Genomic DNA, 57127 nt, shown 5'->3' with positions numbered 1-57127 from the left:
CCATGGCCACCGACACCATTATGACGATCAACAGGCTCGGATTCGCCGACAGCGAGATGCAGGACTTCGCCTACCTGCGCACCCTCGCCTACGCCGATCACGGAGCCGCCTCGGCCGGCGAGGTGGTGTATGTCGCGCGGAAGATCGCCCAGGACGGAGGGAAGCGCGAGGCCTTCATCCACGCCTGGAGCGAGCAAGGCCGGCTCGCGGCCCGGATGGCCGACGACGCGCTGGCCGCCGGTCGCCCGCTCACCGCGCGTACGTTCCTGCACCGCGCCTACAACTACCTGCGCACCGCCGAGTTCTACTTCGACCGCCATCAGCAGGAGGAGTTCACCGCCCTCTACGACGAAAGCGTCTCCCACTTCGACCGCGCTCTGCCGCTGCTCGACATGCCCGCGGAACGGATCGCCATCCCTTACCAGGACGGCGTCGACCTGCCTGGCTACTTCTTCGCCGCCGACGACTCGGATGCCCCGCGCCCCACGGTCATCGTCTCCGGTGGCGGCGACGGCCATGGCGAAGAGCTGTACTTCCTGGCCGGTGTCCCGCACGCGCTGGCCCGTGGGCTCAACGTCGTGCTGTTCCACGGTCCAGGCCAGCGTGGCCTGCTGCACCACCATCCCGACCAGGTCTTCCGCGCCGATTCCGAGGTGCCGTTCGCGGCCGTGCTGGACTATGTGACCACCCGCTCTGACGTGCAGGCCGACAGCGTCGCGCTGTACGGGCTGAGCTTCGGGGGCTATCTCGCCCCTCGCGCCGCCGCCCACGACAAGCGTGTCGCGGCCCTCGTGGCCAACGCGCCGATCCTCGACTTCCACTCTCTGATCTTCGACGCCCTGACTTCGACGCTGCCCGCCCCGCCGCCGGCCGACGCCCCCGCCGAGTTCTGGAATGGCCTCTACCAGCAGGTCGGCGGCGCGGACTGGGCCCTGCACGCCACCATGGACAACTACATGCTCTGGACCACCGGTGCGAAAACCTTCGCCGACTTCCACCGGCTCTCCCGATCGTTCACTCTCGACGGGTTGGTGCCACAGATCGGCTGCCCCACGCTGACCCTGTCCTCCGACGGCGAGAACGCCCTCGCCCGACGTCAAGCCCGCGAATTCCACGACCAACTCCTCGTACCGAACAAGGCCTTCCACCGTCTAACCACCGAACACGGCGCCGACAGCCACTGCGGAGTCAGCAACATCGCCCTGACGTCCTCGCTGGTCTATGACTGGCTCACCGACGTGCTGACGGGCACGGGCCAGCCGAGGGCGGCCGAACTGGTGTAAGGGTCACAGCCCGGACCGCGGAATGGCCGGCCCGGTATTAGAACCGACCTCGTGGCGCTCCTTTGGTACCTGCCAGTGGTACACCAGCTGGTCGGCGGGAGGCTGGCACGATATAGACCCACATGCCCAGGCGTGGGCGACGCGCGTCGTACGCATTCACCTCCACAAAGGGCTTAATGACCAGAGCAAACGCGCTCGCGTGTACCTGGTGACAGCTTCGTTGACGACAGGCCGACTGGGACGAGGACGTCCTGAAAGGCCTCTGTCAGAACCGCCGGTTTCCGGTCCTGACAGAGGCTGGGTCCCATTAGGGGGCGGCGCGGCGGGCGAGGGCTTGGCCGGCGGGGAGGTCGGCGACGAAGGCGCGGAGGAAATCGTTGATCTGGGTGAGGTCGGCGCCTGCGGTCGCGGTGTCGATGAATGCGTAGAGGCCCTCTTCGATCTCGGTGATCTGGCGGGCCAGGTCGCTGCCCTGGGGGGTGAGGGTGAGCTCGATGTGGCGGCGGTCGTGCGCGGAGGTTTCGCGGCGGACCAGGCCTGTGGCGACGAGCCGGTCGACGAGGCGGCTGGGGCTGTTGCCGGTCTCGCAGACGAGCAGGTCGCCCAGGCCATTCAGAGCGAGGGGCTGGCGGTCCTGCAGGACCCGGATCACCTCGGCCTGGGACGCGGTGACCCCAAGGGGCTTCAAGGCCTGGCCGAGCAGCCGGTTTCCTTCCCGCTGCGCGGCCAGGACCAGGTATCTGAACTCCTCGACGGGTCGCATGGACGCCATTGTTCCTGTCAGGCCGGGGTGAGGGTACGGCGGGCGGTGGCGAGCGCGGCGGCCGCGCCGGGGTCGTGGGCGGCCAGGATGGTCAGGCCCGGCTGCCGTTCACGTAGCTGGTTGATCATCGAGGTGGTCTCGGTCAGGCGCTTCTTCTCTCCGACTCCGGGGACGTGTCCGGCCTTGAGCAGGCCGGCGTCGTAGGTGACGTCGCCGACCATAAGCAGCGGGATGTCTCCGGCCTGCCGTACGAGCATGGACAGCGAACCCGGGGTGTGGCCCGGGGTGGGGAGCAGCACCATGCTCCCGTCCCCGAACAGGTCGTGCCCGGACGTGAAGGGTGCGATCGTCGGGTCGGCCAGCGGCTCGGGGTCGACGAACCGCCACTGCAGCCCGGGCAACTCGATGTGGGAGCGCAGCAGCCCCTTCATCTCCGGGAGCGGTTCGCGCAGGGTCTCCCACTCCCGCCGGGACACGATGATCTCGGCGCCGGTCAGCTCTCGCAGCCCGCCGATGTGGTCCTGGTGCAGGTGTGAGATCACTGCGGTCCGCACATCACGGATGTCATAGCCGATCGCGGCGAGCTGTGCGGTCAGCGTCTGCTCCGGTGCGATCTCGAACCGAGCCAGCCGGTCGTACATCACCCCGGTGATCCCACCGGGGAAGTAGCCGGGATCGGTGATGGACGCCCGGTCCTGACCGGTGTCGAACAGCACCAGCCCGTCCTTGTGCTCGATCACGTACACGTTGATCGGCAGGGGCTCGGTCCATCGCCGCGAGGTGAACAGCCACCAGTACAGCGGCTTGCCGCTCGCGAATACGTGCTCGGGGTGGATCGACACTGACCCGGTGCTTACCACGGACGCCTTCTTGACCTGCATCGTTTCGTTCCTCATGAGGATTACATTACACGACATCTATGTCGTGTCAACTATTCAGGAAGGGAGTCCATCGCGGCCGATCGATGTCGACACTCCCTCGGCCTAGCGTGTTGGGTTACGAAAATTCGATCGTCGTAGTGGTTGACCTGTGGCTACGCGGCTCGAGCACGGCGCGCTCTTAGACATCCTGCTGGTGGTGTGGTGGTCTTCGCTCTATGTAATCCTCGGACGCGTCTTGCAACTACTGGACCTGCTCGGCCGTGACGACTGCAGCAAGGACGTTGAGATCATGGTGCTGCGCCATCAGGTCTGCGGGTGCCGATTAATCATCCGGCCAGGTCAAGCCACGTGTCGGTATTCCTTCATGACACCTCCGAGCCGATCACGTCGGCGGATGTCCAACGAGGTGATCGAGGCCGGGTTGATGTCGGGATCAACGAGTGGTCGAAGCGGGGCAGTCTGCCGGAGAGCCCGGTGGGGCCGGTGTTCGTTATAGAAGGTCTCGAACTCGCGCGGCGCATGCAGAAGGTGACGCTGGTTCCAGATCAAGGTTCGATCCAGCAGCTCGCGCCGGCAGGTCTGGATCCATCGCTCCATGATGGCGTTCATCCGCGGCATACGGACGCCGCTTTTGATGATGCGCACTCCCGCACCGGCCAGCACTGCACCTGCGGAAAACCCCGTCCACGCAGTTCAAGCGGCCTCCGCCGAGCCGGTCTCGTCGGCGTACGTTCAGGTCGACGAGTCTGGCTGGATCGGTGATCGGATCTGGGACGGCGCGTAGTGGAGCCGCCTGGTCCAGGGCTTGATGGGCTCGGTGCTGGTTGGAGAACTCCTCATACTCGCGCAGGGCATGCCGTAGATGGCGTTCGTTCCAGAGCAGGCATCGATCCAGGAGCTCTCGGCGGCACGACTGCACCCACCTGTCCATGACCGCGTTCATCCGCGGCATTCGGATACCGGTGAGCACAATCTGGATGCCGGCGTCGACGAGGACCTCCTCCACGAGGGCTGGGAACTTCCCGTCCTGGTCTCGGATCAGGAAGCGCGCCCGGCAGCCCGCGTCTCCCAGATCCATCACGACATTCTTGATCACCTGGATGACCCAGGCAGCGGTCGGGTGCGCGGTGGTGCCCAGCACGCGAATGCGCCTGGTGGCATGCTCGATGACGGCGAGAATGTACTGACGCTGGCCGTTCAAGGTGATGGGTTCGATGACATCGCAAGCCAGCAGCGCGTCGGCTTGCGAGCGCAGGAAGGCCGCCCACGTGACCGATGCTCGCTCAGGGGACGGATCTATTCTTCCTGCTTGAGGATTTCCGGCACGGCGGAGGCGCGATCTTGATGCCGTGCATGGCGAGTTCGCCGTGCACTCGCCGGTATCCCCACGAGGGGTTCTCCCGGACCAGCCGCAGAATGAGCACACGGATGGACCGCACGGTACGAGACGACCAGGCCGTTTCCTCTGACAGGTGCGAGCGTGAGGCTGCTTCAACAGATCGCGGTGCCAGCGCAGGATGGTGTCCGGGCGGACAAGGAGCCGCAGCCGACGTGGGACCTCAGGGGGCAGCGATGCCATGAGCGCAGCGAGGAAGTCCTCGGTCCTCGGGAGCGAACCTCACGCTGGTGCCGACACCGAGTTGCCGTTCACGAACGGCGATCTGGTGACGCAACGCGAGAATCTCAATGTCCTTGTCTCGATCTCCCAGCGGTAGCAGCCGCAGTGTGGCAAAGGCGTTCGTGACGAGATAGGCCAGGCGAAGAAGCACAAGCGATCATCCTGCCGCGACTCCTTTCCCTTCCGAGAGCCAGCGTCGGCGCACGTCGGGAGCAGTCAGGCAAGCCGGATGACCTGCACGGATGGCATCATCGGCAGGGGCACTGTCAGGCGAACCGGGGCGACCCAGAAGCCACAGCCCGCTCTGTGTGATGGATCCTCTGCGCATGCTGAACCGTGCTTCCAGTCCGACCTGTCACCCTGATCGGTGGTCGGGCCTGAGGCTGACCCGGAGCTGGTTCACCGCCTCGACGACGGGCGCCGCGCCGTCTTCTGCCGAGATCCCGGCCGAGAGGGCCTGGGCCCGCTGCCGATAGGCCGGGTCGGTGACCGCGGTAGTGAGCGCAGCGGCCAGCCGTGCGGGCGTCAGGCGGCGGAACGGGATCGCGGCCGGCGCCACGCCGAGTGCCATCAGCCTGGACGCCCACAATGGCTGGTCGTTCATGACCGGCACGGCCACGGCGGGCACCCCCGCCCGCACCCCGCTGGCGGTGGTGCCGCTGCCGCAGTGGTGGGCGACGGCGGACAGTTGGGGGAAGAGCCAGTCGTGCGGAACGTCGCCGACCGCGAGCACGTCGTCGGAGATGTGTGCCAGCAGACCGGTCTGCAGCACGCCGCGCAGCCCGGCCCGGCGCAGCGCGTGCACGGCCAGCTCGGTGTACTGCTCGGCCCGCGTGCTCGCCAGGCTGCCGAAGCCGACGAAGACCGGTGTGGGCCCTGAGGTCAGGAAGTCGCGCAGTACCGGATCCGGCTGCCAGCCCCGCGGCCGGCGCGGCCACCAGTACCCCGTGATCTCCAGGCCCGGCCGCCAGTCGGGCGGGCGCGGCAGCACCAGCGGGCTGACCCCGTGGAAGACCGGCCAGCGCGTGCTCTCCCGGCGCCGGTAGAGGGCACGCGGAGTCATCGGAGGCAGCCCCAGCCGGGCCCGCATCTTCGCACTCGCCCCGGCGAGCAGCGGCAACTCGAACGCGAGCCGGGCCGCCCTGCGGTTCCCCCACCGCCCGAGCGACCGGCGGAACAAGCTCGTGACCGGCGGAAAGTCACCGGTGGGGTCGATCGGCTGCAAATGCACCCCCATGCTCGGCACGCCCATCGCCTCGGCGACGTGAATGCCCAGCGCGCCCGCCGTGCCCAGCAGGAGCAGGTCGGCCTTCTGCTCGGCGATCCCGGTCAGGCCCTCCATGACCTGCTCGCCGTATTTCTGGAATGCGTTGATGGAGAAGCGCCCGGTCAGTATGGGGAGGGGGTCTCCGGGAAGTGGTAGATACTCCAGACCTGCATCGGTCACCAACGCCGCGTACGGCTCATGCGCGGCGATGGCCACCTGGTGCCCGGCCTCGCGTAAGCGCGCCCCCAGTCCTGTGTACGGTGCCACGTCGCCCCGTGTGCCGACCCCGACGATCAGAACCCGCATCCTCGTCTCCCCTGTCTCGTTTATCATGCAGTCGCATGATAAACAGCGGCGGCGGGCTTTTGCCATGCACTCGCATGAGAAAGTGATGGGATATGCCAAAGATCGTTGACCATGACGCCCGGCGCCGGCACATCGCCGAGGCCGTGCACCGCATCATCCACGACAAGGGCATGGAGAGCGTCAGCCTGAGGGAGGTCGCCGCCGAGGCCGGAATGTCCATGGGGACAGTGCAGTACTACGTCACAACGAAGGACCAGATGCTGCTACTGGCGCTGGAGCACTTCAGGGTCTGGATCGGGATCCGGGTAGCAGCCGTGACCGCGCGCCAGTCCACGCCGCTCGACCTGCTGCGAGGGACCGTACTGGAACTACTACCGCTGGATGACGAGCGCAGCTACCTGAACCGCATCGGGCTGGCGTTCCAGGCGAGCTCGGTAGTGGCCGACGACCAGGCGGCGGCGATGCGGCTCGGGCTGCCGCACCTACTGTCCCTCCTCGCCGAGCAGATCAGGGCCGCCCAGGCCGCTGGCCAACTCGCCGCCCACCTGGATGCCGACAAAGAGGCAAGCATCCTGTACGCCTTCGCGCAGGGCATCGTGAACGCCGCTCTGGTTGGGCACTACACGCCCAAGGAGGTCGTGGCGGCGCTCGACTACCACCTGGCACGACTCCGCGCAGGGTGATGGGCCGACCCGTCTGGCCGCCGGCGAGGTCTTCAAACGCCCAGCTCACCACCGCATCGGAACCAGCGGATCGCGGACGTACTCGCCATACGAGAGGGCGGTTCCTCTTCGACCCCAGTCCCCGGCTGCCCTGGCCATGTGGCCACTTCTGCGCATATAGTGCGGATGACATTAGTGCGGCTGACAAGGATGGTCATGGGAGCGCCGGACCTACTGGGGTTGACGATCCTGGCCCTGCTGAGCGAACGGGATCGGCATCCGTACGAGATGCGCCTGCTCATCCGGCAGCGCCGCAAGGACTATGCCGCCGGATCGCCGCGCAGCCTCTACCGGGCAGTCGAGCGGTTGCAACGGGCTGGGCTGATCGAGGAAGTGGAGACCGGCAGGGAGGGCCGCCGGCCGGAGCGGACCGTCTATCGGCTCGCCCCGGAGGGGTTCGAGCACTTGCAGGACCAGCTCGGCGAGCTGGTCTCGGTGCCGCTGGAGGACTATCCCGCGTTCACAGCAGCCGTGGGCCTGCTGGCCCAGCTACCGGTCGAGGCGGCGCGGGAGGCGCTGCGGACTCGGGCGGTGCTGCTGGAAGGGCAGATCGCCGAGCTGGAGGCACAGCGGTCGGGGCTGGGGCGACGGCTGCACCGACTCCTGCTGCTCGAACTGGAGTACCTGCTCACCCTGCGGCGCGCCGAACTCAGCTGGGTGCGGGAACTGGCCGAGGACATCGCCGGGAGCCGGCTGGTGTGGGATGCCGACGCGGTCAGGGCCGACCCCGGTCTACTGGTGGCACCGGGAGGTGCTCACATGAGCTGAACGAAGAAGGCCCCGGACCGCGTGCGCCAACACGCCCCCCGGGGCCCTCGAATCCGAGCCGGTCCTCGCGTCAGCACGCGAGCCGGGGCCTCAGATACGCATGTCAAGGTTACCCGGTGAGCTGCTCGCGAGGACGTACCGATCCAGCGAGGAGTTTCACCATGCCTGTCAACGTGTTGATCATCGGTGCCGGGATCGGCGGTCTCGCGCTCGCGCAGGGGCTGCGCCGTACCGGGATATCCGTCAGCGTTTACGAGCGGGACCGCGGCCCCGCCGACCGCCCGCAGGGTTACCGGTTGCACCTCAACCCCACTGGTCTGCGCGCCCTCCGTGAGTGCCTGCCCCAGCAGGTCCTCGAGGCGTTCGAGGCCACCAGCGGACGCCCGGCCGAGATCATGACCTTCTACACCGAGAACCTGCGTCGCCTGCTCACCGCCAAGGGCAGGACCGAGGGCCACCGCTCGGTCAGCCGGGACACCTTCCGCAACGTGCTGCTCAGCGATCTGGAATCGCTCGTACGCTTCGGCAAGACCTGCACCGGCTACCGGTATGAGCCGGATGGCGCCGTCACCGCGCTGTTCGGCGACGGCACCACGGCCACCGCCGACGTTCTGGTGGCCGCCGACGGCACCGGCTCGCGGATCCGCCACCAGTACCTCCCGCACGCCGAGCGGCTGGACACCGGCATGCGCACCATCGCCGGCCGCCTCCCGCTCACCGGCCGCGTCCGCGCCCTGCTGCCCGAGGTGCTCTTCAGTGGGCCCGCCACCATCACCGCGCCCGGCGGCGCGGGCATGTTCGTGGCGGTTCAGGAATACCCACGCCAGACCGGCGGCGACTTCGTCAGCTGGGGCCTGGGCGCCCGCCACACCGCCATGGGAGAGACGTCGGGCCTGGACGGGGAACGACTCCGGTCCCGTGCCCTCGCTCTGACCACCGGATGGCACCGCAACCTGCGTGCTCTGATCCGCGACACCGACCCCGCCGTCGTGAGCGCGACCGCCGTCCGCAGCGCGGTGCCGGTCTCCCCATGGCAGCCGAGCACGGTCACCCTGCTGGGCGACGCCATCCACAGCATGACCCCGGCCCGCGGCATCGGCGCGAACACCGCACTGCGCGACGCGGCGCTGCTCGCCCGCGGCCTGGCCGCCGCCGACCGCGGCGAGCGAGCGTTGCTTCAGGCGATCGGTGACTACGAGACACAAATGATCGAGTACGGCTTCGCGGCAGTCCGCGCCTCACTCGCCGAGCTCAAGCGTCAGACCTCGCTGGACAGCCGCGCGGGCCTGGCCATCGCCCGGACCGCCCTACGGGTGATCGACGTCGTTCCCCCGCTCAAGCGCCGGATCTTCGCCGACCTCGGGCAGTGACGTCATGAAGCCTTCGCTCACACGTACGGCACTGGGCGGCCTGACCGGCGGGGTGGCGTTGTGCGCCGGACTGTACGTGACCTTTGCCCGCTTCGGGTGCTCCAGCCGCGGTGAGACCGGGCTGCTGTTCGACCCGGCCACGCAGAGCCCCAAGCTCATCGCGATCTGGAAGGACATCGAGCCCCTTCCACTGCTGGTCGATCATCCCCTGGTGATTCTGGCGGGCTACTTCGCCTTCGCCACCGGCTACTCCTTCGTCTACCGCTCGGTCGCGACGGCATGGCCCTCCGGAAAGTGGAAGCGGGTCTGGCGGCTGGCCGCCTTGATCTGGCTGACGGCGGCGTTCTTCGAGTTCCAAGGGCCCGTCAACCTCGCTCACCAACCCGTCCTCCCCTTGGCTATCGCGTTGTCCTTCTGGGCGGTCGCCGCCCTGGCCGAGGCACTCGCGATCGTCTTGACGGTCGGCGCCCAGCCGGCACCCGCGAGGGCCTGGCCGCCGCCCGTGCTCACGGCCGCGTCGGCGAGCGCGCCAGCGCAACTGGTGGGCAAACGCTCGAAGGTTGACCAGCACGACCAGCCGTCCCAAAACGACCGTTTTAAGGACCAGCAACCGGCGCGCGGCTCCAATCGGGACTCTTCGCTCGCGTCATCCCCCGTAGCCCCCACGCAGTTGCTGACGTCAATTGAGCATTCCGGAAGTGCCTGGCAACGAACGGACCACTGGTGACGGCGCCTGATCGCGTCCCGGTTGCGCTCATCGAGCGCTGTGGGGGCATACGGCCTGGTAGGGCTCACCTGGCGCGTACTGTGACCACTCCTCCTGCGTCAGCGGCCGGCCTGCCGCAGCGCACACTGCGGATAGCGGATCGTCAGGTAGCTTCGCGTCCCAGAGCCGGATCGTGGCGTCGTATCCGGCGCTGGCCAGGGTGTGCCCGTCCGGGCTGAACACCACCCCGCTCACCCCGCCCTGGTGACCGGTCGGGGGTGAGCCGATCTGCCGATGGGTCGCGGTATCCCAGAGCCGGATCGTGGCGTCGGCTCCGGCGCTGGCCAGGGTGCGCCCGTCCGGGCTGAACACCACCCCGTACACCGCGTCCTGGTGGCCGGTCAGGGGTGAGCCGATCTGCCGATGGGTCGCGGCATCCCAGAGCCGGATCGTGGCGTCGGTTCCGGTGCTGGCCAGGGTACGCCCGTCCGGGCTGAACACCACCCCGCTCACCCCGCCCTGGTGACCGGTCAGGGAGCCGATCTGCCGACGGGTCGCGGCATCCCAAAGCCGGACCGTGCCGTCGGTTCCGGTGCTGGCCAGGGTACGCCCGTCCGGGCTGAACACCACCCCGTACACCACGCCCTGGTGGCTATTCAGGGGTGAGCCGATCTGCCGGTGGGTCGCGGCATCCCAGAGCCGGATCGTGGCGTCGGTTCCGGCGCTGGCCAGGGTGCGCCCGTCCGGGCTGAACACCACCCCGTTCACCCCGCCCTGGTGGCCGGTCAGGGGTGAGCCGATCTGCCGATGGGTCGCGGCATCCCAGAGCCGGATCGTGGTGTCGTATCCGGCGCTGGCCAGGGTGTGTCCGTCCGGGCTGAACACCACCCCGCTCACCGCGTCCTGGCGGCCGGCCAGGGGTGAGCCGATCTGCCGGTGAGTCGCGGCATCCCAGAGCCGGATCGTGCCGTCGGCTCCAGAGCTGGCCAGGGTACGCCCGTCCGGGCTGAACACCACCCCGTTCACCCAACTCCGGTGGCCGGTCAGGGGTGAGCCGATCTGCCGGTGAGTCGCGGCATCCCAGAGCCGGATCGTGCCGTCGGCTCCAGAGCTGGCCAGGGTACGCCCGTCCGGGCTGAACACCACCCCGTTCACCCCGTTCACCGCGCTCTGATGGCTATTCAGAGGTGAGCCGATCTGCCGGTGGGCCGCGGCATCCCAGAGCCGGATCGTGCCGTCGTGTCCGCCGCTGGCCAGGGTACGCCCGTCCAGGCTGAACACCACCCCGTTCACCCCGCCCTGGTGGCCGATCAGGGGTGAGCCGATCTGCCGGTGAGTCGCGGCATCCCAGAGCCGGATCGTGCCGTCGGCTCCAGAGCTGGCCAGGGTACGCCCGTCCGGGCTGAACACCACCCCGTTCACCCCGTTCACCCCGCGCTGGTGGCCGATCAGGGGTGAGCCGATCTGCCGGTGGGTCGCGGCATCCCAGAGCCGAATCGTGGCGTCGTATCCGGCGCTGGCCAGGGTGTGCCCGTCCGGGCTGAACACCACCCCGTTCACCCCGCGCTGGTGGCCGATCAGGGGTGAGCCGATCTGCCGACGGGTCGCGGCATCCCAGAGCCGAATCGTGCCGTCGTATCCGGCGCTGGCCAGGATGCGCCCGTCCGGGCTGAACACCACCCCGTACACCCCGCCCTGGTGGCCGATCAGGGATGAGCCGATCTGCCGACGGGTCGCAGTATCCCAGAGCCGGATCGTGCCGTCGGCTCCGGCGCTGGCCAGGGTGCGCCCGTCCGGGCTGAACACCACCCCGTTCACCGCGCCTTGGTGGCCGATAAGGGAGCCGATCTGCCGACGGGTCGCGGCATCCCAGAGCCGGATCGTGCCGTCGTATCCGGCGCTGGCCAGGGTGCGCCCGTCCGGGCTGAACACCACCCCGTACACCGCGCCCTGGTGGCCGGTGAGGATGCCGCGCGCCGGATTCACTGCGGCGTTGAGCAGGCTGAGGCGGGCGTCGGATGTCGGTGCTTGTGTCCGTGCCGCGACCGCGAGCAGTTGGGACAGGGTGCCGTCAAAATCGCTGAGTCCGATACTCTGCGCGGCCAACTGCCGAGACAGGGCTTGCCGGCTGGCCTGCCTTGCCTGCTGGGCGACGTCTGTCGCGTTCCGGGCCGCGTTGAACGCGACAGCGCTCGCGGTCAGCGAGACGATCACAAGGACGGCCAGTGTGATGATGACCAGCCGCTGGACGCGGCGGCCGCGGCGGGCCAGGCGCCGCGCGGCGGCGAGGAAGTCGCGTTCTACCTCGCTCAACCAGGCGCGGCCAGTTCCCGCTACGGCCGGCCCCGGACCTGCGGCCTCGGGACTGGCCCGGTCGTCGCGTGGCGCCTGGGCCAGGCGGGTGCCCCGGTAGAGGAAGGCCGGGTTGCGGTCGTGATGGTCCCACTGGCGGGCGTCGTCGGCCAGGCGTTGCCGGGCGATCAGCGCGGCCCGGTCGGCGTCCAGCCATTCCTGTAGCTGCGGCCACGCGCGGATCAACGCCTCATGGGTGAGCTCGGCCCCCTCAGCGGTTTGGCTGATCAGCCGCGCGTCGGTGAACCGGTCGAGCGTGGCCTGCACGGCAGGCCGTTCACTCTCCTCGACGACGGCCACCAGTTCGGTGTGGGTCACTTTGCGCCGGGTGTCGGCGACCTCGTCACCGAGCCGGACCAGCGTGGTCAAGACGGTGCGGGCCGTGGCACGGTCCCGCAAGGGCAGGTGGGCCAGGGTGGTGTCGGCGGATTGGGCCAGCGCCCCGGCGACGCCGCCGCTGGCCCGGTATCCGGCCAGGGTCATCATCGCCTCCGGGCTGTGCTGCCAGGTCGACAGCAACGCGTGCGACAGCAGCGGCAACGTCCCCTCCGCCGACGCGGGCCGGCCAGGAGAGGCGCCGACATCATCCAGCAGCAGCTCCACCAGCCCGGATTCGAGCTCCAGGCCCGCTTTGCGGGCAGGTTTCTCGATCGCCTGGCGCAGGTGCGTTTCGCTCATCGGGCCGACGACCAAGGCGTGTTCCAGGGCGGGGACCAGCAGCGGGTAGGCGGCGCAGTGCCCGAAGAAGTCCGCCCGCACCGCGACCACCACCCCGGCCTGCGTGCTGGCCGCGTGCAGGGCCTGCACGCTCGCCCGCCGCACGTCCTCATCGAGGGTCGCGGTGAACAGCTCCTCGAACTGGTCCACGACGATGACCGGCCGAGCCTCCAGCGCCGCAAGCAAGTCACCGGCCGCCTGCGGATCTTCCCGCAGCCGCTCTCGCAGGTGATCGGCATCCACGCTCGCGCGTACGCCGGTGGCGCCGCCTAAGGATGCCAGCTGCCGTGCCAGCTGCCCGAGCGGGTCGCCGGTTGGAGTGAACACCACCGCCGGGGTGCGGGCCGTACGCAGGGCGGTGAGCAGGCCCGCGCGCAGCAGCGACGATTTGCCCGCACCCGAGGCACCGGTCACCACCAGCGGGCCCGGCTGCCCCCGGCCCGCAGCCACACGGTCGATCAGGGACCGAGTCAGCTCCTCGCGGCCGAAGAAGAACTCGGCGTCCTCAGGACCGAACGCCGCCAGCCCACGGTAGGGACTGAACGCCGTCTTCGGCCCCCCTGTCGTCGTGCTGCTTGGGGCGCTTGCGGGTGTGGGTGTCTCCGCGGCCGGTGCGGTGGCCGCCGTGCCGAACCGGTCGGGCTGATCAGTGCCGGTGAGGCCGGGCTGATCAGAATCCTCGGCCGCTGCTGATCCTGGTAGTCCGGAAGCCTCCTCCCGGGGGGCAGATCGTCCCAGCCGCGCGGACACCACGGGTGTCACGGGCGGGCCACGCCGGTCCAGACCCTGGCGGTGAAGGTGGGCGCGGTTGGCGAACACGATGGCGCGGTCGGCGGCGTCGACGACCCGCCGGTGCGGACGCGGCAGATCCCGCTCGGTCATGACCCGGCTCAAGGACCGGTAGCAGTCGTCGATCGTCAGCACCGCCGGGGCGATCGGATCCCCACCGGTGATCAAGCTGATGAGCGCGCCGGTGAAGCTCGTATAGGTTTCGCCGGGCGGCGCCCACGCCTGCTCACGGGGACCGGTGGACGCCAGCACATACATCCCGCGCTGGTCATGATCGAACAGGCGTCCCGGCGGCTCGGCGCTCGTCGCGCCGTCGGCCAGGCCGGCGAAACAGCAGTCGACCAGCACCAGTACCAGCCGCGCTGTGGCGTGGGCGAGAATCTGACGGACCACCGCGTACGGCAGCGCCTGATACGCCGCAAGGCCCCGGCGAAGGTCGATCGTGGCCCGGGTCGCCAGATGCAGCTCCCCGTCGTCGTCGAGTACCCCGTGCCCGACGTAACCGAAGACCAGCACGTCTTCGGCCTGCCCGGCCAGGTCGGACAGGGCCGTGGCGAGGGTCGCCGGGTCGGCGGGGTCGACCAGAACGCTGAGGTGCGCCGGATCCAGGCCCGCGCGATCGGTCAGGCACCGCCCCAGGTCAGCGACGCTGGCCGCGACCGACGGCCGATCGCCCAGGATCGAACCGGCCGCGTGCGTGGCCGACCCGGCCAGCAGCACCCGCGCTCCCGGGGCGGCCAAGACCAGGGACGGGTCAGTGGCTGTCATCGCCGCCTCGGCCCTGCCGGCCGCCTGGACCGGGGGTGCCTGCCTGGCCCGGCCCAGCGGGCCCGTCTGGCTCGGCGGGGTGGGCGGGTTCACTGCGCCCAGGTGTGCCGTGGTCACTGAGAAGCGCGGTGACGTGCTCGGTCAGGGCCCGGGTCGCGGCCAAATCCAAGCCCTTGACCCCTTTCACCGACAGCTCCACCCGCGCATCACCCGCGGGGTCGCCGCTGCGTGACACCGCGACAGTGATCTCACCGGTCTTGCGGGTGCCCAGCCAGGCGATGACTACCGTGGACAGGCTTGCCAGCGCTCCGCCGGTGCCCAGCACGACCTGCAGCGCCTCGGGAAGGCCGCCGCTCAAGGCGCCGTCGCCGCCCTGGCCATCGACCAGGCGCACCCGGCCCCGCAACTGCGGCTCGCCGCTCAGCCACACCCGAAGGTCACGTAACAGATCACTGCTCGCTTGCTCGTCCGGGCTGCTGGCTGTCGCTTCAGGGCCGCCAGCGGCCCGGTCGTTGGTGACCGTCACCAACACGTCCATGTCACGAGCTGCTTTCATCGGCGTCCTCACTGGAGCGTTCTCCGGGATCACGATGCGCTGGTAGCCGTGGGCCTGTGACCTTGCTGGGCGTCTCGACGAGACAATCTTGCTCACCACGAATTATGCAGTCAACAAACCACCGCAAGGCTGCTTCTTTCAGATCAGCGTGCGGCCAGGTGTCGTACAAAGAACCGGCGTACCGTGCGGCGGACCTTCGGGACCGAGACTGTCGGGTCAACGGTGCCGATCAGCGCGTCCCGCCCCGCTGCGGCCATCAACCCGGCCGTCTGGGGCTGGGGGTAGTCGGTGAAAATCCAGTGGTTGGCGTCGGCGATGCGCGCGCTGTGGACCCATCGACCGGAGAGCGCGGCCAAGACCGACCAGGAGCGGTCCAGTTCCTGCCGGCGGTCGAATCTCGCACTGCCAAGCAGGAGCATTGGCCGGCTCACCCCTGCTGCCGTGACGGGGAACGGTTCTGCGGTACCTCCGGGCGCGTTGGGCGGGTAGTCCAGGTAGCTCTCCAGATTGATTCCGCCGCGGATTTGCTGGTTCTCGTACAGCACCTCGGCGACGGCGCTTCCGCCTGCTGAGTGTCCGTACACTGCGCCTGCCGATAATTACATCCGCCCAGTTCACGACCATGTTGGGCTTGGCGAGGAGTGCACCAGTTCCGGCCACCAGGCAAAGGAACACGAGCGGCATGATGATCGGCCATGCTCCTTCGCCTGGCCTATCTGACCATTACCAACGCCTTCGCCGCGCTGCGGCTGCTGCCGATGGGCGATCGGGACAAGGACGTCGAGATTCTCGCCACCCGATCACGATGAGCAAACCGTCGTACCGCTGGAAGGCCGGATCGAACGCCGCAAGATGCCTCGCGCACGTGTACGGCAACACGGCTGACCGGCCCGAGCGGCAGCGCCGGTATCCGTCGGACATGACAGAGGCGGAGGGGGCGGCCATCCGGCCGCTGCTGCCGGTGCCGGGGCTGGATGCGCAGCCGGGGCGGCCGGCCGGAGGCGTACTGCCACCGCGCAATCCGGCAGCTTCTCAGTCGCACTGAGGCGGCGACGCGAGGCGCGGACCGCTTTCGTCGGATTCGGGGCGATCGGCGCCGACCGCGCGCAACAGCAGCTCGTGAAGGGTTGCGCGCTCCTTGGGGCTGAGTGCCTGGAGAATCGTGCCCTCAACTCTCGTGAGTCGCGCCTGCGCCGCCTTTAGTGCCGTCTCGCCACCTTCGGAGAGTTCGACGATGTGCCGTCGGCGGTCGGCCGGGTCGCGACGGCGGATTGTCAGCCCACGCTCCTCGAGTTCGTTGAGGAGTCCAACGACGTTGCTTGGGTCCAGGCCGAGCATCTCCCCCAGTGCCTGCTGGCTCATGGCCCCGCGTTGGCTCAGCAGGTTGAGCGCGATGACCTGTCGGTGGCGAATACCGCCGGGCTCGGTCGACGCGTCGACGGCACGCCGTCCCATGCGCGCAAGCTGGGCAATCAGCGGCATGGACAGGCCCTCGAAGGTCGTCCGCGTGCTTTCCATTCTGCAATCGTATCCCTGTCTACCATGGTTGGTGTTCTGCAATGATTGGTCTTCCACAATGATTAGCGATACGCTCACGATCTGTTGATCACAACCCGGAGGTGCGGATGTCCAAGCTGAAGATCATCGTGGGAACCACTCGCCCGACCAGGGCGGCGGATCGGGTGGCGCCCTGGGTGGCGTCCGTCGCGGCCGCCCACGAAAGCTTCGATGTCGAGGTGCTGGACCTGCGGGACTGGCCGCTGCCGTTCTTCTCCGAGCACTTCGGCACCCTCGGCGACATCAACGACCCGACGTACTCCGAGCCGGTCGTGAAGGCATGGAACCGGAAGATCAAGGACGCGGATGCCTACATCGTCGTGACAGGCGAGTACAACCACAGCCTCCCGGGTGTCCTGAAGAACGCCATCGACTCGGCCTGGCAGTCCAACGCGTTCCGCAACAAGCCGGTCGCCGTCGTCGGCTACAGCGCCGGCATCGGGGGCGGGATTCGGGCGATCGAGCACCTCGCCCAGATCGTCGTGGAGACAGAGGCCGTGCCGCTTCGCAACACGGTCGTGATCCCGTTCGTCAACGACGCGTTCGATGACGCCGGCCGGCCGGCGAGCCCCCTGACGAACGTGGGACTCGATGTCGTACTCGACGATCTGGCGTGGTGGTCGGTGGCACTGGAGCAAGCCCGCACAGCCGGGGAGTTGGTGCCGGGCCGGATCCGGCTGCGCACCGCGATGCTCAAGGCAGAGGCCGCCAAGGAGTCAGCGGCGTGACGTCGCCACCAACGGACGTCACACCATCAACTACCGGCAGCCAGCAGCCAGTCCAGCCAGAGAAAGTGGGAACCCGTGTCCGACACCCTCTCCGCCGTCCCCGAACCGGACGAGGCCACAGACCGTAGGCAGGCCGCGTCCCCGAAGGAGCACCCGGGGCCCATAGTCTTCACCGTGCGGCTGCAGGCCCGGCCGGACAAGATCGAGGCAGCCGAGCGGGCGCTGGAAAAGATCGCCGGCCCGACCCGTGCCAACCCGGACTGCCTGGAGTTCCGCATCTTCCAGGATCGAAACAACCCGCACCTGTTCACCCTCCTGGAGCACTGGATCAGCGTCCAGGCCTTCCTGACCCACGGTCAGCGCGACTACATGGCGGAATACGTGGCCACGAAAGACTTGATCTTCGAGGACATGGCCGGCGAGCACGTCCAGGAGATCCACCCGCTGAACGCAGCGCCCTAGGGCCTGTACGGACTTCGGATCTTCAGATCGGTTGAAGGCTTTGGATCCACAAGATGGCCCCGCGTAATGAAGGCCGGCCAGGTAGCTCCTGGGCGTCTTGTCGAAACGGAAGGCCAGCCCACGCCACTCCTTGATCCGATTGATACAGCATTCCGCCGTGTTGCGCTCCTTGCAGAGATCGGGATCATGACTGACCGGTCGGCCTCCACGAGCGCCGCGCTTCTTGCGGTTGGCTGCCTGGTCGGCTTTCTCGGGGATGACTGCCTTGATGCCGCGTCGGCGCAGGTAGACGCGGTTGCCGCGAGAGGAGTACGCCTTGTCGGCGGCCACCGCACCCGGGCGGGTGCGCGGGCGACCGACGGGCAGGCGGACCTTGATGCCGTTCAGCACGGCACGAAACTGCGGGCTGTCTCCCGCCTGGCCCGGGGCCAGCACGAAGGACAGCGGACGGCATCGCCGCTCGGCGGACAGGTGCACCTAGCTGGTCAGCCCGCCCCGCGAGCGGCCGAGCGCGGCGGCCTTCAGCCGGAGCCTGGGCAAGCTCGCCGCCCAGGACCATCCCCGCAGCGTGATGGTGGGCGCGAGCCGTGGTGGAGTCCACGCTGACCAGGCCGAGGTCAACCTGGCCCCGGGCTGCGGCCTCGGCGATCATCGCCTGCTCGAAGACTCCCATCATCGCCCACGACCGGAATCGGTCGCAGACCGTGGAGCACGGTCCGTACTCGGCGGGCAGATCCCGCCACGGACTGCCCGTACGAAACCGCCACATCGCCGCGTTGAACTGCTGCCGCAGGTCTGGGGTCGGACCTCGCTCACCCAGCGGCAGGTGAGGCTCGATCAACGACCACTCCTCGTCGGTGAGGTCTCCACGCGCCATGGCGATGGCCTACCAGGATCGGGGCCAAAGCGCAGGCGAATCCCTCTGATCTCAACTTCGTACAGGCCCTAATAGATCACGAGCGTAGGTTCCGTACTGAACCGCCGCGTTCGCACGAAGGAGTCCCACGCTCGTGACCCGAGGATCGAGCCACCACGGACAGCGACCGCCTACGTGCGCGATCATGACATGTGCCCCGGCGGCGATCACAGGCATGGGTTGCGCCGTGGTGGTCGGCGTGCCCACGACAGGCGCGCCGACCAGCGGGCGTCGAGCACCACCGGCCCTTAGCCGCAGATGGCGTCGTTACGCGTGCAGACGGTGCTCCCGACCATCTTCCACCGGTGGTGCCCCTCATTGCTGGCGTAGAGCCGGACGACGGCCGACTCGACTCCGCCTCGTACGTTCAGCTGCAACTGGAAGGAGTAGCCCTTCTCCCCCGAGCACTTGATCCGAGAGTCCTTCTTCACCAGCGACCCGTGCAGGGCGACCACCTCGACCTTCGCGCAGTTGTACTCCGTCGCGGTCACCGAGCCGCCGATGACGATCGTCCGATTCAGCCACTTGATGTTGCCCTGAGCCGCGTAGTCGCCGTCGCCGTAGTCGAGGTGGTACTGGGATCTCGCGTTGCTTGACGCTGCCTGCGCGGTGGCGGGGACGCCCAGGGAGAAGAGACCGAACGAGGCGAGGGCGACCGCCGCCGCTCTTGACGCGAGCCTGATGCGCATGTTGGGACCTTTCCGATGGCGAAGGTGTAAATGCCTACGTACGACGAAGCCCGCCGTACGTTTGTTGTGCCGGAAAGGAGAACCTTCGGTTAACGGCGAGATCGCCCGCACTCGGCGGAGATCCGCTCGATGCTGTCGAGGTCGGTGTACGGTGCGACAAGGACGTCATCGTCGACCAGGCCCGCGCTGGACGGATCTCTGCCGGACAAATGCCAGCAGCCCACCGGGGAGAACAGACTGGTCACCAGTGATCCTTCCAAGCGGCTTCCTTGACCGCGGGTGATCTTCGTTCCGCTGTCGCTCCGCTCCTACATGCGCAGAGGACGCTGAACGCTCCAGGCATCTGCAGACCGCGTGTTCTTGGCCCACCGCTCGGGTCGGACTCCGCTCTTCATCCTGTGCCGCACCGGACCGAGACAGCAGCCCCCCGAGCCGGCCACGGCGTCATCTCGTCCAGCAGCCGGGGTTCCACGAGACGCTCTTGTTGCCGGAATACGTCGCCTGAGTGGTGTCGGCGACCTGGATGTGTCCGTCGGCGTACTTGTAGATCAGCTTGACCTGGTACGTCTGCACGATCTCGGAGATCAGCGCCGATCGGTTCGGACCGCCGGGCAGCCAGTACGTGCACCGGGAATCCAGGGAGCGGGGAAACCCTTCCCCATGGGATTGCTCGATGACGTGGTCCCTAGCGGTGGCGTTGTACGCGGTGCCGAGCCCGCGCGCCCACGGGTTGAAGGCCACGTCGCTGCTGGAATACTTGCACACCTGGACATTGTCCTTTTTGAAATTGGGGCTGCCCTTGCCGGCGGCCACTCCCCACGTCTCCGTGTCGGTGCAGGATTCGGAGTAGCGGGCGGAGCCGGTGGGCGTCACTTCCACCGTGATCGACGCCTGATCGGCCATAGCCGTAGTGGGTACGCAGAACAATGCCGCGGTCATTGCCGCCGCCGCCGCGCCGGCACGCGCAACCGTACCGCGACCGAAACTGAAGTCCATTTGATCGTCCTTTCCTGGTGCTGTTCTCAGCGCCATGCCTGACAGTAAGGAAAACGACTTGGGAAGCGCTTAAGCCGATCCCCCGAAAGACATGAGAACGGCTTGGGTGTGACTTGGCGGACGCGCTCCGCCGACTACGAAGCAGCGGCTGGCGAAATCCGACCTCTGCGGTGGATCGGAATCGGTCCTGTCTCTCCGTCCAATTCGTCAGGAGCATGGTGAACGCACCCGATGCCCCTGAGAGGAAGCGATGGCCGAGGCTGCTCGGTGGCTGCTCATACGCGTTCGATCTGTGTAGACCACTTGGGCCTCATCGCGAAAGCATGGCCCTGGGCAGCAGTCCCGGCAGGGACAAATAGCACAGAGTGTCGATGGTCAAGCACGCATGGTTGCTCGGTGATTGCTCGTGTGAACGCGATACGGCGCGGCACGTATCGGCACTGGCCGGCACGACGACGGGGAGAATCCCGCTCACAGCGACACAAAACAACACTCCACGACACCATAGGAACCGACTCATAATCCGTGGGTCGTGGGTTCCACTCCCACCCGCCCTACTCTTCCACACCCCATCCGACCTGCGATTTCTCGATTCTCGGGGGGCTCTGATCTCGCTGTTGCCGTGATCCCAGTCGCCGCGCTCGATCAGCCGGTTCGCCGCTACCAGGTATACGCACCTGTTCGGGCAGTGACAGCTCCTATTACCTCGCCAGTAGGGTGCGTAGCGCGTTGGCGGTCTCGCCTGGCGCTTCCTCGGCCATGAAGTGTCCGCAGTTCAGGGTGGCGAGCTGCGCTTGCGGGGCCCATGCCCGCCAGGCCTTGGTGGCGACGCGCCCGAACACCGGCCCCAGGTCCTGATGCAGGACCGCTAGAGGCATTTGCAGCAAACTCCCGGCCTGCTGATCCCCTTGGTCATCTTCAACGTCGATGGTGGCGGAGGCGCGGTAGTCAGCGACGATCGAAGGGATCGCCTGACGAGATGCCGCCAGGTAGGCAGCACGAATGTCGGCCGGGATCGCATCCGGATCGCGGGTCCAGATGTTCAGGAAGTGGCCGAAGAAGGCATCCGGGGCAGCGGAGATCATCTGTTCGGGCAGCCCGCCTGGCTGGGCCATCAGGAACAAGTGGAAGCCGCGGACGCCCGCGGTGCCCCGCAGGGTCTCCCAGACGTCCAAGGTGGGTAGGACGTCCAAGCAGGCAAGGTGGGTGATCACGTTAGGGTGATCGAGTCCGGCACGAAAGGCGACCAGGGCGCCCCGGTCATGTCCGGCCAGCGCGAAGCACTCATGGCCAAGGGTGTGTGTGAGTGCGACGATGTCGGCGGCCATGGTGCGTTTGGCATAGGTACGCCCGTCGGTGTCGATCGGCTTGTCGCTGTCGCCATAACCGCGCAGATCAGGGCAGATCACGGTGTGGTCGGCAGCCAGATCCACGGCGACGTGTCGCCAGCTCAGATGCGTCTGCGGGAAGCCGTGCAGCAGCACGATCGGGCTGCCCGTGCCGCCTACAGCGACCTTCAGCGCCACGCCGTCGGCGACGGTGATCCGCTGGTATTCGAAACCCGCGATCTTCGGTTCCATCATCGATCCTCTCGCTGCCTGGCCGACTGCAGGCGGCTGCTCTGGGGTGCATGACTGGCTCTGGCGATGGGCGTGACGGGATGCCTTATCGAGAGCATGGCCTCCGCCTCACCCCGCCGGACAACGGTCAGACAGCGAGGGAGAATCTTACGGAGACGGGACAGGCCCGGTTGCCGACGTCATCCCGGTGAGCGGCTGACGGCGACATTGGTTGATGTTAGTGGCCCATCATGCAGCCCGGCAATCGGGTAACTCATCCATGATCGGATAATGCGGCGATGTCGGTCATGGGCGGGCTCTGTCCGCAGCCATGTAAAAGTGGGTCTGGCCCTGCGGGTGCCGAATATTCATCCGTACAGGTCAAGGGCCGGTGGATGATTCACCCTCGGGTGAGCGCCTCGAGCGCTGTGCCAGCGGCAGGATGATCGGTCGTGTTGCACTTGGCCCGCTGTTGGCCTGCGACTTCTTCGAGGTCCGCACGCTGGTGGCGGCGCGACTGTACGTCCTGGCGGTCATCGAGCACGCCGGCCCGAGACATCCGTCCAGCCGGTCACCGGCTGTGCGGCGTCTTCGACGGCTGACGCCGTGGTACGCACCCGCCACGTGCCATCGAGACTGCGGGCGCGGGCTGTGGTCGTACGGTCGACGCCGTCGGTGCCGCGGCGCCCTCGGCCGGTTCGACCGCCTCGAGGTATTCGAGGCTCGACCAGAGCTCCCCGCACGGCGGTCTTGATGGGCTGGATGATCGACATTGATTCCTGGTGTCCTCTCGCGGGCCGGGAACGTACCCGATCTCTCGTCAATGTCGATGGCGGGGCAGGGCGGTGATCAGGCGGAATTCCGCCACACCGGCTGCGGCGCGATCGACACCCGCCGAACGCCACCACCGGTGCCGCCGAAGTCGGCAGCGATCAGTTCGGCGGCTGCCCGCGCGATTGCCGGGCGGTCGATCGCGAGCGTCGACAGCGGCGGATTCATGATCTCACCGAGCGACAGTCCGTCGATGCCGATGATCCGAATGTCGCCGGGGACCGCCAACCCGATCTGGTGCGCCCCGACGATCGCACCGATCCCGATCAGGTCGTTGAACGCGATCACCGTGTCGACCGCGGGCGCCGCCTCGCGGAGTCGGATCAGCGCCCGCGCGCCATCCTCGATCGTCAACTCGCTGTTCTCGACGTGCTCCAGGTCGACGATCTCGTGCAGCAAGCCACGACGCGTCGAGCCCTGGGCCGCCCCGAGCACAACACAGTCGATCATGGCGAACCGCCGCGAGCCGCGCTCCCGCGCCTCGGCGATCAGCTGCCGCATGCCCTCGGCAATGTCGAGTTCGATCACGTGCGTGTTCCTGGCCGACGGGTCGGCATCGATCCGTACGATCGGCAGCCCGGGCGCCGCGGTCTGCAGCAGCTCGTCCGGCGCCATCAGGTAGCCGACGATCGCGTCGACGTGCATCGCGAGCTCACGCACGACCTCGTCCACGTTCTGCCCGGTCGTCGTCGCGATCGTGGTCTGCCAGCCTCGCTCGGTCGCGACATCCATGATGTCGGCCGCCAGGTCGGTGTAGTACGGGTTGCGCAGCGACTCGACCACGATGCCGATCGAGCGATGCTTCTGCCGCGCGAGGTTGCTCGCGAACCGGCTCGGCCGGTAGCCGAGCTGTTCGGCCGCATTGAGCACCCGCTTCCGCGTCGCCGGCGCGATGTCGGCCATCTCGTTCATGGCGCGCGTCACCGTCTGCCGCGACACCCCGGCCGCAGCAGCTACATCGTTGATCGTGACGTTTTTGCCGGGCACGCGAGCAGTGTATCGGCGCAACCGCGGTCGTCAGGAGCGACGCAGCACCGTCACGAACTCGAACCGGGCATCGTCGTCGAACCACGGGCGGAAGTTCGTGCCCCACGCGTTGTTGTGCAGCGTGAACGCGAACCCGGTGGCGGTGTCGCCCGGGTCGTTGTCGAATTCGTACATGCGTGGGCGCCCGAGGCTCATCACCGGGGTATCCATCGGTTCGATCGTGATCTCGTCCGACGCGTCGGCGTACCGCGCGACCTCGATGGCGTGCCAGGTGCGCCCGCCGTTCCGGACGACATCGGCGGGGTCGACCAGCACGCCCGCCTTCTGCAGCCGCCACCGGCTCGGCGTGCGGGCGGCGGGATCGAACCGAAGCCACGACGACTCCGGGGCGTAGAACGCGTCCTTGTCGCCGAGCCAGAGCGTCGTGCGCACGATCACCGCGCGCGGCTCGTCGAGCGGGGTGATCGCATGCTCCAGAGTGATCTGGCGCGGGGCGCCCGCATGCTCGGATGCCTCGTCGGCCAGCCGCAGCCGGCTGCGAACGTGCAGCGCCCCCGAGGCCTGCCACGTGACCGTATCGACGACCCGCGGCAGGAACCGACGCGTCGTCGGCACCGGCCGGAGCAAGTCGAATCCGGGCTTACCCATATCGGGGAACGCCCACCAGCCGTGGCGATACGGGTTGCGCACGTAGTCGTCCAGCCAGCGCTGCACGTCGGCGGCGCCGTAGGTCCAGTACTCGTAGGCACCCAACGTGCGTGATGCCCTCTCCGCGCGCACCCCCGGATTGCCTTCCGCGGCACCCGTGTCGGCGAGCACCTCCCACCCGTCGAGCACGAGGCTGACGAGCGACCCGTCGGCCCCGAGCTTGGCTCGCACCCGGCCGTCGCCGGCCGTGCCATCCGCTGCCACGGCGCCGGCGGGGGCGGCGGGCACCGACTGGTCGAGCTCGGACGCGGCCACCACGCGCAGCGGCTCGGGCAGCGCCCGCACCGACTCGAGCGCGTTGGCGCGCTTCTCGTCGAACGCGGCGATCGCGCCGGAGTACCGGTAGGGCTCATCGAGTACGGGACTCGCCCACCGCGTGTAGTCGAGTGTCGGCGGGATCGTCTCGTCCAGCACGATCACATCGCGCTCGCGCTGCTCGCGGAACACCTGCTTGTCGTACGACACGTAGTCGGGCATGTAGCGCTTGTGGTCGTACCCGCAGGTGTGCTCGGCGACGAGCATCAGCTGCTCGGCGAGGGCGCGCTCGGGCGTGCTGTCGAGCTTCAGGCTGCCGTCGGCGAGCCATCCCTCGCGCAGCCGGCCGAGGCGCTTCAGCGCGCCCGTCGTGATCGGGTCGGCCGCCATACCGTAGATCCACGAGTCGCCGATCTCCTGCGTGATGACCGGCAGGTTGGCGCGTGCGGCCCAGGCGGCCTGGCCGAATCCGTTCAGGTCGGATGCCACGACCTCGGCCTCGGGGTACCGCTCGCGCAGGCGCGCGAGCAGCGTCAGCACGTCATCTTCGCGCGGCGGTCCGTGGTTGTCGTTGGTGAACGAGAAGAACAGCCCTTCGGTGGAGCCGGGTACCGGCCGCACCGTCGCGAGCTCGGGGTCGGAGCCGTACTCGGGGTCGTACGAGAGCACGATCTCGCTGCCGTCGGGTGCCCGCCAGACCGCGTGCTCCGGCACATCCGGCACCGGCGAGGCCCCGTTCACGCCGATGTGCAGGTAGTTCACGCCGGCGGCCACGAGCGCCGGCACCAAGCCGATCGTGTGGCCCGGGACATCCGTCATCTTCGCGGCCGTCGTGACGCGGCCGTACTCGGCGTCGAGTCGAGCGGAATAGGTCATGCAGTGGTCAAGCAGGCTGCGCGACAACAGCTCGGTCTGGGTCGTGACCGGATAGGCGTGCCACGACACGAGCCCGTCACGGATGGCTCGGTCGAGTTCGGCGCGCTGCGCCGCAGTGCCGTCACGCAGCGCGTGCGTGATCAGCCAAGCCCCGGTCGTCCAGACGAACTCCGGGCGGCCGAAGCGGTCAGCAAGGTCGCTCGCAAGCCGGATGGCTCCGGGAATGAACTCATCGCGATACCGCCGGAGCACGTTCACCTCGAGGTCGGTGAACCCGACGTCGAGGTGGGTCTTGAAGACCACGTGGATCTTGGAGAAGGTGGCCTGTGCGGCCTGGGATTCATCGGCCTGCGCCTGCGTTCGCCATCGATCCACCAGCATGAGGTCTCCTTTATCGCCGCGGTCACGATCGGCACCGATGCCGAAAGTGCACCTGGACGGCACTGTGCACATCCCGTGAACGTTCACGGGATGTGCACATCGGAGTTTAACGATGAAAACTCCGCGAAAGCTACCGTGACATCGCAGGGAAGCTCACCTCGGCGCAGCCCGCGCAGGGCGAACAGCCGATGGGAGGCCGCCTTGGCGAGGAGGGCGAAGGTGTGCGAGGGCGTCCACACCATCACCGGCGACGGCCGAGTGGACACATAGATGGTGATCGTGTTGGCGTGGCTGAGCGGGACACCACGCCGCTGCTGCTCGGTGGCAGCCGGAAGTGGGCGATCTCCTCGGTCCGGCCGTGGGCCCCTCCTAGGGTGGAGAGCATCGACTCGAGATCAGAAACACCGACGCCCAACAGTCGCACTCGCCGCTTTCGATAGTCGTACACCAGAGCCCGCCTTCTCCGCGTTCGATACAGCACCCGCGAGCGTCGTCGATCAGGCATTTCCTGCTACATGGGTTGCATCCGTAGTCTCGTGGCATGGATCTCCGCCAGCTCCGCTACTTTCGCGCCGTCGCCGAGGAGCGGCATCTGACGCGGGCGGCAGAGCGGCTCGGCTTGCGGGGAACCTCGCTGAGCCAGCAGATCCTCGCTCTGGAGCGCGATCTCGGCGTGGAGCTGTTCCGTCGTACGACCGGGGGGATGGTCCCGACCGCGGCGGCGATGGCGTTGCTGCCACGGGCGGTGGCCCTGCTTGAGGCCGCCGACCAGGCGGCGAGGGTGGCGCGCGACGCGGCGGCGGGGCGACGCGTGCTCAGGGTCGGGGTGACACCAGGTTCGCCACCACACGTCATACCGGTGTTGTGGGAGGCTGCGCGAGACCTGGACATCGAGCCGGAGTTCCTCGACCTGCCTACCTCCAGCCAGGCGGAGCTGCTCCGGATGTCGGGGCTCGACCTGGGGCTCATGGTCCTGCCCGCCGACCTGGCCGGTCTCGACGCCACGCTCGTCAGCGACGAGCCGCTCGGCGTGCTGGTCGCCGACTCGCATCCTCTCGCGTGCCGCAGCTCGGTCACGTTCGCCGACCTCGAGGGCATGGAGCTCCTGTGGTTCAGGCGTGATCTGGCGCCTGGCTATCACGACGAGGTGTTGGACGCATGCCGTACGGCAGGCTGGGTGCCGGAGCGAGTCCGAGAGCGGCCCGCGCGCGAAGGTCTGTTCGCGGCCGAGCTGCGCTACGGCCGGGACCTGGTGGCGCTGCGTCCCGCCTGGGCGGCGATCAAGGGCACCGCCTGGGTTCCCCTGGCCGGCGAGCCGCCGCGCGTGCGTCATGTTCTGGCTCACGGTGGCACCGCGCTCGTCTCCGACCTGCTGCGTCAGGCGTTCCCTCCCAGGTCGGAGGCATCGCCTCGTGGACAGCGCGCCCGCTGACGCCTTTGACTGTGCCGGGTACCGACCGAGCACGGAACGAGAGAGAGTGACCATGGCACTCACACACTGGGCTTTCATCTACACAGCACCAGGAGTCGAGCCCGGCGGCCAGTGGACGACTGTCGACACCCAGGCCTGCCGGACGGAGCTCGTCGCTATCCAGTCCGTCGAGCACGTCGTGGCCGCCGCCGAGCGGCTCGCCGACCAGGGAACGCAGCTGATCGAGCTGTGCGGGGCGTTCGGTCCCTTGTGGACGGCAAAGGTGATCGAGGCCGTCGGCGGGCGAGTGCCGGTTGGCGCCGTCGGATACGGCCCCGAGGCGGTCGACCCCCTCCACGCGATCTTCTCCTGACGCCTACCCGGTGAACGCCGGGCAGGCAGCCCCGTGACGGCATCAGCCGCTTCCACGTGCTGATCCGTATGCCCGCCGGATGATCGGGCTCGTGCAAGAACTCGTACGCGCCGGGTTCCGTGCTGGTCCTGCGTTCCCAGACGCGGTTGGCGACGGCACGCCTTCCCCGCCAGGTATGAGTAGGAACGGTCATTTATGAAACTTTTGCCACGAAACTATATTCATGAAATATCCTTCGGGCTTAGCGTGAGGCGAAGGCCGGAGGACGTCATGCCTGATCATTTCCTTGATCCCAGGTTGCGCGATCAGAGTTTTCTCGATTACGTCGACATCACAAGCGGGAAGCACGCTATGACCACGCTTGTGGTGACGTGCGAGCACCTGGCTGCGCTCACGCTGGTGAGCGTGAGCGGAGAGGTCGACGTGACCAACTCCGACCAGCTTCGATCCGCTGTCGAAGAAGGCCGGCGTCCAGGCATGCCCCTGGTCTTCGACCTGTCCGCGATGACCTTCCTGGACAGCACGGGACTCAGCGTGCTGCTGGACACACACACCGCCGCCCAACGCGAGGGCGGCGCCCTGCTGCTGGCGGATGTCCAGCCGATGCCGTGGCGGATCCTGCAGATCACTGATGTGTTGTCGCGGCTGCAGATATATCCGACTCTCGAGCACGCTCTGAACGCCGCCATCAACGGCGAGCAGACCGCGTGACCGTCGGCCGATTCGGTTCGAGTTCATCCCGTGTCGGCGCGCTCCTGTGGCCACCCCTCTGTGCCATCGGCGTCATCACGACGGCCATCGCGAGCTTGTCGCCTGCCGTACCGCCTTCCTGTCCAGCCCCTTGACCTGGCGAGACATGACTGCCGATCAATCAGGCGGGTAGCCGAGTGGGACGCTCACGATTGAGGGAGGACGGACATGCCCGATGCCGTAGACATGATCATGGCTGATCATCGCGAGGTCGAGCGGCTCTTCGAGCTGCTGAAGGTCCAGAAGGACCAGCGGCCCCTGGTGATGCCGACACTGGCCGCGATGCTCACCGCGCACAGTCGCGCCGAAGAGGCCGAGGTATACCCGGTCGCCCGCGACGACGCCGCCCAGAGCGACCAAATTGCGCACAGCCAGGAGGAACACGCCAAGGCCGAGGATCTGCTCGGCCGCCTGATGGACTGCGACCCGCAGTCCGCCGACTTCGACACTGTGCTGCACGAGCTCGTCGAGGCCGTGAAGCACCACGTCGAAGAGGAGGAGAGGACGGTGCTGCCCGGCATGCGCGAGAGCCTGTCCGACGAGCGCAGGCAACAGTTGGGCGAGGCATTCGCGCTGAGCCGGGCAAAGCACCTGGGCGAGATGCCAGGTGAGGCAACGCGCGAGGAACTCGTGCGACAGGCGCAGAACCTCGGCATGCAGGGTGCGTCGTCGATGAGCAAGGAGGAACTGCGGCGCCGGCTCGCGCAATGACTCGGGGCTCGTACGGCCGGCTGCAGCCGTGCCGACATGGTCTGCGCACGGGCGCCGGAGCAGCAGATCGCGCCTCCGGCGCCCATCATGGCACGTACCGGCCCCCCGGTACCGGCCAGCCGCAGCATCGCATGAACTGAAGCCGGTCGTTATTTCCATACAATCAACCGCCGCTTGCCCGTGGAGGATCGAGCGCGAACCCGCACCGGCCCGTGGCGGAGAGTTGACCCGTACGGATATCAGGCCCGGGCGGGCAGGCCAATCCTTGACGTGATCCAGGCCTCGACTTGCGCGCGATTGCCTCCTGGGTTTGCGGATAGCCGCGGTATGGCTTTCACGAGGGCAGTTTGCGGTGTCGCCACGCCTGTAGCCAGGCATCCTTGCCACGCCTGGGCGGGCCCTGCCGTCCCGGTGTGCGGCGATCAATCTTGCGGTTGGTCGGTGGGCCACCGATGCCGCCGAAGGATCATGAAAGATCATGTTGATCCCGATCGCTACCGAGCATGAGTTTGCGGTCTTCGGGTAGCCGAAGACCGAGCGGTAAGGGAGGTGCCTGGTGTTCGGAGGCGGTCGTCCCTGCGCGGTCCTGTTCGACAGGGACGGGACCTTGATCAAGAACGTTCCCTACAACGGCGATCCGGACAAGGTGGAACCCATGCCGGGCGCCGTCGAGGCACTTCGCCGGTTGAGGGCTGCGAACGTATCGGTGGGCGTGGTCACCGACCAGTCGGGCGTGGCCAAGGGACTGCTCAGCGCGGACGACATGGACCGGGTCAACGTGCGCGTCGAGGAGTTGCTCGGCCCGTTCGATGCTTGGGCCATCTGCGTGCACGACGACGCCGATGGCTGCACCTGCCGCAAGCCCGCGTCCAGTCTGGTGATCAGGGTCGCCTGTGCACTGGAGATCAGCCCGCGCGACTGCGTGGTCGTCGGCGACATCGGCAAGGACATCCAGGCGGCCCGGTCGTCGGGAGCCCACGGCATCCTGGTCCCGACGCCGCAGACCCGCCCTGAGGAGATCGAGCTGGCCCGCGAGGTGGCGCGTGATCTGACCGAGGTGGCCGACCGGGTACTCAGCGCCACGCCTCGATCCGCTCCTCGAGCGCTGGCTCCCGGATCCAGCGCGTGGGCTCAGATGCTGGGGTGGAGCCACTGGTGAGGATTCTGGAGCCGCGTTGATCGCTCCCCCGTTGACCGAGGACGTGAGTCTCGCTATTCCTCGCGGTGGCGAGCGTTCCACAGTGCCGTGAAAGCGGCGCACGCGGCGATCGCCGCGGTTACGGCGGTGAAGGCGACGCGCAGCGCGAGGGCATCGCTGAGCAGGCCAACCCCGATCGCCGAGACGATCACGCCGGTGTAGACGCAGGTGGTGAAGGCCGCCGTCACCTCGCCTCGGCGCTCGGGCGGCGCCAGTTTGTCCACCTGGGTCTGCGCGCCGATGACCCTGGACCGCCCGGGCAGCGAACAGCCAGGCGACGCCCTGGGCCACGGTGAACAGAACCAGGGCCAGCACCGAGGCAACCAGTCCGAGCAATATCACCCTGCGGCGACCCAGCCGATCCGACAGCTGCCCGAACAGCAGCAAGGACGGGATCAGTACAGCCGCGTAAACGGCGAAGATCAGCGTGAGCGTTCCGCTGGAGAAGCCGAATTCATGCTTGTAAACCGCGTAGAGCGGTGTCGGCAAGTTGGCCGCCAGCAGCAGCACCAGGAGCGAGCCGGCCACGGCGACCGTGGGCCCACGTCTGGTCCGTACATGAGAAGACACCATCTACGACTCCAGCAGTCGGCGGGCGGCGTTCAAGACCTCTGACTTCTTGATCTCGAGCAGACCCGCGTCCGGCTCGTCGCCGTATCGTCCTTCCACAGCGCGATGTGGCGTTGGCCGCACTCGGGAAGGGCTTCGGCGTCGGTGCCGAAGCGCTCAGGAGGCAACCTGCGCGCGGCAGCTTGCCATAGGCGATGAGCTCTCCCGGCCAGGTGCTTCTCGGGTCCTGGCCATGCAGGTTGCGGATCTGCCCGGGACCACGGGCTTCGACCGGTCCGTCCACGGCGCCGATCATCGGCGGCAGCGCGGGCAGCGCCCGCGGGGCGGGGACGATCGTCAGCAGGTCGTCGAGTCCGAGCCCCCTGAGCACCGGAACGTGGAGAGCCATGCATCGCGGGCTACCCGATTTGTACGCTTTCAGACCATGAGACCGGATTGAAGGGAGAGCGTCGGGTAGGTGGCACGGCATGACAGAAATTGGATACACGATGATGTGCGAGCAGACGCCCGCCAGACAGCTGGTCGCGGACGTCGCCGGCGCCGAGGAGATCGGCTTCGACTACGCGGTGATCTCGGACCACTATTTCCCGTGGCTGGAGGAGATGGGGCATTCGCCTTACGCGTGGTCAGTGCTGGGCGCGGCAGCACAGGCGACCGAGCGACTGCCGCTGATGACGTACGTGACCTGCCCGATCATGCGCTACCACCCCGCGGTGGTGGCGCAGAAGGCTGCCACGATGGGCGAGCTCACCGAGGGCAGATTCACACTCGGGCTCGGCGCGGGCGAGAACCTCAACGAACACGTGGTCGGATGCGGCTGGGTCCCATGCGGTTCGGATGTCGAGGCTGTCGTGAATGCCGTGCGTGACTACGTGGAGGCCGGGTTCACCCACATGGCGCTGGTGCAGATCGGCCACGATCACCAGGACATCTTCCTGGAGTGGGCGGCCAAGGAACTCCTGCCCGCGCTCAGGAACACGAGTTGAGGGTCTGCCCGGTCCTCCTCGAGCTTCGGCTTCAACGGCCCACCTCGAAGCACTCGTGATAGCGCTGCCGGGCCTGCCGTACAACACGATCGTCGAGCCAGGAGCGGCTCGTGATCAGGCTCGGGCCGCAGGGCCGTGGCGCCGGCACCCACCCGCACTGGCGGTCATGAGCTGGGCCGAGACGCGCGCATCCCTCAGCTCGTCAGCGGGTGTGCAGTGCCTCGGGGTGGGCTGCGAAGTAGTCCGCGATCGACGTGGGTGCGCGGCCGGTGAGGCGTTCGACTGCGTGCGTGGTCACGTCGAACCAGCCTTCGCGCTTGTATGTCCCCAGGCCCGTCCAGCCCTGGATGTACATCTCGGGGAGTCCGCGTTCGGACAGCGTCGCGGCCAGTTCGGCGTCCGAGACCTGCTCGCAGCGGACCGGACGGCCGGTGACCTGGGCCAGCGCGTCGGCCACATCCGTGTCCGTCACCGCCTCGGGGCCCGTGACTTCCAGGAGTTGCCCCTCGCAGCCGCCCTGGGCCAGCACCGCCGCGGCCACGGCGGCGCTGTCGTCGCGGGTGATGTGCCCCACCCGGCCGTCACCCGAATTGCTGGGCAGCACGCCGGTGGCGACGGCGAGGGCGGGCACACCGACGAGGTTCCACATCTCCGGCCACTGGTTGAACCGCAGCGCCGTGAACGTCAGCCCCGACTCGGCCAATAGTCGCTCGGTCTCCTTGTGGTTCTGGATGAGCGCCTGCGGCTGGCCCGGCTCGCCCGCCCTGGCGAACGACGTGTAGATCACGTGACCCACCCCGGCCTTGGCCGCCGCCTCGATGGCGTTGACGTGCCCGCGAGGCGCCCCGCTGAACGAGCCCATACTGATCATCAGCAGCCGCTCCGCCCCCTCGAACGCGCTGGGCAGACTCGCCGCGTCGTCGAAATCGGCGTAGCGGGCGGCCACGCCGAGATCGGCGACGGCATCAGGGGTACGGGACAACACCACCACCCGGGCGGCGTCCACCCGCTGGAGAAGGTGCTCGACAGTGAGGCGTCCGAGCCGGCCGGACGCTCCGCTAACCACGATCACGACAAATCCTCCTTGAACGTCGAGGTGCGTACCCTGATCCTTGGCCAGCAGGCACAAGGTCCGAAAGAAGGCACATCTATGTCCACTGCCGCCATCATCGTCCCCGTCACTGTGGCCGATCACGAGAATTGCCCCGCGACCAGCGTCTTGCGCCGGGTGGGCGACAAATGGAGCGTCGTGATCCTGTCGGTCCTGGGGCACGGCACGCTCGGATTCAACGAACTGGACCGATCCGTTGAGGGCCTCAGCCGCCGCATGCTCACCCGCACGCTGCGCGCCCTCGAAGAGGACGGGCTGATCAGCCGAACGCTCCATCCGAGCGTGCCGCCACGTGTCGACTACGCACTCACCGACCTGGGCCGCTCCTTCCTGGAGCCGGTGCGCGCCCTGGGCCTATGGGCCCTCGCACACCGGTCCGATCTCGAAGCTGCACACACCCGTAACAGTTAGAGAGTTTTGAAGCTGGGAGTTACGTTGTCGGGGACGTCCTGCTGGGGAAGGCCGGACCGTGGTGCAGTCCGAGGACGAGCCCGACGGCGTACATGAAGAAGATCGCGCCCCGGCGAGTTCCAGGGCGGGGACGCAGATGTGGAACAGGTCGAGCAGCCAGGCGGCCGGCCCTACCTCCGCGCGGCGAACTGGATCAGTTCGACCACATGGCGGTCGGGATCGAGCACGTACACGAGCCGCGCCCCGTCCCAGTGCCCGTGCCCTGACATCGTGACCGGCTCCCCGGTCAGCGGGTGGATCCCGGCCTCGGCCAGGCGTGCGAGCAGCTCGTCCAGGTCCTGGACAACCAGGGCGACGTGCCCGCCTCCCGCGCTGCTGACCGGCGGCGCGACCGACGGTGCGCTCTTGGGCCTGCGGTACTCCAGCAGTTCGATCATCTGCCCCCGGCCCGCGTCGAGCATGGCGAAGGCGAGCCAGGCGTCCTCGATGCCAGCGGCACGGGCCTGTGCCTCGCCCTGTTCGAGCAGCGGCATGCCGAGCAGATCGTGGTAGAAGGCGAGCGAGAGCGTCAGGTCGGCGCAGGTGAGCCCCGCGTGGTCGAGTACGGGCGTGGTGCTGGTCATCGGGCGGCTCCGGTGAAGGTGTGGTGGAGGTGGTCGGGCAGGGTGTCGCGGGCGAGAAGGTCCTCGATGCGCTCGGCCCGCCGTACCAGGTGGGCCTGCGTGCCGTTCACCAGCACGGTCGCGGGGCGGGGCAGCAGGTTGAGGTTGCTCGCGTTCGCGTCGTTGTAGGCGCCGGTGAAGCAGAAGGCCAGCAGGTCGCCCGCGCTCATGGCGGGCAGCGTGGCGGTGCGCGCGAGCACGTCGGACATGCAGGAGCGGCCGACGACCCGGACGTCGACCGCGGTCTCGCTCTCCGGCAGCCGCACGGGGATCACCGGCGGACGGCCGGCCTGGTCGGCGATCTCGGCAAGGAACAGCTGCGAGGTGTCCGTCTCGTACCAGGTGAAGGGGAAAGGCTGGGTCTGGCGCTTCACGTTGAGCAGGGTCGCCACGTGGATGCCGCACGGCCCGAACAGCGCGCGGCCCGGCTCGACCTCCAAGGTACGGCCCTTGACGCCGATGCCGCCCGCCGCCAGGCCCTTGGCCAGGTTCTCGCAGACGACCTCGGCGTAGCGCTCGATCGACGGCGGGACAGGGGGGACGAAGCTCGGGTTCGCCCGGCCGAACCCGTCGATCTGCGGCGCGAATCCGCCGCCGACGTCGATGGTGTCCGGCGTCCAGCCGCCCCACAGCTCCGATACCTCGGCGGTCAGCTCGCCGAACCGCCTGCTGAACCCGCCGATGACCGACAGGTCGGTGGTGTAGCGGCCCATGTGCATCATCACGCCGGTGACCCGCAGTTCCGGCGCGGACAGCGCGCGACCGGCCTCGGCCAGGTCGTCGTAGGGGACGCCCGACTTGTAGGTGCCGTAGATGTCGGCGATCGGGACGCCGAAGGACTCCATGCGGGCGTCGGTCTCGTAGTAGGGCCGCAGCCGGATCCGCAGGTCAGCCTGCTTGCCGACGGCGCGAGCCGCGGCCACCGCGAGTTCGATCTCCCGTACGTCGTCGATGGTGACGCGGGCGCCGAGCGCCACGGCGCGCTCGATCGTGGCGCGGTCCTTGCCGGTGCCGTTGAGCGAGATCAGGGCGGGGTCGATCCCGGCACGGACCGCGAGCTCCAGCTCGCCCGGGCCGACCAGGTCGGCGCCCATGCCCTCCTGCGCGAGCACCCGCTGGAGTGCGAGCACGGGGTTGGCCTTGACCGCGGGCAGCACCTGGACCGGGCCCTGGGGCCAGGCCCGCTCGAACGCGGCGCGGATGCGGCGCGTCTGGCGCCGCAGGGTGGACTCGGACAGCACGAACAGCGGTGCGGAGAACCGCTCGATCAGGGCGTCCACCCGCACGTCCTCGATCAGCAGGTGGCCGGACTCGCGGCGGAGCATGCCGTCCGACAGCGCCACCGCATCGGCGTCATAGGATTCGCTCATGCATGGCAAAGTAGTTGATTACATAGCGTTGCACAACTGTTCTTCATAGTTGAGACCGTCAATCGTTAATATTTCCGCTGTCGAGATCGGGTTGGGGGGTCGCGTGGCGGACAGGCGACGGTCATGCTTCCATTGCGGGGTGACCGATGCCCTCCAAGACAGCCGCGAAGCGCAGGATTCGCCCGCGCTGGACGAGATCGACCGGCGGATCATCGCCGAGCTGCAGGACGACGGCAGGCGGACCTACGGGCGCATCGCCGAGGCGGTCGGGCTCACCGAGGCGCCGACCCGGCAGCGGGTGGCCCGCCTGACCAGGTCCGGGCTGATCGAGATCGTGGCCATCACCAACCCCGGCGCCTTCGGCTTCCGGCTGCGGGTCGCGGTCGGCCTGCGCTGCGAGGGCGACCTCGACGCCATCGCAGCCGCGATCAGCGAGGTGGACGAGGTCGACTGGCTGGTCGCCACCGCAGGCCGCTACGACCTGATGGCCGAGCTCCGCTGCGTGGACGAGCAGCACCTGTACGGCCTGCTCGCCGAGCGCATCCGCGCGGTCCGAGGGGTGCGCGACGTCGAGACCCTCCTGTATCTCAACCTGTTCAAGGCCTCCTACTCCTGGCCCCCCGGCTCGGGCAGGCGGGTGCCCGACGAGCCTGCCGGCGCCCGGCGATGCCCTCCGGTCCTGCCCGCGCTGACCGGCAGCGGTGAGGAGGTGACGCTGGACGCGACCGACCGGCGCATCGTCGCGGAACTGCAGGAGGACGGGCGTCGGACCTACGGCCGGATCGCCGAGGCGGTCGGGCTCAGCCTCGCGCCGACCAGGCAGCGGGTGGCACGCCTGATCGACACGGGCGTCATCAAGATCGCGGCCATCATCAATCCGAGGAAGGTGGGCTTCCTGCACCGCGCCGCCATCGGCCTGCGCTGCGAGGGCGACCTCGACGTGATCGCCGCGGCGATCACGCAGGTCGACGAGGTCGAGTGGCTGATGGCCACCGCGGGCGGCTTCGACCTGATGGCGGAGGTCAGCCACCTCGACGCCGAGCGCCTGCACCGGCTGGTGACCGACCGCATCCGCACGGTGCCCGGCGTGCGCGGGGTCGAGATCCTGCTCTTCCTGTCCATTTTCAAGGTCAGGTATCCGTGGCCGCCGGGGATGACACGGGTCTACCCGTAGCCGGCGGGGCCGTAGGGGCCGTCAGCGTCTCTGCGGTGCACCAGCAGGGAGCGCCGGAACGACAGCACCGGTTCGTCGCGCTGGTTCACCGCCCGTGTGGCGACCGACAGGACCCCCTCGGCGGGACGCGATCTCGACGGGCGGGCGTCGAGGATCTCCGACTCGGCTCGTACGGTGTCACCCGCGCGCACCGGGGTTGGCAGCTCGATGTCGTACCAGCCGAGGTTCGCCACCACCCGCCCGAAGGTGCGCGTCGACGCGGTCGCGGCGGCGGCGAGCACGAACATCTCGGTGACCAGGGGCGGATCTTCGTGGTAGCCGGGCGCGAACTCCATCGACCTGCGGGCCAGCCCGATCGCCTCCTCGTGGAGAAAGGTGTATCCGGGGTGGTGCGCGAACCGCTCGCCCGGCCGGCAGTCCTCGAAGAACAGGCCGTACCGTTCCCGCAGATCACCGTCGACCAGGTCGTAGGCCGCGAACCTCGGCTCGGACACCGGCGGTCCGCCGGGATCGGCGTCCGGCCCCCGTCCCCGGCGGTAGATCTCCGCTCGGTAGCTCAGGTCGATCACCTCGGCGCCGGACGCGTTCAGCCCACGCGTGCGCACCCGTACGACGCCGGCGTCCGGATCGCCGCCGGGGTCCACCGCGAGGATCTCCGACTCGGCGTACAGGGTGTCGCCGCCGAACACAGGCGCCCGCAGGCCGATCTCGTCGAACCCCGGCAGCCTGCGCCGCCGGGCGAACGTCTTGGCGCACAGGCCGATCACTCGTTGCGCGGTGAGCGTGCTGACCATCAGCGGTCTGCCCCACGCGGTGTGCCCTGCGTAGGCGGCGTCGAAGTGCAGCATCGCGGAGTTCATCGTGTCCAGCGCGTGCTCGGTGTTGTCCTGCTGGGACAAGGTGACTCCTGGCCGGTGCCGGAAGCGCTGTCCCACGGCGAAATCCTCGAAGTCGAGCCCGAACCGCTCGGCGTACCTGCCGGGAGCGAGCAGGTAGTACGCGGAGAACGTCATGCGCCACCTCCCGCGCGTTCGACGACGAGCCGGGCGCGGCGCACCTGGGCGGCGTCCACCATCGATCCGCGAAAGCGGACCACCCCGCCGCCCTCGGCCGCCCGCAGCACCGCGTGCGCGTCCGCGACCTGCCGCGCCGTCGGCGTGAACGCCTGCCTGACGCCGTCCACCTGCTTGGGGTGGATCGCGAACTTGCCGGTGAAGCCCAGCGCGCGGGCGCGGCGGCACTCCTCGGCGAGCACGGTGGCGGAGTCCAGGTCGAAGCAGGGCATGTCGAGTGCGCGGATCCCGGCCGCCGACGCGGCCCAGATCAGGCGAGCCCGCGCGGGCAACATCGGCTCCCAGGTCGGCTCGGCATCCAACGCCGCGGCCAGGTCGGCGCCACCGAAACCAAGGGCGACCACGTGCGGGTCGGCGGCGGCGATCTCCGCGGCGTGTTCGAGCCCCGCGCCGGACTCGATGCCGCACACCAGCTCACCAGGCCAGTCCCGGCCGCCGAGCACCTGAGCGCACAGCCGCGCCTCGGCCGCCGACTCGACCTTCGGCAGGACGACGAAGTCCGGAGACCCGGCCGGACCGTCGAGCAGGGCCGCGAGATCACGGATTCCGTCGGGTGTGGTCAGCGCGTTGACCCGCACCCCGATCGGCAGAACCTGGGCGGATTCGACCGCGCGGACGGCGGCTTCGCGGGCGGCCGGCTTGTTCGCGGGGGCGACCGAGTCCTCCAGATCGATCACCACCGCGTCGGCCCCCGCGGCCTGCGCGCGTGCGATCCGGTCGGGCCGGTCGCCTGGCACGAAAAGGATCACCCGAGCTGGGTCGATGCTCCTGCCACCGTTCGCATCACGGTGCTTCTCGATGCTCATATCACGCCCAGAGCGCGTAGTTCGTCCAGGTCGGCGGCCGTTCTGCCCAGTGCGGTGAGCACCTCGTCGGTGTGCTCGCCGAGGGTGGGCGCGCAGGTGGGCGGTCGTCCCGGGCCGTCCGTCCTGATCGGGCCGGCGAGCATCCGCAGCGCGGTGCCCGTGCCCACGTCGATCCGCTCGACCCGGTCGCCGTCCAGGACCATGGGGCTGTCCATGGCCTCGGGCAGGGTCAGGATGGGCGCGGCGGGCACCGCGTCGCCGAACAGCGCCAGCCACTCGGCCGTGGTGTGCCTGGACAGTTCCCCGTCGAGCAGGCCGGTCAGCTCGTCCCTGGCCGCCAGCCGGTCGGCGAACGTACGGAACCTCGGTTCCTCGCCCCACTCGGGACGCCCGATCCGCGCGCACAGCAGCGGCCAGAACTTCTCCTTGTTGCACATCAGGTAGATCCAGCCGTCCGCCGTGCGGTAGCTCTGGCACGGAGTGAGGGACGGATGCGCCGAGCGGGGCAGCCGGGACGTGCGCAGCCCGCCGTTCAGGTACCAGTGCGCCGGGTAGTTGAGGTTGAACAGCGCCACGTCGAACAGGCTGACGTCCACGTCGCCCCCCAGGCCCGTGGCCCGCGCCCGCAGGATGCCGCTGACCGTGGCGAGGGCGAGCACCACGCCACCGGTCAGGTCGATCATGGAGACACCCATCCGGGACGGCGGGCCGTCCGGCTCACCGGTCAGGTCGAAGTACCCCAGCTCCGCCTGCATCAGGTAGTCGTAACCCGGCCGCGCCACCCGCTCGCCCGTGCGGCCGTAGCCGGTGAGGTGCCCGCACACGATCCGTGGGTTGGCCGCGCGCAGCCGGTCAAAGGTGAGGCCCAGCCGTCCGGGTACGTCGCCGCGCAGGTTGCTGACCACTGCGTCGGCGCTGGCGGCCAGCTCGGACAGGATCTGCCTTCCCCTGTCGTGCGCCAGGTTCAGGGTGAGGCTCTTCTTGCCGCCGTTGAGACCCTGGAAGAACACGCTGCGCGCGGTCTCCGGCAGGTCATCGCGGAACAGCGGGCCCACCGACCGGGACACGTCGCCGTCGCCCGGCTGCTCGATCTTGACGACCTCGGCGCCGAGGTGCCCGAGCAGCTGCGTGCCGAACGGCGCCGCGCCGTACTGCTCGACCGCGAGCACCCGCACCCCGCTGAGCAAGTTGGTGCGCATCTCGCTCCAATCAGTTGAGTGATCACCTTCGAGTGATTGTTTTGGGAAGTATCTGGCGCGAATGCTACACATAATCGTCGTCAAGTCCTACAGTCTCCAGCTATGGACTTTCAGCTCACCGATGATCAACAAGCCATCCGGCTCGCCGTCCGCGACGTCTGCGCCCGCTTCCCCGGCCAGTACTGGCGCGAACTGGAGGCGAACGGCGAGTACCCGGCGGAGTTCGTCCGCGTCATGACCGAGCTCGGCTGGCTGGCCACGCTCATCCCCGAGGAGTACGGCGGCGGCGGGCGCGGCGTCACCGAGGCCGGGATCATCCTGGAGGAGATCCACCGGTCGGGCGGGCACGCGGGTGCCTGTCACGCCCAGATGTACACGATGGGCACCGTGCTGCGGCACGGCAGCGAGGAGCAGAAGACGCGCTACCTGCCGGAGATCGCCGCAGGCCGGCTACGCCTGCAGGCGTTCGGGGTGACCGAGCCCGACGCGGGCTCCGATACCACCAAGATCACGACCAGGGCGGTGCGCGACGGCGACCACTACGTCATCAACGGGCAGAAGGTCTTCACGTCCAGGATCGCCTACTCGGACCTGATGCTGCTGCTGGCCCGCACGACCCCCGCGACCGAGGTGACGCGGAAGACCGACGGCCTGTCGGTCTTCCTGGTGGACCTGCGGGAGGCCGGGCCGAGCGTGTCGTGGCAGCGCATTCCGGTGATGTCCGCCCACCACACCTACCAGGTGTTCATCGACGACCTCCGGGTGCCGGCCGAGAACCTGATCGGCGGGGAGGGACGCGGCTTCTCCTGCATCCTCGACGGGATGAACGCCGAACGTGTCCTGGTGGCGTCAGAGGCCCTCGGCGACGGCCGCTTCCTGGTCGAACGGGCCGTCGACTACGCCTCGAAGCGGGAGGTCTTCGACCGCCCGATCGGCGCCAACCAGGGCGTCCAGTTTCCTCTCGCCCAGGCCCACGCCCAGTTGGCGGCCGCCTCGCTCATGCGCTTCCACGCGGCCGACCTGTTCGACCGAGGCCGGCCGTGCGGGGCCGAGGCCAACACCGCGAAGCTCCTGGCCTCGCAGGCGTCCTGGTCGGCGGCCAACGCGGCCATGACCGCCTTCGGCGGCAACGGCTTCGCCGTCGAGTTCGACGTGGAACGCAAGTTTCGCGAGGCCAAGCTCCTGGAGATCGCCCCCGTCAGCAACAACCTCGTCCTGTCCTACCTCGGCCACCGCGTACTCGGCCTACCACGCTCATACTGAGAGCCCCACCGTCCGCGGAAGTTGTGCCTGCCGAAAACTCCGTCCGTGCAGGTCAATCGGCACGTGAGTATTCGTGAAGGACTCCACCGAGCTGATCCCGTCGGCATACGTTCAGATCGACGATTCCAGCCGGATCGGTAATGGGATCCGGTGCCAAGCCTGGTGGCCTCGACGAAAGGTCTGCAATGACCGCTATCCCACAGATCCGGACATGCGGCGCGCTCCGACGCTGTCGCTTCCCCCTCAACTCGACAACAGCCGGGCGGCGCCCTCGTCGTCGCGCGACGCCGAACCGAGGGCGCGGTCTTTCCAGGGTCGCGTCTCTTCGGATCTGCCGCAGACCAACCAGGAAGCTCAGGGAGACTGGACGCGCGCTGTAGAGCGCTCGCCGATGTCAGCAAGAAGCAAGTTCTCCCCCAACCAGGCGCAGGTTGAGAGCACGGATGGAGCGGACCGTGGGCGGGCACCCACGCCGCTTTGGCCGGCAGTCGCGTTCGTCGCTCGCGCGCGGGCCCGGCGCTTCGGATCCCCCGTCGCTCAGAGCCGCCTGGTGTCCTGGTCGAGCGAGGAGAAGGAGTGCAGGCGCGGCCTTCGCCGTACGGAGCCTGAGCGCGCATGCTCAGCCATGACCACGGATCAGCCCGGCGTCGCTGAGTATGACGCGGACGTCGTGCGTAAAGCCGGCGGTGTCGTCTAGTCCGAACGCCGTGTACTGCAGTACAAAACCGTGCAGCAACGCCATCACCACCCGCGCTCCGCGATCGGGATCCAGTTCGGGCGGCACACTGCCCGCCCGCTGACCATTGCGGAGCGCTTCCGCGATGCGTTCACGTACGCGCTCGAAGCCCGCTCCGGCCTGCTGTCGTAGCCCTTGGTGTCGTAGCAGCTCGCCCCACGCCTGGACGGCGCAGCGCAGAAGCTCGTCAACAGGGACGGCCTGGCCCGTCTCGTCGACGGCGAGGTCGCCGCTCATCGGGTCGACCGCCGCCGCGACCAGATCGGCAACCGTCACGTCGCCGGCCACGTCGACGAGGCGCTCGACGGGATCGAACATCATGCGGAAGGCGTCGCCTGCTATCTCGAGGATGATCTCTTCTTTGCCGGCGAAGTAGCGATAGGGGGCGCCGACCGACACACCCGCTTCAGCTGCGATGTCGGGCATCGAGGTCTGGTGGAAGCCGTCACGCGAGAAACAGCGACGGGCCGCCGCCACGATCTGCGACCGGTTCGCCGCCCGACGTTCGGCGGAGATGCGTGGCACAGGTCACACCCTCTTTCCGTGAATGAATGGTCATTCACCTTGACGGTATCAGGCGCCTGCGATCACCATAAAATGAAAGATCGTTCACGGAAGCAGCCTGCGAGGAGAAGGAGCCCTGTTCATGACCGATCTGAAGCTCAAGGTGGGCGTCTACCGGTACGAGCACACCGAGCCGCTGTTCGACGGGCGGGTCGCGATCGGCGGCGTCGACGTCGCCCTGGACACCTCGCCGCTGATCTCCGACGTCTTCTGCCGCATGGCCAAGGGGGAACTGGACATCGCCGAGTTCGGGTTGACCTACTTCCTGCGCACGTTCGATCTGGACGATTCACCCTTCCTGGCCCTGCCGATCTTCCCGAACCGCAACTTTCGTCACTCGGCACTGTTCATCAACATCGACAGCGAGATCGAGAAGCCGGAGGACCTCGTGGGCAAGACCGTCGGGGAGTTCGCGCTGTGGGGTCACGACCCAGGTGTCTGGATGAAGGGCGTCCTGGCCGACGAATACGGTGTGACGCCTGATCAGATGGACTGGGTGATCGGCGGTACCAATCACCCGATCCCTGCCTTCGACTGGATTCCGCGGCCCGTCCCGGACGGGGTTCACGTCCGCCACACCGACGGCGACCAGACCCTGGGCGCCATGCTCGAAGCGGGTGAGATCGATGCCCTGCTGTCGGTCGACGTCCCGCAGGCCCTCATCGACGGCTCGACGAAGAAGATCCGGCGGCTGTTCGTCGACTATGAAGCGGTCGAACGGGACTACTACCGTCGCACCGGCATCTTTCCGATGATGCACGTCGTCGCGATCCGCCGTGACCTGGCCGAGGTGCCCGGTCTGGTGGAGTCGGTGTACGGCGCGTTCAACGAGGCCAAGGACATCGTGCAGGAGCGGTACCGGACTGGTGCATCCAAGCAGCACATGGCCGTGATCACTCCCTGGTTCAGCGAACTGTTCGCGGAGAACCGCGCGCTGCTCGGCGAGGACTGGTGGCCCTACGGCCTCGACGCCAACCGCAAGGCCGTCGACACCTTCCTGCGCTACCACCACGAGCAGGGCCTGTCCAAGCGACTGCTCACTTCCGAGGACATCTTCGTCCCCGGCACCCATTGAGCCCTGCCGTCCCACCAACTCACGGCATCGGGTCGGGTCCCTGCCATGCAGACGAACGTGTGCTCAGATCGGTCGGGTCCGTACGGTTACTGGCTTTGTCGCAGATTCGGCTCTGTCTCTCTTTCTAGACAGACCCGACGTTATCTGCCGGAAGTTCGTGAACGGAAGCCAGTAAAGTTGGTCGGACTGTTGATGCGATCGCAGGAACGTTACCTTGTCGCGTTTCGCAGTACCCCAAGATGTTGCTGAGGGAAAGTTACGATCTCGCGGTGCGATCATCTGCGTTCGTCGACAGATGGAGGACCGCTCTGTCGAGCCGAAGGTGGCCGTGGACCGTCGGTCAGGTCATTGGTGTAGGGCTCGTAGGTTCGTTACTTGGCCCTGGGTTGTTTCCCATCGCCGTTTTTGTTCTCGGGTTGGGCCCGGTCGTCTTGCTCATTGCTGCTCTTTTCGCGATGACCGTGTTATATGTCGTGGCGCTCATGACGCCAAGGGGTTCGCCATTAACGGTTACTCCAGGCGGGAGATTGCTGTGGGCGGGCGCGGTCTTGATTCTTGCGGTGATTGGCTGGATCGCCGGAGCGTTGGCCCTCAGCAAGCTTGGGCTATCCACGACCGACCCAGTGTGGTGGTCGTTGCTCAGCGCGGTTCCCTTCGCTTTGGCGGCAGCGCTCTGCGCGGGAGGATGGACCTCCCTCGTCTCATTCCTCTTGACCACAGCGCTGATCCTGACGGCCTGTTCCTAGCGGTTGCCGGATGCTGGGCCGGCGCTCACCGATCCTCGGCTCCGGCGAGCGAGCTCGCGACACGGGTTCGCCGTGAGCGCGTTTCAGGACTTGGCGAAGAGGTTGGATTTCGTATCGGTGCTGCTTGTTCAGTTGGGTGATCTGGCTGGTTAGAGCCATGATGATGGCGTTGTCGCCAGCGGGCTGGTCGCTCGGTTCAGGAGCTGGTCGGGCTCCGGGCTCGCATGCGGGTGCGGAGTTCAGGGTGATTGTAGAGGGAGGCGTGGGAGACTGCGCCCACCGCTCCATGACCGCGTTCATGCGTGGCATGTGGACGCCGGTGAGCACCGTGTGGATACCAGCCTCGGCGAGGATCTCCTCCATAAGGGCTGCGAACTTCCCATCCCGGTCATGGATCAGATATCGCGCCCGGCCATGCGCGGCGCGTCGGTGACGGCCGGAGCATGTGTGCCCTGGCCCTGGTGCCGATGCCAAGGCTCGCCGCCGCGCGGTTGGCCGTGGCCTGAGCGTTCAACGGGTGCCTGCATGCTGTCGGACACCCCGGGGGACGCCGCCCAGGACCTCCCGCCTGCCTGACAGCCCATCACGCTGCAGCGTGTTGACGGCGTTGGACACCGCCGAGCGAGTCATGGCGGACATCTCGGCGAGGTCGCTCACCCGGGTCGGCCCAAGCAGCCAGAACTTGAGGGCGAGGTGCTCCTCGGTGATTGTCTGCGGTCAGCTCGATGGTGCTCATCCGTGGTACTCCTGCTTGGTGGTCCGAGGGCTGAGACGGTTGGGCGTTGGGGACCGCGACCTCGCGGTGCCCAACGCCCAGCCCTGGGACGGCAGGCTTCGTGCCGTCTGCCCACCGCTTATGCCGTTATCGGGCGGTGACGGCCTCGGTGGCCTCGGCGTCGTCGTCCGCCACGGGGGCGGAGTGCTTGGGGCCGCGTAGGGCGATGTAGACGAACAAAACACCCATGACGGCGACGCCTACCCACATGGCCTGCTGCCAGCCGTCGGCGAAGGACTGCTTGGCGGCGTGGACCAGGTCTTGGGCGTGCGAGCCGGTGCTGCCCGCCACCTCGACGGCATTGGCGATACCTTCGCGCGCGGTGTCCGCGGCACCCTGGGGAATGCCCTGCAGGCGGTCGTCGATGGCGCTGCGGTAGCCGGCGGACAGCAGCGCTCCGAGCAGGGCGACACCGAGGGCGGTGCCGAACTCGCGGGTGACGTCGTTGAGTGCGGAGGCGACGCCCTGCTTCTCGCGCGGCAGTGAGCCGGTGATGGCCTCAGTGGAGGGTGTCATCGACAGGCCCATGCCGATGCCCATGGCGAGCATGCCGGGCAGGATGGTCAGGTAGCCGCCGTCGGCGGAGACAAAGAGGGCTATGAGGGCCAGGCCGACGGCGGCCAGCGCGATGCCGGTAGCCATGGTCGAGCGGGAGCCGATGCGTACGGCCAGCTTGGGGGCGAGGCCGGAGGCCATCATCATCATGACGGCCATGGGCATCAGGGCCAGCGTGGACAGCAGCCCCGACCAGCCGAGCACGGCCTGGAAGAACGGGAAGAGGACCACGGCGATGCCCGCCTGGACGCCGAAGACCACCAGCAGCGTGATCGAGCCGCCGGCCAGGCCACGCTCACGGAACAGGCGCACGTCCAGCATCGAGGCGTCCCGGCGGTGCAGCTCCCAGGCCACGAAGCCGATGGCGGCGATGAGACCGCCAGCGAAACTGATCAGAGTCGCGGGCGCAGTCCAGCCACGCTCGGGGCCCTCCTGCAGCACGAAGATGAGCCCGACCACCGCGACCGTGGATACCAGCGCGCCGACGGTGTCGAAGCTGTGGGCCGACCTCTCGCGGGAGTTGGGGACCGACTTCAGCGTCATGGCCAGGGCCACGATGATCAGGACCACGGGCAGGACGAACAGCCAGCGCCAGTCGGCGACGTCGACGAGGAGCGCGGAGAGGAACATGCCCAGGATGCCGCCGCCTCCGGCGACGCCGGTCCACACGCCGATCGCCCTGCCGCGTTCCTCCTCGGGGAAGGTGGAGGTGATGACCGCGAGCGTGATGGGCATGATCATCGCGGCGCCGACACCGCTGGCCGCGCGCCCGGCCAGCATCACCTCTGCCGTCGGAGCCAGGCCCGCCGCGACGCCGGCGACGCCGAAGACACCCAGCCCGGCGATCAGCATGGGCTTGCGGCCCAGACGGTCACCGATCGCGCCGAGCGGCAGCAGCAGCGCGGCCAGGGCCAGGGTGTAGATGTTGATGATCCACAAAATGGTGTTCTGCGAGGCGCCGAACTCGATGGCCATGTGCGTCTGGGCGACGTTCAGCCCGGATACCGAGGCGATGACGGCCATCAGCGCGATGGAGACGGCAATCAGAATGGTGCGCAGCTGACGCGCATCCGGTGCGCCTCCGTCAGCGGCCGCCACGTGTGGAGGCTGGTTCGTACTCATGAATTCCTCTCAAAATGGGCATGCAGAATCAGCGCCGGAGCAGGTCCGGTCGCCGAAATGGATGGATCGCGCGCGGGTGAGCGGTGGGCTGGTACGAGCCCTGACGTCAGGCGGTGGTGCCGGTCTGGGCGGCGGCGAGGGCCACGTCGGTGTCGGCGGTGGCCAGGAGGGCGTTGATGTGGGAGCCGGCCAGAGCGCCCGCCGCGGCGGAGGCGCCCACCTGGGCGGTCAGGTCGGTGGCGTTGCCGGCGACCCACACGCCCGGCACCTCGGTGGTGCCGGCCATGCCGGAGGCGAAGCGGCGGCCCATGTTGTCGGGCAGGTCCTCCATCGGCAGCTTCAGGCCGTTCAGGCCCTCGGTGCGGGCCTGCATCCGCGTGGCGACCGCGAGGACGCGGCGGGCCACGACCGTGCCATCGGTCAGGCGCACGCCCGCGATGCCGCCGTCCTCGCTCGTCATGACTTCCTGCACCGGGGTGTCGACGCTGCGGATGTTGCGGGCGGCGAAGCGCGCTCGGGCGTCCTCGTCGAGATCGGTGCCGTGGGCGAAGTAGATGAGGTCGTCGGTCAGCTGGCGGAACAGCAGCGCGTGGTGGATCGAGGCGGAGCCGGTGGCGAGGATGCCGATCGGTTCGTCGCGTACCTCCCAGCCGTGGCAGTACGGGCAGTGCACCACACCGTGCCCCCAGTGCTCGGCGAGGCCGGGCACGTCCGGCAGCACGTCCCGCAGGCCGGTGGCCACCAGCACGCGGCGCGCCGTCACCGTGCCGCCGTCGGCCAGGCCGACCATGAAACGCAGATCACCGTCGACGGCTGGGGCGGCCGGTTCGGCAGAGGTCACCTCTCCGAAGACGACCCGGCCGCCGTACTGGCGCACCTGCTCCCGGCCCCGCTTGAGCAGATCGGTGGGCGGCGTGCCGTCCAGCACGATGAAGCCGTGCATGGCCTCGGCAGGCGCGTTACGCGGGGTGCCGCTGTCGATCACGACGACCGCGCGGCGGGAGCGGGCCAGCATCAGCGCACCGTTCAAGCCCGCGGCACCGCCGCCGATCACCACAACGTCCACGGTCTCACCAGGCAGTGCGTCGCTCGCGTAGCGGGAAGTCTGCACAGACATGCCGCCTTTCTCGTGCGTGGCCCAGCCGCTTCCGGCCTTCCGCACACGACGCTAAGCCGGCATTGCGAGAAAGGCATAGAATGATGCGTATGGCGCAAGAAAATGGAGAGCTGGACAGCCTTGTACGCAAACGCATTCGCGCCCTGCGGGTCGCGCAGGGCTGGTCCCTGGATGAACTGGCCACCCGCGCCAATCTCAGCCAGTCCTCACTGAGCCGCATCGAGAACGGCCAGCGCCGCCTCGCCCTGGACCAGCTCGTCACCCTCGCCCGCGCCCTGGACACCACCCTCGACCAGCTCGTCGAGACCGCCACCGACGACGTCGTCACCAGCCCGATGATCGACCGCACCCACGGCCTGATGCGCTGGCCCGTGAAGGGCGACCCCGGCATGAGCGTCGTACGGCAGCGCATGACCGAGCCACCGCCCGACAACCCCGCCCGTATGCGTGCCCACCCCGGCCGGGAATGGCTGGTCGTACTCTCCGGCACCGCGATCCTCATGCTGGGTCACCGGCGCTTCCGTCTCGAGACCAACCAGGCCGCCGAGTTCCCCACCATGATGCCGCACGCCATCGGCGCCGAAGGCAGACCATGTGAAATTCTGGGCATCTTTGACCGCGATGCCCGCCGCGGACACCAGCGCGACAGCGGCAGCGACTGAGACACCCCTGGCAGCAGCGAATGACCGCAACGCGCACCCTCGGTACGGGTGCGCCTTGCGCGTCGGGCACCGCCATGCGCCGACATCTTGCGCACCCTGGGAGCCATCGTGCCGTGTAAGCAAACCCGCCTTACGGTGACGGCGTGACCCACGAACACCCGCACACCCGCCACCACCAACGGGACGACGCCGGCCAGGCGGAAATCCTCGACCTGGACGCGGAAGTACTCGCCGAGCACATCGCCGCCATCACCGCATGGCTGCCCATGAAAACCAGCCCGCGCCAGATCGTCGACCTGGGCTGCGGCACGGGAGCGGGCACCTTCGCCCTCCTGAACCGTTTCCCCGAGGCTCACGTCATCGCCGTCGACGCCTCGCCCGGACACCTGCAGCGCCTGCGGGAGAAGGTGCGCGCCCAGGATGTGGACGACCGTGTGCGCACCGTGCAGGCCGACCTCGACGCCGCCGATTGGCCCGACCTCGGCACGCCGGACCTGGTCTGGGCCTCGGCCTCGATGCACCACTTGGCCGACCCCGACCACGCCCTGCGCAACGTCCACGACATGCTCCCCTCCGGCGGCCTGTTCGCCGTCGTCGAGCTGGCCGGATTTCCCCGTTTCCTGCCCGAGAACGCCCCGGAGGACCGGCCCGGCCTGGAAGGCCGCTGCCACGCTGCGACCGAGCACTTCCACACCGAACACGTGCCCCACCGCGGCGCCGACTGGGGGCCGATGCTGACCGCCGCCGGGTTCACCCTCGAAGGCGAGCGCACCATCGCCGTGAACATCGAAGGCTCCCACAGCGAGGCCATCGGCCGGTACGCACTCAGCAGTCTGCTACGCATCCGCAGTGCCGCCGCACAAGCGCTTCCAGCCGCAGATCTCGCCGCGCTCGACCGGCTGCTCGACACAGACAGCCCTCACAGCATCCTCCACCGCGATGACCTCTCGGTACGCACCGAGCGCACTGTCTGGGCCGCACGCCTCAGCTGATCCGCAATCTCCACGCAGGTTGCCCGCCAGGCAGCATCAGCACCCAACTCCTTGCCTCATACGCAACATATGATGCCCGTAAGGCATGAGCCTCGTAGGTGGGGCGTTCAGCCCGCGCAGCCTCTCTGCGCAGACACCGTCGCCCTTGGAGCGTTCTTCGATGACTTCACTGCAGTCTCCCTCTGGACGGCAGGCCACAGCCGGCGCCAGCGCCGCAGGCGACGTTCCCGCCGAATACCAAGCGTGGCGCAAGGACCGGTGGGAAGAGGTCGCCGGCCCGAACGGCAAGGCCAAGGTCGTCGCCAACGGCAAGATCACCGACCGCGACACCCACACCTTCCCCGGCGTCCCTGGGACATGGAGCACCAATGAAGCCGGCGCACTGACCGTGACGGCCACGGCCGCGGACGGCGTGACGATCGGCGGCACGACGGTCGATGGAACAGCGGAAGTACCCTCGGGCTGCTCACTGCAGTTCCCCGACGACCGCGTCGGCTTCGCCGGTGGTGCCGACGGCTCCTACGGCCTGGTGGTCTTGGACAACGGGGCCGTCGAGCGCTCCGGTCTCAGCGGTATCGACACCTTCCCCCATGACTCCTCGTGGGTGTTCGAGGCCAGTACCGGGCAGCTCCCGAGGGCCGCCGCATCGAGGTGGGGCGGCTGACCATCCCGCGCAGCACCGAGGCCATCCTGGCCCCCATCGACCTGGTCGTGACCATCAACGGCACCGAATACGTACTGGCCGTCCTCCAGGACTTCCCCGGCCAGCGCCTGGTGGTGTTCAGCGACGAGACCAACGGCGAAGAGACACCCGAGATCGGCCGCTGGCTCGTGCTGCCCCTGCTCGAGCCCGGCAGCACTCTGCCGGTCGACTTCAACCAGGCAACCCTCTCCCACCATCACCTGAACCCGGCCGTCTTCGTCTGCCCCCTCGAACCGCCCGGCAACCACCTGCCGATGCGCGTCGAGGCAGGCGAACGCTCCCTGATCCACGACAAGACACACCAGAACTGACCCCCGTCGGCAACCTGCACGTACAGGAAGAAACACCATGAGCCGGAACCTCAAAGACAAGGCCCTCACCTACCTCCGCGCACTGGAGACGGCTGACTGGGACACCGCTCGCGCCATGTGCGCCGACACCGCAACCGTCTGGCACAACGACGGCAAGGGCGAGGACCCGCCCCGTCGAGCGCCCAGCGGCGCAGCCATAGCCAGTCGGTACCAGAGCGGTTCGTGCCCGGTCAGCTGGCTGGCCGCCCGTCGGAGGCCGCATCGAGCTGCTCCCGGAGGGCCGGACGCTGAGATCGCCGACGGGGCAGGCGAGATCAGACAGCTCGATGCGCAGCAGCACCCGTCATGCCATCGGGCATGTTGTTTGGTCCGTGCAGGTGGGGCTGAGAGCAGCTGGGTCGGCGAGTGGCAGCTCAACGTACGAGGCGGCGACCGGGGATCGGTGGATCTGGTAGACGCCGCCGATGAGCTGAATGGTCTGGGTAATGGTGGGGATGAGGGCTGGCGCGTCGTTGGTGCCGATGGTCACCCGGATTCGGTGCCCTGGCTGGATGGTCGCCATGGTCGGGAACACCTCGATGTCGTACGGCGTCAGCGTGCCCGGGAACATGGATTGGGCTGATGGGGACGTGTAGGGGTGGTACGGCAGGGTGGGCGTGCCGTCGGCGGTGCGCCAGGTGCGTGACTCGTCAAGGGCGCGAAGGCTGCCGAGCAGTCCGCCGCGGGTGAGCGGCTTCGAGGTGCCGTCGGGGGCGACGTCGTCGACTCGGACGACCCATTGCGTGTCGACGGTGTTCGCGGTGGCGTAGATGCGTGCCGCGATCGGCCCGGCGATGGTGGTCGCCGTCGTCATCGGTGGTGAGGTGTACGTTGCGGCGTCCAGCCCGAGCTGCACGGGGCGGGCATCGGTGACGCAGGGGTTGGGCGCGAGCGGGCTGCCCGGCGTCTGGTCCGCACCCAGGAGGACGAACTGCGTGGTCGACGGTGTGCAGGCGTGCGGCACGTTCGACCAGACGACGGTGTCGGTGCCGCCGGTTTGGGGTGGCGTACCGGTCAGGGTGCCGTCGTTGCTCGACGCGATCGTCCCGGAGCGTCCCGCACCGAGGTAGAACCGGGTCGGGGTGGCGCCTCGGAAGGGGTAGCTCGTTCCGTCGATCCACCGGTCGGCGCCGAGGTCGTAGCTGTGCAGCGGGGTCGTGGTGTCGGTGATCCCCGTCGGTCGGCCCTTGAGCCAGTGGTCGAACCAGCGGAGCGCGAGCTTGCTGACGTTGAGGTACGGGTGGACGCCCTCGACCGCGACAGTGCTGTGGAACCAGGGGCCCTGAACGAGTTGGTAGCGGCTGGTTACCGGTTGATCCGGTGACATCGGGGCGTACGTCGGCCGCCCGCTCCAGGCGTTCTGCAGCCCGGAGTACAGCAGTGGCGTGCCGCGCTGGAATGCGTCGTGCCAGCCGCCGATGATCATCGCGGGCACCTGGTTGGCGACGATGTCCGCCAGCGCGTCGTGCGGTCGACGGGCCGCCCAGTACGTGCTGTCGTAGGCGTTGGGGCCGCCGGTGATGAGGTCGCCGATCGGCAGCACGCCGAGTGTCGCACCGTGTTCAACCAGGACGCTGAGAAGGTTGTCGATGCTCTGGCCTTGCACGTAGCCGAGGAATGCGGACTGGAGCGCGTTCAGGTAGCTCTGCGGCAGGTTGACGACCAGGTATTCGGCCGCGAGCAGCGAGTTGGGAACGCCGCCGGTGCCGAGGACGTCGCGGTACAGGTCGTCGCCGGGGACGATCGGGAGAATGGCCTTGAGCGGCGAGTTCCGGCCGACCGCGTGCGCGGCCATGAGCTGGTTGAGCGCGCTGTATGACTGGCCGATCAAGCCGACGGCGCCGGATGACTGCGGCAGGTTCGCGGCCCAGCGGATCACCAGGACGCTGTCGTTCGCCTCGACGGGTTGGAGGAACGACCACGCGCCCTCGGAGGCGCCGGTGCCGCGGACGTCCACGATCGCTTGGATGTAGCCACGTTCGATGAGGTACGGGTTCTTGCCCATGCCGGTCGCGCCGAGGCTCGGGTCGTTGATGCCCTTGTCCTTGCCGTACGGGGTCTGGGTCAGCACGACGGGGAACGGGCCGGGGGCGGGCTCCCCGGTAGCGGGGTCGGTCGGGTAGTAGACGCTGCCGCGGAGGACAGTCCCATCGGACATGACGATCGGTTGATTGATCTGTTCGCCAACGCCATATTGCGCCGGATCCGGTGCCGCCTGCACTGGCGGCACACCGGCGGTGAGCACTGACGCCATGGTGAACGCCACGACCAGCACGGCGGAACGGAGGCGGGAACGCGTCATTGTTTCCTCCTCAGTGTCATCAGCGGGCGGACTTGATCGGCACGATCGCGGCTGCAGCCACCGTCACCAGCACGATCGCCATGACGAACAGGCCGCGGTAGCCGGCGGCCGAGCCGATGACGAGCGACGCCACCATCGGCGCGAGTGCCTGCGCGCCGGCGTTCGCGATGTTGAGGACCCCAAGGTCCTTACCGTTGTCCTCGGCACGGGGCAGTAAGAGTGTCATCAGTGCTTGATCGACGGACAGATAGCAGCCCGCGCCGAGGCCGGCCAGCGCGATGCTCGCGGTGAGTGCCGGCAACGTCGGTGAGAGCAGCGGTGGTACGGCGCTGGCCGCGATGACGAGCGAGGACACCATGATGATCGGTTTGCGCCGGCCCAACCGGTCGGACAGGATGCCGGCGGGGAGCAGCCCGGCCAGGGTGGTGACCGCGAGGATGATCGTGTTGACCGACAGGGCGTCGTTCGCGGCGTCTCTCGACAGGCCGATGTAGTCCTGCATGATGTAGAGCTGGTACGCGAGGATCGCGCTGTAGCCGAGGAACAACGCGAACCGCGCGCCGAACGCCCACGCGAAATCGGGGTGCCGGCGTGGGCTCACCCACATGGCCTTTGCCAGCGTACGCAAGGAGACGGCGGGACGATCGGCGTGCGTGGCAGGGCGTTCTCTCAGTCGCCATGCGAACACCAGGCCCCCGAGCGCCAGGAGAAGCCCGAAGGCGGAGTAGCCGAAGGGTATGCGGTCTGCGAGCCGGGCTGCGAAGCCGACGCCGACGACGCCGCCGGCGAAGACCGCGATGCCGGCGAGACCGGAGAACAGGCCGCGTTTGTCGGGTGGGGTGCGGTCGGGCATCACCGCGAGCAGCGGGGCGGAGAAGGCCGCGATGAAGACCTGTGCCACCGCCCAGCAGAGCGCGACGAGCAGGAGGCTCGAGCACAGCCCGAGCCCGACGATGAGCGCGCCCGCGCCGACCGCACCGACCGCGAGCCACGGCGCCCGCCGGCCGAACCGGCTCCTGGTGCGGTCGGAGAGCGCACCCGCCAGCGGCTGGCCGAGCATGCCGACGAGGGATCCGATGCCTGACACCAGACCGAACGCGGCGACCTTGTCGGCGGGTGCGATCGAGGCCATCTGGTTGGGCAGCAGCGCCTGGCTGACCCCACCGACGGCGACGTTCACCACGAGCTGGGCGGCGAAGAAGTCGACGGCGAGGCGTCCCTGGCGGCCTGGCGCAGGCGCGGCCGGGCTGACCGGAACCGTGCTCGGCACGGGCTGCCCGCTCACCGCCTGCCGTCCCAGAGCTCGCGTTCGGTGCCGGCGAGGTCGTCGACGACCTCGCTCGTCGCGTCGAACCGCATCGTCGCGCGCGTCGCGGTGTCGTATGCCGGCCAGCCGGGATCGCCCGTCGCCGCGAAGTCGAGCCATGCCTGGTGCATGCGGTCGGCGAGCTGCCGCGGTGGTGCGTCACCCCAGAGGTTGTCCTCGCCGGTCAGCGCGGCCGTCCAGGCCGAGAGTGAGTCGGTGACGAACGGCATCTCGAGGCAGTGCGTGGCGCCGAGGACGGCTGAGGTCGGGCTCGGCCAGGTGAACTCGTAGGCGTGCGCCCTTCCTCCGTGTACGGCATGCGCCTCCAACAGCCGGATGGTGGGGACGCGGAAGGCCCAGTCGGTCCACGCCGCCTGTACCAGCTCGGCGAGTCCCGCGTCCGGTCGGGACTCCTTGCGGTAGGCGTCGAGGTCACCGTTCGTCAGTGCGAACGCGTTGAGCGCGGCCGTGTAGAAGCGGTCGTCGAGCCGTCCGAGCAGATCGAGATCTCGGAGGAAGGAGGAGGTCTCGTCCCGCGTCGTTCCCGCCAGCACATCGATGCCCGCGCTGCTTCCCGTGGACACGGCCGACAGGATGTCCGCTGGTAGCACGTCGCCGTCGACGACGCTGCGGAATGGGCTGACCAGGAAGGTCTCGTGCCGCCACCGGTCGAGGTCGAGGAAGTCCAGCTGCATCGCCATGACGGCTTGGATGAGCCGGCCTAGTGGCACGGCGGCGAACGCGTCGGGAGTGGGGTCGATGCCGACCAGCTCGGCCATGCGATGGGTCACGGTGAGGGCGCGATCCGGGTCGACCGCTGCCGCGGGCGTCCCGCTCTGTGCGATCGCCCGGCGGAACAGCCCGCGCGCGGAGGGGATCGCCAGCAGGTTCATCACGCTGACGCCGCCGCCGGACTGTCCGAAGATCGTGACGTTGTCGGGGTCTCCGCCGAACGCCTTGATGTTGTCATGCACCCAGCGCAGTGCCGCGACCTGATCCTGCAGACCCAGGTTCGCGTGCCCGCCCGGCAGGTACAGGAAGCCGTCGACGTTGAGCCGGTAGTTGATGGACACGTAGACGACGCCGTCACGGGCGAAGGTGTCGCCATGATGTGCGCGGGCCGAGCCACTGCCGGTGAGGTAGCCACCGCCGTGGATCCAGACCATCACCGGGAGGCCGGCAGCCCCGGGATCCGGTGTCCAGACGTTCAGGTTGAGGCAGTCCTCACCGATGCTCGTCGCCGAGGTGAGTCGGCCGAACGAGGTGGGAGGGGGCAGGGGTTGTGGGCAGCCGGGTCCGAACGCGACCGCGTCGCGGACACCGGTCCAGGGGGCGACCGCTTCGGCCGGTCGGAACCGCCGGCGACCGAACGGCGCCTCCGCGTAGGGAACGCCGCGGAAGACCGCGATCTCATCCGTCCACTCGCCGCGGAGTACGCCTGCACCGACCCGCACCTCTGCGTCCATGACTCACCCTTCTCGGCGGCTAGGTGAGATTAACTTTTGACGCAAAGCACCTAAGCGTCAAGAGGTTCGTGCCATCAAGCAGCTAGCCACGAGTTACAAGTAGGGGCGGGCCGTCAGATCGGGGTGTACAGCACCGCCCGGCCGATCGAGGCCAGGTCCGCGTCGAACCGGTCACGTCCGCGCAGGTGCCGGATCGGCGCGACATCGTTGACGACACCGAGCGCGGCACGGGTAAGCAGCGCCGCCGTACCGGCGTCGAGCCCTGGCCGTGCCGCGCGCAGCAGGTGTTCCCACTCGGTGACGTAGTCGTGCTGAAGCCGGCGCAGCGTCGACTGCTGTTCCGGCGGGAGATGGATGACCTCGGTGACCAGAGCGGTGACGAGATTCGTGTGGGTGAGGGTGAACTCCACGTACGAACCAAGCAGCGTGTCGAGGGCCTCGGTGGGGCTGGTGGCGCCGGCGAGCGTACTGGTCAGCAGCAGCTGCAGCGACTGCGCACCGCGGTCGAGCGCGGCGTAGAGCAGGTCGCTCTTGGTGGCGAAGTGCTTGTAGACGCTGGGCCCGGCTATCCCGACCGCCTGGCCGATCTCGTCGACGCTGATCTCATGGAAGCCTCGGTCACCGAACAGGCCCGTCGCGACGGCGACCAGCGCCTCCCGGCGGGAGGCGAGGAGGACGCCAGACGCCGGCCGGTCGCCTTTCGGCCGCCAGGCACCTGTCCGACCTGAGGTCGCGTCGATGGGGGCGGCCGTGACCGCACGGGCCATGTTGGTGATGACGGGTTCGAGTGAGAGCGGATCGGTCCGTGTCGAACGATGGGACGGGCTGGCCAGTACGGCGCACACGCTCCACGCGAGCAGGTCGTCGTCCGCCGCGCTCAGCTCGGCGCGGCTGCGCCGGACGAGCGAGGCCAACCGGGCGACGGTACGGCGGAACCGCCGCAGCGCCTCGTCTCGCAGAGCGGGAGGAAGATTGCGTGTCTCGCGCTGCCAGAGCAGGCCGAAATCGCGGCGACGCACGGCTACGGAGGCCAACGCCTGCAGCGACGCGTCAAGGGCCGGCGCAGCCACGACGGCATCCTCGAACTCGTCGAAACTGTCGAGCACCGCGTGCAGGAGGAGATCCTCCTTGTTCCGGAAGTGCCGGTACAGGGCCGGGGCGGAGATGTCCACGGCCGCGGCGATGTCGCTCAGGCCGACGTTGTGGTAGCCGCGTTCGCAGAACAGGCGTGATGCGGCCTGGATGATCAGTTGCCGCCGGTTTCTCGGCCGCGTATGCGCCATCACCGCAGAATACCGCTCAATGTGAACGACCGGTCCGAAGCGCCGTTCGGAGCGGTCTTGACATGGAGGGGACATCTGGCCATAAGTTAATCGTGACTAGCCTAGCGGAGCGAGGAGACGCCTATGGGCGGACGGGTTGTGGTCGCGGGCGTCGGCATGGTCGACTTCACCACGCCGAAAGCAGGAGAACGGTACGAGGTAATGGCGGAACGTGCCGTCCGTGCCGCTCTCGCGGACGCGGGTGTCGATTACCCGGCGATCCAGCAGGCCTTCGCCGGCTACGTCTACGGCGACTCGACCTGCGGCCAGGCGGCGCTCTACCGGGTAGGCCTGACCGGCATCCCGATCGTCAACGTCACCAACAACTGCGCCACCGGCTCGACGGCGCTGTGGCTGGCTCGTCAGGCGGTCGAGAGTGGAGCGGTCGATGTCGTGCTGGCCGTGGGGTTCGAGCAGATGCGACGCGGCGCGCTGGTCGAGCACTGGCAGGACCG

51 protein-coding genes and 2 pseudogenes (1 of these 53 only partly in view) are annotated in these 57127 nt (G+C 68.3%); 23 read left to right on the top strand and 30 right to left on the bottom strand.

Features of this window, described 5'->3' with window-relative positions; all coding sequences use genetic code 11:
- The first annotated feature begins 2 nt into the window (after positions 1 to 2).
- Positions 3 to 1283 carry an alpha/beta hydrolase gene (locus KIK09_RS31060; RefSeq protein WP_214322939.1) on the top strand — a complete coding sequence of 427 codons (1281 nt, stop codon included), beginning with the start codon at positions 3 to 5 and terminating at the stop codon, positions 1281 to 1283.
- Between the two features lie 307 nt (positions 1284 to 1590).
- On the opposite strand, the gene KIK09_RS31055 is transcribed toward KIK09_RS31060, so the two are convergent.
- The 3 genes from KIK09_RS31055 to KIK09_RS31045 form a co-directional block, all read right to left on the bottom strand.
- Positions 1591 to 2046 carry a MarR family winged helix-turn-helix transcriptional regulator gene (locus KIK09_RS31055; RefSeq protein WP_214322938.1) on the bottom strand — a complete coding sequence of 152 codons (456 nt, stop codon included), beginning with the start codon at positions 2044 to 2046 and terminating at the stop codon, positions 1591 to 1593.
- A 17-nt stretch (positions 2047 to 2063) separates the two neighbouring features.
- Positions 2064 to 2942: an N-acyl homoserine lactonase family protein gene (locus KIK09_RS31050; protein WP_214322937.1), complete on the bottom strand. Its 879-nt coding sequence runs from the start codon at positions 2940 to 2942 to the stop codon at positions 2064 to 2066.
- A gap of 324 nt (positions 2943 to 3266) precedes the next feature.
- A complete protein-coding gene (locus KIK09_RS31045; protein ID WP_308164379.1) occupies positions 3267 to 3572 on the bottom strand; it encodes an integrase core domain-containing protein in 306 nt (101 codons plus the stop codon).
- A 217-nt stretch (positions 3573 to 3789) separates the two neighbouring features.
- On the opposite strand from KIK09_RS31045, the gene KIK09_RS58100 reads away from it, so the two are divergent.
- Entirely contained in the window at positions 3790 to 4272 is a 483-nt protein-coding gene (locus KIK09_RS58100) for a hypothetical protein (protein ID WP_250573985.1), read from the top strand.
- Between the two features lie 628 nt (positions 4273 to 4900).
- Here KIK09_RS58100 and KIK09_RS31035 read toward each other — a convergent pair.
- A complete protein-coding gene (locus KIK09_RS31035) occupies positions 4901 to 6118 on the bottom strand; it encodes a glycosyltransferase (RefSeq protein WP_214322934.1) in 1218 nt (405 codons plus the stop codon).
- 92 nt (positions 6119 to 6210) lie between these two features.
- Here KIK09_RS31035 and KIK09_RS31030 point away from each other — a divergent pair, with 92 nt between their 5' ends.
- The 4 genes from KIK09_RS31030 to KIK09_RS31015 all read left to right on the top strand — a co-directional run bounded on the left by KIK09_RS31030 (position 6211) and on the right by KIK09_RS31015 (position 9705).
- A complete protein-coding gene (locus KIK09_RS31030; protein WP_214322933.1) occupies positions 6211 to 6801 on the top strand; it encodes a TetR/AcrR family transcriptional regulator in 591 nt (196 codons plus the stop codon).
- Between the two features lie 195 nt (positions 6802 to 6996).
- Complete coding sequence (locus tag KIK09_RS31025; protein ID WP_214322932.1) at positions 6997 to 7608, top strand: PadR family transcriptional regulator; 612 nt, start codon at positions 6997 to 6999, stop codon at positions 7606 to 7608.
- A 161-nt stretch (positions 7609 to 7769) separates the two neighbouring features.
- A complete protein-coding gene (locus tag KIK09_RS31020; protein ID WP_214322931.1) occupies positions 7770 to 8978 on the top strand; it encodes an FAD-dependent oxidoreductase in 1209 nt (402 codons plus the stop codon).
- A 4-nt stretch (positions 8979 to 8982) separates the two neighbouring features.
- On the top strand, positions 8983 to 9705 hold the full coding sequence (locus KIK09_RS31015; protein WP_214322930.1) for a hypothetical protein: 723 nt from the start codon (positions 8983 to 8985) through the stop codon (positions 9703 to 9705).
- 27 nt (positions 9706 to 9732) lie between these two features.
- Here KIK09_RS31015 and KIK09_RS31010 read toward each other — a convergent pair whose 3' ends face one another.
- The 4 genes from KIK09_RS31010 to KIK09_RS30995 all read right to left on the bottom strand — a co-directional run bounded on the left by KIK09_RS31010 (position 9733) and on the right by KIK09_RS30995 (position 16384).
- A complete protein-coding gene (locus KIK09_RS31010; RefSeq protein WP_214322929.1) occupies positions 9733 to 14310 on the bottom strand; it encodes a caspase, EACC1-associated type in 4578 nt (1525 codons plus the stop codon).
- Complete coding sequence (locus tag KIK09_RS31005) at positions 14297 to 14848, bottom strand: effector-associated constant component EACC1 (protein ID WP_214322928.1); 552 nt, start codon at positions 14846 to 14848, stop codon at positions 14297 to 14299. Before KIK09_RS31005 ends, KIK09_RS31010 begins: the two co-directional genes overlap by 14 nt.
- A gap of 161 nt (positions 14849 to 15009) precedes the next feature.
- Complete coding sequence (locus KIK09_RS31000) at positions 15010 to 15411, bottom strand: hypothetical protein (RefSeq protein ID WP_214322927.1); 402 nt, start codon at positions 15409 to 15411, stop codon at positions 15010 to 15012.
- 487 nt (positions 15412 to 15898) lie between these two features.
- Positions 15899 to 16384, bottom strand: coding sequence for a MarR family winged helix-turn-helix transcriptional regulator (locus KIK09_RS30995; RefSeq protein ID WP_214322926.1), 486 nt, complete (start codon positions 16382 to 16384; stop codon positions 15899 to 15901).
- 107 nt (positions 16385 to 16491) lie between these two features.
- Between KIK09_RS30995 and KIK09_RS30990 the strand changes: the two genes are divergently transcribed.
- Entirely contained in the window at positions 16492 to 17151 is a 660-nt protein-coding gene (locus tag KIK09_RS30990) for an NADPH-dependent FMN reductase (RefSeq protein WP_214322925.1), read from the top strand.
- 174 nt (positions 17152 to 17325) lie between these two features.
- On the top strand, positions 17326 to 17613 hold the full coding sequence (locus KIK09_RS30985) for a putative quinol monooxygenase (protein ID WP_214322924.1): 288 nt from the start codon (positions 17326 to 17328) through the stop codon (positions 17611 to 17613).
- 22 nt (positions 17614 to 17635) lie between these two features.
- Here the strand turns inward: KIK09_RS30985 and KIK09_RS30980 are convergent.
- The 7 genes and pseudogenes from KIK09_RS30980 to KIK09_RS30950 all read right to left on the bottom strand — a co-directional run bounded on the left by KIK09_RS30980 (position 17636) and on the right by KIK09_RS30950 (position 25811).
- Positions 17636 to 18490, bottom strand: a pseudogene (locus KIK09_RS30980) (IS5 family transposase).
- A 287-nt stretch (positions 18491 to 18777) separates the two neighbouring features.
- Entirely contained in the window at positions 18778 to 19218 is a 441-nt protein-coding gene (locus KIK09_RS30975) for a hypothetical protein (protein ID WP_214322923.1), read from the bottom strand.
- An 89-nt stretch (positions 19219 to 19307) separates the two neighbouring features.
- Positions 19308 to 19463, bottom strand: a complete 156-nt coding sequence (locus KIK09_RS30970; protein ID WP_214322922.1) for a hypothetical protein — start codon at positions 19461 to 19463, stop codon at positions 19308 to 19310.
- A 199-nt stretch (positions 19464 to 19662) separates the two neighbouring features.
- Positions 19663 to 20214, bottom strand: coding sequence for a hypothetical protein (locus tag KIK09_RS30965; protein ID WP_214322921.1), 552 nt, complete (start codon positions 20212 to 20214; stop codon positions 19663 to 19665).
- A gap of 701 nt (positions 20215 to 20915) precedes the next feature.
- Positions 20916 to 21794, bottom strand: a complete 879-nt coding sequence (locus KIK09_RS30960; RefSeq protein ID WP_214322920.1) for an alpha/beta fold hydrolase — start codon at positions 21792 to 21794, stop codon at positions 20916 to 20918.
- A gap of 828 nt (positions 21795 to 22622) precedes the next feature.
- Positions 22623 to 23591 carry a LacI family DNA-binding transcriptional regulator gene (locus KIK09_RS30955; protein ID WP_214322919.1) on the bottom strand — a complete coding sequence of 323 codons (969 nt, stop codon included), beginning with the start codon at positions 23589 to 23591 and terminating at the stop codon, positions 22623 to 22625.
- A gap of 30 nt (positions 23592 to 23621) precedes the next feature.
- On the bottom strand, positions 23622 to 25811 hold the full coding sequence (locus KIK09_RS30950) for a DUF5054 domain-containing protein (protein ID WP_214322918.1): 2190 nt from the start codon (positions 25809 to 25811) through the stop codon (positions 23622 to 23624).
- 541 nt (positions 25812 to 26352) lie between these two features.
- On the opposite strand from KIK09_RS30950, the gene KIK09_RS30945 reads away from it, so the two are divergent.
- The 5 genes from KIK09_RS30945 to KIK09_RS30925 all read left to right on the top strand — a co-directional run bounded on the left by KIK09_RS30945 (position 26353) and on the right by KIK09_RS30925 (position 30215).
- Complete coding sequence (locus tag KIK09_RS30945) at positions 26353 to 27243, top strand: LysR family transcriptional regulator (protein ID WP_214322917.1); 891 nt, start codon at positions 26353 to 26355, stop codon at positions 27241 to 27243.
- Positions 27244 to 27295: 52 nt separating this feature from the next.
- Positions 27296 to 27595 carry a DUF6506 family protein gene (locus tag KIK09_RS30940; RefSeq protein ID WP_214322916.1) on the top strand — a complete coding sequence of 100 codons (300 nt, stop codon included), beginning with the start codon at positions 27296 to 27298 and terminating at the stop codon, positions 27593 to 27595.
- Positions 27596 to 27946: 351 nt separating this feature from the next.
- On the top strand, positions 27947 to 28306 hold the full coding sequence (locus KIK09_RS30935) for an STAS domain-containing protein (RefSeq protein WP_214322915.1): 360 nt from the start codon (positions 27947 to 27949) through the stop codon (positions 28304 to 28306).
- A 207-nt stretch (positions 28307 to 28513) separates the two neighbouring features.
- A complete protein-coding gene (locus tag KIK09_RS30930) occupies positions 28514 to 29056 on the top strand; it encodes a hemerythrin domain-containing protein (protein ID WP_214322914.1) in 543 nt (180 codons plus the stop codon).
- Between the two features lie 556 nt (positions 29057 to 29612).
- Positions 29613 to 30215: a D-glycero-alpha-D-manno-heptose-1,7-bisphosphate 7-phosphatase gene (locus KIK09_RS30925; RefSeq protein ID WP_214322913.1), complete on the top strand. Its 603-nt coding sequence runs from the start codon at positions 29613 to 29615 to the stop codon at positions 30213 to 30215.
- A gap of 53 nt (positions 30216 to 30268) precedes the next feature.
- Here KIK09_RS30925 and KIK09_RS30920 read toward each other — a convergent pair whose 3' ends face one another.
- Complete coding sequence (locus KIK09_RS30920; protein WP_214322912.1) at positions 30269 to 30478, bottom strand: hypothetical protein; 210 nt, start codon at positions 30476 to 30478, stop codon at positions 30269 to 30271.
- A gap of 31 nt (positions 30479 to 30509) precedes the next feature.
- Positions 30510 to 30827: pseudogene (locus KIK09_RS60670) on the bottom strand (MFS transporter); the annotation flags it as partial.
- Between the two features lie 464 nt (positions 30828 to 31291).
- On the opposite strand from KIK09_RS60670, the gene KIK09_RS30910 reads away from it, so the two are divergent.
- Positions 31292 to 31810 (top strand): LLM class flavin-dependent oxidoreductase, encoded by a 519-nt coding sequence (locus KIK09_RS30910; RefSeq protein ID WP_214322911.1) that lies wholly within the window; start codon positions 31292 to 31294, stop codon positions 31808 to 31810.
- A 202-nt stretch (positions 31811 to 32012) separates the two neighbouring features.
- Here KIK09_RS30910 and KIK09_RS30905 read toward each other — a convergent pair whose 3' ends face one another.
- The gene (locus KIK09_RS30905; protein ID WP_214322910.1) at positions 32013 to 32882 is read right to left on the bottom strand and encodes an NAD(P)H-binding protein; all 870 of its coding nucleotides are present in this window, start codon (positions 32880 to 32882) and stop codon (positions 32013 to 32015) included.
- 12 nt (positions 32883 to 32894) lie between these two features.
- Between KIK09_RS30905 and KIK09_RS30900 the strand changes: the two genes are divergently transcribed.
- Entirely contained in the window at positions 32895 to 33332 is a 438-nt protein-coding gene (locus KIK09_RS30900) for a winged helix-turn-helix transcriptional regulator (protein WP_250573982.1), read from the top strand.
- 170 nt (positions 33333 to 33502) lie between these two features.
- Here the strand turns inward: KIK09_RS30900 and KIK09_RS30895 are convergent, their stop codons facing one another.
- Positions 33503 to 33955, bottom strand: coding sequence for a VOC family protein (locus KIK09_RS30895; RefSeq protein ID WP_214322909.1), 453 nt, complete (start codon positions 33953 to 33955; stop codon positions 33503 to 33505).
- The gene (locus KIK09_RS30890) at positions 33952 to 35364 is read right to left on the bottom strand and encodes a diaminopimelate decarboxylase family protein (RefSeq protein ID WP_214322908.1); all 1413 of its coding nucleotides are present in this window, start codon (positions 35362 to 35364) and stop codon (positions 33952 to 33954) included. Before KIK09_RS30890 ends, KIK09_RS30895 begins: the two co-directional genes overlap by 4 nt.
- Positions 35365 to 35503: 139 nt before the next feature.
- Between KIK09_RS30890 and KIK09_RS30885 the strand changes: the two genes are divergently transcribed.
- Positions 35504 to 36538: an Lrp/AsnC family transcriptional regulator gene (locus KIK09_RS30885; RefSeq protein WP_214322907.1), complete on the top strand. Its 1035-nt coding sequence runs from the start codon at positions 35504 to 35506 to the stop codon at positions 36536 to 36538.
- Here the strand turns inward: KIK09_RS30885 and KIK09_RS30880 are convergent.
- The 3 genes from KIK09_RS30880 to KIK09_RS30870 are packed head-to-tail and all read right to left on the bottom strand — an operon-like array spanning position 36529 to position 39616.
- On the bottom strand, positions 36529 to 37551 hold the full coding sequence (locus tag KIK09_RS30880; RefSeq protein WP_214322906.1) for a MaoC family dehydratase: 1023 nt from the start codon (positions 37549 to 37551) through the stop codon (positions 36529 to 36531). The two genes, KIK09_RS30885 and KIK09_RS30880, sit on opposite strands and share 10 nt — an antisense overlap.
- Entirely contained in the window at positions 37548 to 38360 is an 813-nt protein-coding gene (locus KIK09_RS30875; RefSeq protein ID WP_214322905.1) for an HpcH/HpaI aldolase/citrate lyase family protein, read from the bottom strand. The genes KIK09_RS30880 and KIK09_RS30875 overlap by 4 nt, the downstream gene beginning before the upstream one ends.
- 53 nt (positions 38361 to 38413) lie before the next feature.
- Positions 38414 to 39616, bottom strand: coding sequence for a CaiB/BaiF CoA transferase family protein (locus KIK09_RS30870; protein WP_214322904.1), 1203 nt, complete (start codon positions 39614 to 39616; stop codon positions 38414 to 38416).
- A gap of 102 nt (positions 39617 to 39718) precedes the next feature.
- Here KIK09_RS30870 and KIK09_RS30865 point away from each other — a divergent pair, with 102 nt between their 5' ends.
- Positions 39719 to 40879: an acyl-CoA dehydrogenase family protein gene (locus tag KIK09_RS30865; protein WP_214322903.1), complete on the top strand. Its 1161-nt coding sequence runs from the start codon at positions 39719 to 39721 to the stop codon at positions 40877 to 40879.
- 619 nt (positions 40880 to 41498) lie between these two features.
- Here KIK09_RS30865 and KIK09_RS60180 read toward each other — a convergent pair.
- A complete protein-coding gene (locus tag KIK09_RS60180; protein WP_214322902.1) occupies positions 41499 to 42140 on the bottom strand; it encodes a TetR/AcrR family transcriptional regulator in 642 nt (213 codons plus the stop codon).
- A gap of 121 nt (positions 42141 to 42261) precedes the next feature.
- On the opposite strand from KIK09_RS60180, the gene KIK09_RS30855 reads away from it, so the two are divergent.
- Entirely contained in the window at positions 42262 to 43254 is a 993-nt protein-coding gene (locus tag KIK09_RS30855; protein ID WP_214322901.1) for a substrate-binding domain-containing protein, read from the top strand.
- A gap of 1608 nt (positions 43255 to 44862) precedes the next feature.
- On the opposite strand, the gene KIK09_RS30850 is transcribed toward KIK09_RS30855, so the two are convergent.
- Both KIK09_RS30850 and KIK09_RS30845 read right to left on the bottom strand, forming a co-directional pair.
- Positions 44863 to 46428 (bottom strand): MFS transporter, encoded by a 1566-nt coding sequence (locus tag KIK09_RS30850; protein WP_214322900.1) that lies wholly within the window; start codon positions 46426 to 46428, stop codon positions 44863 to 44865.
- Between the two features lie 130 nt (positions 46429 to 46558).
- Complete coding sequence (locus tag KIK09_RS30845) at positions 46559 to 47569, bottom strand: NAD(P)/FAD-dependent oxidoreductase (RefSeq protein WP_214322899.1); 1011 nt, start codon at positions 47567 to 47569, stop codon at positions 46559 to 46561.
- A gap of 89 nt (positions 47570 to 47658) precedes the next feature.
- Here KIK09_RS30845 and KIK09_RS30840 point away from each other — a divergent pair, with 89 nt between their 5' ends.
- From KIK09_RS30840 to KIK09_RS30825, 4 genes are all read left to right on the top strand, one after another.
- Positions 47659 to 48231, top strand: coding sequence for a helix-turn-helix domain-containing protein (locus tag KIK09_RS30840; protein WP_214323034.1), 573 nt, complete (start codon positions 47659 to 47661; stop codon positions 48229 to 48231).
- Positions 48232 to 48374: 143 nt separating this feature from the next.
- A complete protein-coding gene (locus KIK09_RS30835; RefSeq protein WP_214322898.1) occupies positions 48375 to 49223 on the top strand; it encodes a class I SAM-dependent methyltransferase in 849 nt (282 codons plus the stop codon).
- Positions 49224 to 49383: 160 nt separating this feature from the next.
- Positions 49384 to 49887: a hypothetical protein gene (locus KIK09_RS30830; protein WP_214322897.1), complete on the top strand. Its 504-nt coding sequence runs from the start codon at positions 49384 to 49386 to the stop codon at positions 49885 to 49887.
- Positions 49875 to 50237, top strand: coding sequence for a DUF1684 domain-containing protein (locus KIK09_RS30825; protein ID WP_308164375.1), 363 nt, complete (start codon positions 49875 to 49877; stop codon positions 50235 to 50237). The genes KIK09_RS30830 and KIK09_RS30825 overlap by 13 nt, the downstream gene beginning before the upstream one ends.
- A 343-nt stretch (positions 50238 to 50580) precedes the next feature.
- On the opposite strand, the gene KIK09_RS30820 is transcribed toward KIK09_RS30825, so the two are convergent.
- The 4 genes from KIK09_RS30820 to KIK09_RS30805 form a co-directional block, all read right to left on the bottom strand.
- Positions 50581 to 52434, bottom strand: a complete 1854-nt coding sequence (locus KIK09_RS30820) for a CocE/NonD family hydrolase (protein WP_214322895.1) — start codon at positions 52432 to 52434, stop codon at positions 50581 to 50583.
- A 163-nt stretch (positions 52435 to 52597) separates the two neighbouring features.
- A complete protein-coding gene (locus tag KIK09_RS30815; RefSeq protein WP_214322894.1) occupies positions 52598 to 53758 on the bottom strand; it encodes an MFS transporter in 1161 nt (386 codons plus the stop codon).
- A gap of 101 nt (positions 53759 to 53859) precedes the next feature.
- Entirely contained in the window at positions 53860 to 55350 is a 1491-nt protein-coding gene (locus KIK09_RS30810; protein WP_214322893.1) for a carboxylesterase/lipase family protein, read from the bottom strand.
- Positions 55351 to 55463: 113 nt separating this feature from the next.
- Positions 55464 to 56633, bottom strand: coding sequence for a TetR/AcrR family transcriptional regulator (locus KIK09_RS30805; protein WP_214322892.1), 1170 nt, complete (start codon positions 56631 to 56633; stop codon positions 55464 to 55466).
- Positions 56634 to 56756: 123 nt separating this feature from the next.
- Between KIK09_RS30805 and KIK09_RS30800 the strand changes: the two genes are divergently transcribed.
- Positions 56757 to 57127, top strand: partial view of a lipid-transfer protein gene (locus KIK09_RS30800; RefSeq protein WP_214322891.1) — the 5' portion only. 817 nt of this gene lie beyond the right edge of the window; only the first 371 of its 1188 coding nucleotides appear in the window; it begins with the start codon at positions 56757 to 56759; the stop codon falls past the right edge of the window.

It is taken from the genome of Nonomuraea sediminis (genome assembly GCF_018531495.1).
Classification (GTDB): domain Bacteria; phylum Actinomycetota; class Actinomycetes; order Streptosporangiales; family Streptosporangiaceae; genus Nonomuraea; species Nonomuraea sediminis.
This window is presented reverse-complemented; position numbering and strand designations above follow the sequence as displayed.

Coding starts and splice junctions, on each gene's coding strand:
- KIK09_RS30975 (WP_214322923.1), bottom strand. CDS start 19,218: ATGCGCATCAGGCTCGCGTCAAGAGCGGCGGCGGTCGCCCTCGCCTCG.
- KIK09_RS30820 (WP_214322895.1), bottom strand. CDS start 52,434: ATGTCCGATGGGACTGTCCTCCGCGGCAGCGTCTACTACCCGACCGAC.
- KIK09_RS30810 (WP_214322893.1), bottom strand. CDS start 55,350: ATGGACGCAGAGGTGCGGGTCGGTGCAGGCGTACTCCGCGGCGAGTGG.
- KIK09_RS30950 (WP_214322918.1), bottom strand. CDS start 25,811: ATGCTGGTGGATCGATGGCGAACGCAGGCGCAGGCCGATGAATCCCAG.
- KIK09_RS30895 (WP_214322909.1), bottom strand. CDS start 33,955: ATGACCAGCACCACGCCCGTACTCGACCACGCGGGGCTCACCTGCGCC.
- KIK09_RS30945 (WP_214322917.1), top strand. CDS start 26,353: ATGGATCTCCGCCAGCTCCGCTACTTTCGCGCCGTCGCCGAGGAGCGG.
- KIK09_RS31060 (WP_214322939.1), top strand. CDS start 3: ATGGCCACCGACACCATTATGACGATCAACAGGCTCGGATTCGCCGAC.
- KIK09_RS30965 (WP_214322921.1), bottom strand. CDS start 20,214: ATGGACTTCAGTTTCGGTCGCGGTACGGTTGCGCGTGCCGGCGCGGCG.
- KIK09_RS30890 (WP_214322908.1), bottom strand. CDS start 35,364: ATGAGCGAATCCTATGACGCCGATGCGGTGGCGCTGTCGGACGGCATG.
- KIK09_RS30940 (WP_214322916.1), top strand. CDS start 27,296: ATGGCACTCACACACTGGGCTTTCATCTACACAGCACCAGGAGTCGAG.
- KIK09_RS30960 (WP_214322920.1), bottom strand. CDS start 21,794: ATGGAACCGAAGATCGCGGGTTTCGAATACCAGCGGATCACCGTCGCC.
- KIK09_RS30880 (WP_214322906.1), bottom strand. CDS start 37,551: ATGACGTTCTCCGCGTACTACCTGCTCGCTCCCGGCAGGTACGCCGAG.
- KIK09_RS31030 (WP_214322933.1), top strand. CDS start 6,211: ATGCCAAAGATCGTTGACCATGACGCCCGGCGCCGGCACATCGCCGAG.
- KIK09_RS30805 (WP_214322892.1), bottom strand. CDS start 56,633: ATGGCGCATACGCGGCCGAGAAACCGGCGGCAACTGATCATCCAGGCC.
- KIK09_RS31010 (WP_214322929.1), bottom strand. CDS start 14,310: ATGACAGCCACTGACCCGTCCCTGGTCTTGGCCGCCCCGGGAGCGCGG.
- KIK09_RS30830 (WP_214322897.1), top strand. CDS start 49,384: ATGACTTCACTGCAGTCTCCCTCTGGACGGCAGGCCACAGCCGGCGCC.
- KIK09_RS31035 (WP_214322934.1), bottom strand. CDS start 6,118: ATGCGGGTTCTGATCGTCGGGGTCGGCACACGGGGCGACGTGGCACCG.
- KIK09_RS30865 (WP_214322903.1), top strand. CDS start 39,719: ATGGACTTTCAGCTCACCGATGATCAACAAGCCATCCGGCTCGCCGTC.
- KIK09_RS30935 (WP_214322915.1), top strand. CDS start 27,947: ATGACCACGCTTGTGGTGACGTGCGAGCACCTGGCTGCGCTCACGCTG.
- KIK09_RS31025 (WP_214322932.1), top strand. CDS start 6,997: ATGGGAGCGCCGGACCTACTGGGGTTGACGATCCTGGCCCTGCTGAGC.
- KIK09_RS30995 (WP_214322926.1), bottom strand. CDS start 16,384: ATGGAAAGCACGCGGACGACCTTCGAGGGCCTGTCCATGCCGCTGATT.
- KIK09_RS30930 (WP_214322914.1), top strand. CDS start 28,514: ATGCCCGATGCCGTAGACATGATCATGGCTGATCATCGCGAGGTCGAG.
- KIK09_RS31020 (WP_214322931.1), top strand. CDS start 7,770: ATGCCTGTCAACGTGTTGATCATCGGTGCCGGGATCGGCGGTCTCGCG.
- KIK09_RS31015 (WP_214322930.1), top strand. CDS start 8,983: ATGAAGCCTTCGCTCACACGTACGGCACTGGGCGGCCTGACCGGCGGG.
- KIK09_RS30855 (WP_214322901.1), top strand. CDS start 42,262: ATGACCGATCTGAAGCTCAAGGTGGGCGTCTACCGGTACGAGCACACC.
- KIK09_RS30910 (WP_214322911.1), top strand. CDS start 31,292: ATGACAGAAATTGGATACACGATGATGTGCGAGCAGACGCCCGCCAGA.
- KIK09_RS30845 (WP_214322899.1), bottom strand. CDS start 47,569: ATGTCTGTGCAGACTTCCCGCTACGCGAGCGACGCACTGCCTGGTGAG.
- KIK09_RS30840 (WP_214323034.1), top strand. CDS start 47,659: ATGGCGCAAGAAAATGGAGAGCTGGACAGCCTTGTACGCAAACGCATT.
- KIK09_RS31050 (WP_214322937.1), bottom strand. CDS start 2,942: ATGAGGAACGAAACGATGCAGGTCAAGAAGGCGTCCGTGGTAAGCACC.
- KIK09_RS31055 (WP_214322938.1), bottom strand. CDS start 2,046: ATGCGACCCGTCGAGGAGTTCAGATACCTGGTCCTGGCCGCGCAGCGG.
- KIK09_RS58100 (WP_250573985.1), top strand. CDS start 3,790: ATGGCGTTCGTTCCAGAGCAGGCATCGATCCAGGAGCTCTCGGCGGCA.
- KIK09_RS30870 (WP_214322904.1), bottom strand. CDS start 39,616: ATGCGCACCAACTTGCTCAGCGGGGTGCGGGTGCTCGCGGTCGAGCAG.
- KIK09_RS30990 (WP_214322925.1), top strand. CDS start 16,492: ATGTCCAAGCTGAAGATCATCGTGGGAACCACTCGCCCGACCAGGGCG.
- KIK09_RS31005 (WP_214322928.1), bottom strand. CDS start 14,848: ATGGACGTGTTGGTGACGGTCACCAACGACCGGGCCGCTGGCGGCCCT.